The sequence below is a fragment of the Paenibacillus sp. J31P190 genome, from assembly GCF_059692075.1.
The window spans coordinates 1-57,671 of the sequence record NZ_JCAUAS010000027.1; the positions used below are offsets into that span (position 1 = coordinate 1).

The following is a 57,671-nucleotide window of genomic DNA, read 5'->3' on the forward strand; positions in this document are numbered from 1 at the left end:
AGAATTTCTCGAGAAGTTAAAGAAAAATGAAGTAAAGCCGTTTAAACTCGCAATTTAATAAGTAATCTATTGCTTTAGTCGACTAGTGTCCAGTATTAGGGGGTTATACCGGATTGTTGTACAAACTACAACTTTTACTCGTAAAGTAGCCTTTTGGCATGTGAAATGTTGTAGAAACTACAACATTGGTAATCACGGCAGCACATCGAAGTTACTGAACGATAATAACATCGAATTTTTGAGTTATGCTTACCAGTTTTGAAGCGGCACAATAAATGAAAAGACAGTTTTATCAACCAGCCCAGCTAACGGTGGCTAAAGCTTACTCTGAGCACTTTGAACTCATTATATTGAATTAGCAATCGTTATCAATGGACGTAATAAAGATGACTCCTGCAAATACAGGAGCCATCTTCTAACAGAGGGTCTTTCTTTTAAGTGTCAACGAGTGGGGTCACAGTTCAGGTGTTAATGGGTTAGGCTGTTTTCGTTACGATCATTAGAACGATTCACTCGTCAAAACCAAGCTTGTTCATCTTGTTATACAGTGTTGCTCGTGACAGGCCGAGCCGCTTGGCAGTCGCCAGTTTGTTGCCTTTCTCCAGTTCCAATGCTTTGCTAATGATCTGTTTCTCGTGAACTTCCAACTCCTTCTGCAAGGTTTGGATCACATTCGGAATTTCCTCTTGTAGGGGAGAATCATCCCTATGTTTACTGGCATGGATCGACATCGGCAGGTCATCTCTTTTCACCGATCCGTCTGCAGCAAAAACGACCAATCGTTCAATCGCATTCCGTAGCTCTCGTATATTGCCGGGCCAACTGTAATGAAGCAGATCCAATAACACATCTTGCGGGACATGTTGAATGTATCGGTTATAGCTAACTGAAAATTCGTTCAAGAAACAGTGCGTCAGTTCGATGATATCTTCTTTTCTCTCGCGAAGCGGGGGGATTTCAATCGTAACCACATTCAAGCGGTAGTAAAGGTCTTCTCGGAATAACCCCTGTTTGACTTGGGCGTTCAAATCGCGATTTGTGGCGGCAATGATCCGAATATCGGCTTTCAATTGCTTGGTTCCGCCTACGGGGAAATAGGTTCTTTCCTGCAGTACACGCAAAAGCTTGACCTGCATATCGAGCGGCATTTCACCAATTTCATCCAAAAATAAGGTGCCGCCCGTCGCCAGTTGTATTTTCCCCTTTTTGCCGTTGTTGTCAGCTCCAGAAAAGGCGCCTTTTTCATAACCGAACAATTCGCTTTCGAATAGAGAAGGAGAAATGGCACCGCAGTTAATCGCGATAAAAGGAGCGTCCGGTTTTTCTCGAACGTCATGGATGGCTTTGGCGAAAAGCTCCTTGCCGACACCGGTTTCACCGAGAATGAGCACCGTTGCTTTGGTCGTACCAACTTTTTTACACATGTCTATCGTTCGCTTAATGGCGCTGCTCGTTCCTTTGATAGGGCTAAATGGATCGGTCGATGGTTGAAGCTGGGCCATTTGCTGCTGCAGTTGATGGACCTTGGAAGTGGCGTTGAATAGCTCCTGATTCAACCGGACCTCATTGGTGATGTCCGTTTCTGCAACGACGGAACCAATGATTTGCCCATTAAGGCGAATAGGGTTCGAGTTAATCAGGACATATAAATCGGGCCGTGGTTGGTGCAGCTTGCGAAACACAGAATCACCGGTTTTATGGGTTTGTAAGATTTGCAGCCTATCAGCAGGGAAGAAATCGGCCATAGGTTTGCTAAGAATGTCGTCGGCTTTTATAGAAAAGATTCGCTCGGCTCCTTTGGTCCACACGACCGTCCGTTCTTGATCATCAATCATGGAGATGGAGGCATCCATCGTGTCGATCATGGACTCGAAATAAGCTTCCAAGACTTGGTGTGCTTGATGAAAGGCAGTAAGCATATTGGCAGCGGTTATATAACCGATCGGCTGGTCGGCAGCATTACTTACAAGGATGTAATCGGTTTCGTGAAAAAGCGGGATGACAGCGTCCATCGGCGTCTTTTGGGAGACGGATAGGGCGGTTTGCCAGGGCACATTCATCCAGCTAAGCCCGCTAGCCGTGTGTTCTTCGACGTAATAATAAAGCTGCAAGCCGTCTTTATAAAAAAGAACCGTTTTTTGATTCGGCAGCAGGGTGGATACATATTGGGCAAACCGAGCTTCCGCATCGTCCTCTTTTTCAATGAAACAATAATTGTTCTGAATCAAATCCTCTAGGATAGGGGCTTTGTGCTTCATGATCATGACCTCGCCTTATATGGGTAGCGTTTATGTTTAAAATTATACGCTTCATGTGAATATGTGTAAATTTTTTTAGACACATGTGGCTCAAAGACTTGGCATGAAAATTGCTTATTAAAAATGTATGAGTGATGAATCTACATGTTGGAAAGGGAATTTGTCTATGGGTGTGAATCATGCGGAAGTTGTCATTATTGGAGGTGGAATCGTTGGTTCAGCCATTGCTTATTTTTTGAGTAAACAAGGGTTGGACGTAACCGTGCTCGAGAAAGGGGAAGTGGCGAGCGGCACGTCATCTCGTTGCGACGGCAACATTTTGGCTATCGATAAAGATCCAGGCTTCGACAGTCAAATGTCGCTGGTCAGTCAACAGATCATCGATGAACTGAGCCGGGAATTGGCATGTCCGTTCGAATATAGGGCGCCAGGCAGCATTCTCGTCTGTGAAACGGATGAAGAAATGGAGGCAGCGCAGCAGTGGGTGAAGAGGCAGAAGGCGTTAGGACTTCCGTTTCGGATGCTGGACCGGCAGGATATTCGCCAAGAGTCTCCTTTCCTTGCTGACGATCTTCCGGGTGGACTCGAGTGCGGCACAGATTCGACCGTCAATCCTTATCTGCTTACGTACTCCTTATTTGATGATGCTCAAAAAAAATATGGTGCCCGTGTTTGTTTGAGAACGGAAGTTACTTCCATCAACAGAGATCCGGTAACAGGAAATTTCAAGATCAGCACGAATCAGGGTGAGTTTACCGCTAAAAAAATCGTGAATGCTGCAGGTGTATGGGCTCCGCATATCGGCCGCATGGTCGGCTTAGACATTCCGATTGTGCCCAGGAAAGGGCATCTGATCGTTGCCTCTCGTCAAGTCCCTGTCGGCTTGCGGAAGGTGATGGAGTTCGGTTATTTGATCTCCAAATTCGGCGGCCAGCGGAAAGTCGACCCGCTCACGGAGAAGTATGGTGTTGCCCTCGTATTCGAACCTACGGAAAGCCAAAACTTTTTGATTGGCAGCAGCCGGGAGTTTGTCGGTTTTGATACCCGCGTAAATATGGAAGTTGTACGTTGCATGGCAAGAAGAACGCTTCGTTTTTATCCCAAAATCGGAGATTTTCAAATCATTCGTACTTATACGGGGTTAAGGCCTTGGACGAAAGATCATTTGCCGATCGTGTCAGCAGTCAATGAGGTGCCGGGCTATTATATCGCAGCAGGCCATGAAGGAGACGGCATCAGCTTAGCTGCGGTGACGGGGAAACTGATGAGCCAAATCATTACGGAGCAGTTAGAGACGATCATTTCAACCGAACCTCTAAAGTTTGAGAGATTTCAGGAAAGGGTGGATTCTACGTGAAGAGCAAAAAAGTGTTTACGACCGTAGATACGCATACCGGCGGAAATCCTACGAGAACAGTGATCAGCGGACTTCCCAAACTTGTAGGGTCAACCATGTCGGAAAAAATGCTGCATATGAAAACAGAGTATGATTGGATTCGAAAAATATTGATGTACGAGCCAAGAGGGCACGGCGTCATGTCAGGCGCCATACTCGTGGAACCTTGCCATCCGGAGGCGGATATCGGTGTGATCTATATCGAAACCGGCGGTTATTTACCGATGTGCGGTCATGACACCATAGGCGTTTGTACGGCATTGGTCGAGACCGGAATGATCCCCGTCATAGAGCCCACGACGTATTTGAAGCTCGATACGCCAGCGGGACTGGTTGAAGCTGAGCTTGCGGTGCAGAACGGGAAGGTTCGAAAAGTAGCTTTTCAAAATGTTCCCGCCTTTTTGTATAAGCATGTAAGGGTAGAAGCAGAAGGATTGGGAGACGTCTACTGCGACATCGCATATGGCGGCAACTTTTATGCGATAACGGATGCCCGGGTGTTGGGGCTTGAACTAACGCCATTCAACGCAGATACCATTGTGAAAATGGCCGTAAACTTGCGCAAGGCGATTAATCAATCGGTTGAGGTGGTGCATCCGGAGGCCCCATATATAAGAGGATTGACCCATGTTGAATTTTATTCAAACCCGACACATCCGGATGCCCATGTGAAAAATACCGTGATCGTCCCTCCCGGTGGAATTGACCGCTCTCCTTGCGGTACTGGAACATCGGCTAAGCTTGCGGTGATGTTTGCCAAAGGGGAAATACGCATGAATGAGGAGTTTGTACACGAGAGTATTGTCGGTTCGCTGTTCCGCGCCGAGGTAGTTGGCACCACGCAGGTAGGTCGCTTCCCGGCTGTGGTGACCAGAATCGAAGGTTCGGCATGGATGACGGGGATGCACACATTTTTTATGCATGAGGATGATGAGCTTAATGAGGGGTTTTTATTGATTCCGCCTGCAGAGGATCACTGAGAAAGAAGGGGAAAACGATGGAACTAAAGCAGTATTATACAACAATTGACGCGCATACGGGAGGAGAACCTTTGCGTATTATTACAGGGGGGATTCCACCTTTAAAAGGCGATACCATCCTTGCGAGAAGGGCTTACTTTCGCGAACACTATGATTACATTCGGAAGGTGCTCATGTTTGAACCGCGAGGGCACCATGGGATGTACGGATGCGTAATCACATCGCCAGTAAGTCCAGATGCCGATTTCGGCGTACTGTTTATGCATAACGAAGGATTCAGCACGATGTGCGGACATGGCATCATTGCTGTGGTAACGGCTGCCATTGAAATGGGCTTTCTTCCGGCAGCCGAGGAACGCTCGCAGATTATTTTGGATACTCCGGCTGGCAAAGTGTTTGCTAAAGCCGAATGTGAAGGCACAGAGGTGAAATCGGTTTCGTTTCTGAACGTTCCTTCCTTCGTTTTCGCACAAGACGTACGAGTAGAGGTTCTAGGAAAGTCTTTTACGGTAGACATCGCTTTTGGCGGCGCCTTCTATGTAATTGTCAAAGCAGAGGAGCTTGGCATCTCTATTGACATTGCAGAGTTGTCTAAACTCCAAGAATGGGGGGCTGCGATTAAGGCCTATGTCGAGAGCCATATGACGGTTAGCCATCCCTTAGAGCCGCAGCTGCAGGGCATTTATGGCGTGGTCGTTTCCGATACTCCGCGTAAGGAAGGCTCGCATTTGCGCAATGTGACGATATTTGCAGATAGGCAAATTGACCGTTCGCCTTGCGGAACGGGAACTTGCGCGCGTATGGCAGTATTGCATGCCCGTGGCGAGTTAGAGATCGGTCAAATCTTTGTGCATGAAAGCATTGTAGACAGTCAGTTTACGGGACGCGTCATAGAAACTGTGAAAGTGGCTGAATATGAAGCTATCGTCCCTCTTATCCAAGGTAGAGCTTTCATTACCGGGACACATCAATTTATTGTTGACCCGTCTGACCCGCTCGGGGAAGGCTTCCTTCTGGGTTAATGGAAGTAGCGGGACTAAGGAGGAGGAAGCGTACATGTATTCATATAGCGTAACGCAATGGATCTACGGAAATGAAGATTTGGAAACGAGTCTAATTCGATTGAAAAAGTACGGTTATGACGGTGTGGAACTTGCCGGTGAACCCGATAAGATGGACCTGGGTGCCGTTCAATCGCTGTTAAGCAAGTTCGATCTGGCATGCACTTCCATATGTGGAATTTATACATTGGACCGTGACCTCTCTAGTCCTAATGCGGAAATACGGAGTCATGCCGTTCGTTATGTGAAGTCATGCGTCGACATGGCTGCGCAATTGGGGGCTTCTGTTGTCATCGTCGTTCCGTCGCCAGTCGGGAAAAGCGCCCCAGATTCGGCCTATCAGGAAGAGTGGAGGCTGGCAGTCTCCAGCCTTCAAGATGCAGGGGACTACGCGAAATCGAAAAACATCATTCTGGCGATCGAGGCGTTAAATCGATTTGAAACCTATTTGGTCAATACATTAAGCGCGGCTAAACAGCTGGCCCAAGAGGTGAACCAAAGCAGTGTACGAATCATGGCTGATTTGTTTCATATGAATTTGGAGGAAAGAAGCCACAGATCTGCACTTCAGAACATAGCTCCCTATTTGGCTCATGTTCATATCGCTGACAATACGAGAGAAGCGGCCGGTTTAGGCCAAACCAACTTTGAGGATGTATTTAGAACTTTGCATGAGCTCGGTTACCAAGGGTGCATTACCATGGAATTTATGCCGCCGGTATCTAATCCGTACATGGCGGCTCAACAAAGCGAATCCGGCGCACTTCATGATCGATATACCCAACAATCCATCAATCATATCAAGGGCATCATCAGAGCATTGATGAAATAAGGGTTTGGGTTCGAAAGATGTACTTTTTGCAGGACGAGGCTGGTCAGCCTAAACCTAATAGGACCGTCAGATGTTCCCTGACGGTTTTTTTATAAAAGCAAGAAGGTGTGCTCGATTTTACTCTTAACCACAACTTGGAATTGGATTTCTGGATAAATCTTATCCCAATCCTTTTCGAGGTCTTTCCACTGCTTGGGGTACTTCCGATGAACGATTTCTTTAATTCCGATGAGATCGACCTTGTTTTTTTTCGTATAAGCAATAAACGCCATCATCTGTTCCTTTAAAGAATCATTCAGTTGATCTTTCCACTTTTCAAGTTGTTCAGGGTCGATCTTCGTTTCTTTTTGTACCTCTGCTACGTCAAATTCAGCGTGAAGTTCTATCGTAACTGATGGAATACCATTTTGCAGGTGAGGTATGATCTTCGCTCTTGTGGACGATTGTACCCACGCTGCTTATGATCTGTCTAACAGCATGGATATCTAAAAGAAAACGTAATTCTATATCTGAAACGAAATGAAGAACTGTAACAAAGGGCAGCCCCCAAGTCGAATGCCGACTTGGGGGCTGCCCTTGTGTTTTAAACAGTTATTTCATCTCATTATTTTCAAAAATGGATAAACGTCTTTGAAGACTCTCTTTCCAATTCACTTCGATCATTTCAGCAGCTGCAGCAAAATCCGCTGTTTTTAGTGCGTGGATAATTTTCGTATGCTCCTCGACAGACTGCGCGGCTCCTAAAAAACCGTTGAAGTAGGTAACTTCATGGCGGCGAAGCTTTTTCTTCAAACCATCTAATACACGGATAAGCTCTTTGTTAGCTGATAAATCGATAAAGACTTGATGAAATTGATGATCAAACTTCTGTGCATCCAGCGCATTTTCATTTTTCAAAGCCTGAGTAAGGCCTTCGTTAAATGCTTCTAACTGCTCTACATGAATAGCTTGAAAATTTGTCTGTGCAAATGAAACAGCAAGCTTCTCCAGCGACCAGATAATCGGGTATAGCTGATAAGCTTCATCAAAATCAACTGGGGCCACTTGTGTCCAGCTATTTGCTTTTGTTTGCACCATGCCCTCTTCTTCTAATCGTAGAAGAGCCTCACGAATTGGCGTGCGACTTGCCCCTAACACCTCGGCTAATTCTTGATCTTTCAATTTATCCCCAGGTTTTAAAATCCCGGTTATGATCCATTCTTGTATTTGATGGTAAACCTGTTCCCGTATGGAAGAGCGGTTTACTTTAGATGCATGTGTAGGTAACAATTAAATACCTCCTCAACATTACTTGTATGTAATATATCATGTGGAATTTGTGTTCATCAAGCGAGTAAAGAAGGTACCTGTTGTTTTAACAAGGGATCTTGACACTGTATTATTTCAAATGTAACATGTAATATATTGCATATCAATATGCAATCGCATGATATTTGCCAAGAGAACTAACACATTTATTTGGAGGATGAGGCAAATGACGGATATAGCAGCAATGAAATATATTGCAAATGAGCATGCCCGAAAAAAAGAAATCGAAAAAACGCGTATTGCATTTTTGGATAAAGAAGTTGTAGAAAAAGTTAGACATTTTCACAGGAGTTTTCCTGAGTATCAGGTAACTCCACTGCATAGCTTAAACGAATTGTCACGAAAACTAGGCGTAAGTAAGATATGGATCAAAGACGAATCCTACAGATTTGGACTTAATGCTTTTAAAGTATTGGGCGGATCCTATGCTGTTGGACAATATTTGGCAGAAAAATTGAACATGGATATGTCAGAGCTTTCTTTTGAAAAACTAAGATCGAAAGAAATGAAAGAAATACTCGGGGATATTACTTTTGTGACAGCTACGGATGGGAATCATGGAAGAGGGATTGCCTGGGCGGCAAATCAGCTAGGACAAAAATCAGTCGTGTTTATGCCAAAAGGTTCATCAGAAATACGATTAAATCATATTAGAAAAGAAGGAGCAGAAGCTTCTATAACGGATTTAAATTATGATGATACGGTAAGATTGGCAAATCAATATGCAGATGAACATAATGGCGTATTGGTACAAGACAGTGCTTGGGAAGCCTATGAAAAAATCCCCACGTGGATTATGCAAGGATACTGTACGCTTATTGATGAAGCAATGGAACAGATGAAGGCTGCTGGACAAGAGAGTCCTACGCATGTATTTCTTCAAGCAGGGGTTGGTTCTTTTGCCGGAAGTATACAAGGATATTTGTTATCTCAATTTGGTGAGGATAGACCTATAACGATCATTGTTGAGCCCAATGAAGCCGCGTGCCTATTTAAATCTGTTTCAAAAAATGATGGGAAGCCTCATGCAGTAACAGGTAATTTGTCTACTATAATGGCAGGGCTTGCTTGCGGTGAGCCTAGTACAATTGCTTGGGAAATTTTAAGAGATTATGCGGATATGTATATAGCTTGTCCTGATCATGTGTCGGCGAAGGGGATGAGAATGCTGGGAAATCCAATAGCGGGTGATCCTAAAGTTATTTCAGGCGAATCCGGTGCCGTCGGTTTGGGCGTTTTAAGTTTGATTTTGGAAGAAAATGATTTTCCTGAAATCGCTGAAAAATTAAATATAAACAAGGATTCAAACATTCTCATTATTAGCACAGAGGGAGATACAGACCCTGAAGGTTACAGGAAAATAGTGTGGGATGGCATCTATCCATCTGTTTATTCCAAATAATAGGCTATAATGAAAGGGGAAATGTTAGATGCTTTTTAAAAGTTTAAACCTATCCATCGACGCCGATCGCTTGCTCGGCCGAATTCGTGAGCTCGGGCAGATTGGCCGTGACGATGATAGTGCACTGACGAGGCTGGCCGCCTCCGAAGCCGATAAGGCAGGTCGCCACGCGCTTGTGGCTTGGATGAAGAATGCCGGTTTGGAGATTGCGGTTGATCGCATCGGCAATGTTTTTGGCATCTGGCGAGGTTCAGACAATGGCGATCACGCGCCAATCCTGGTTGGCTCGCACATTGACACGGTCATCAATGCCGGTATTTATGACGGCTGCTATGGTGTGCTCGCCGGCGTCGAGGTGATCGAGACCTTGCGGTCGGCTGGATTTGTCCCTTCCCGTCCGATCGCGGTCGCAGCGTTCACCAATGAGGAGGGCGTGCGCTATGCGCCTGACATGATGGGCTCCCTAGTGTTTGCGGGAGGTCTCTCGGTCGAGGAGGCGCTCGCAACAGTGGGCACCGACGGGACCTTGTTAGGTGCAGAGCTTGAGCGTATTGGTTATGCGGGCGCGGAAGAGCCGGGCTCCTTGCAGCCGCACGCCTATGTCGAGCTCCACATCGAACAAGGACCGGTGCTCGAGCGTGAGGGCATCCCGATCGGCGCGGTGGAGAACCTTCAGGGAATCTCGTGGCAGCGCGTCACGATTGAAGGTGTCGCAAACCACGCCGGTACGACTCCCATGGCAATGCGACACGATGCAGGACATGCGGCTGCCCGTGTATTGACATTCTTGCGCGACCGAGTCTCCGGCTCGAACGCGCCCACTGTGGCGACGGTCGGCTGCATCAATTTCGAGCCCAATGCGATCAATGTTATCCCGTCGCGTGCCACGTTCACCGTTGACCTGCGTGATCCGGATGAGATGAGATTAAAGAATGAAGAAACTGCACTCGCAGATTATTTAATAGAACTCGCGTCTGCCGAAGGCGTATCGATCTCTGTCGAGCGGCTGGCTCGCTTTGAGCCTGTCATCTTCGACAACAACATCGTCGAGTTGGTAGAGCAGGCCGCCAAGCAGCGGGGACTGAGCTCCAAGCGAATGACGTCTGGCGCAGGCCACGACGCTCAGATGATCGCTCGCATTTGCCCGGCGGCTATGATCTTCGTTCCTAGTGCCCACGGGATCAGCCATAATCCTCGCGAATACACTTCGGGGCCGGAGTTGGTTAACGGCGCCAACATAATGCTTGACGTCGTAGGCAAGCTCGCTGGCCTCGATTAACCTTTTGTGAATTAGGAGAATTATCTTCAATGAGTGAACGAGCAATTGGCTTAAATAAAACGTATGCTATGCAGTTGGCAACCATCTTTGTGGGATTCATTATTTTTGGAATATCAGAAAATATTAAAGGTCCAGCAATTCCGCTTATTCAATACGATTTTAGTCTGGATGAGAAGCAGCTTGGCACCCTTTTGTCACTCAATGCGTTTGGTTATTTGATCGCCTGCGCTTTTACGGCGTACTTGACCCGCAAATTAGGTGTAAAAGCTGTGAGCCTTCTTGCCTTCGGGACTATGCTGATTTCGGGAATCCTTATCTTTTTCTCCCGCAGCTATCCGATTTTCTCCTCGTCTTATTTTTTGATGTACATTGGCAATGGTATGCTTGAGATCGCTCTTGCCATTCTTGGAGCTCGTATTTTTGTCAAAAATACCGGCACAATGATGAATTTGTCCCATTTCTTTTATGGGCTCAGTTCTATTGCAGCCCCCATGCTTGCATCAGGTTTGATGTCGGTGAGCCTGTTCGGGCATATAGTAGACTGGCGGGGGATGTATCTCATCATGCTTTCCTTGTCCGTACTGCCGATGATTCCAGCATTTCTCGGCTCTTTTCCGGATGACAATCTGCCTCATGAGGAGAAAACTCCGTTAAAAACGTTGATACGCGATCCTGCTATTTGGCTAATCGTACTCATTCTTACGTCTGGTGTCGTATCGGAAATGGCGGTGGGAGGATGGTTGGTCAATTTTCTGGAAAAAGCCTATAAGTGGGAATCCGTTTCTGCATCCGGCATGTTGTCCGCGTTCTTCTTATGCTTCTCGCTTGGAAGACTCCTGCTGGGACCAATCACAGATAAGATCGGGTTCAATCTATCCCTCATTATTTTCTCTGGATTTTCCTCCGTAAGTACCTTCCTCGCGATCTGGGGAGGAGAGTCATTTGCATTTCTGTTCGCTGTAGCTGGAATAGGAATTTCGCTGGTTTACCCAACGGTCATGGCCTTTATTGCTAGGAGATATCCACACAGCAGTGAAACTGCCATCACATTTGCCGTTACCCTCATGGGTATTGGGAGCGTTATCGGTAACTATGCGATTGGGGCTATCACCAACGGCATCAAAAACCTCTACGGATCAGAAGGGGAAATGGGGCTGGTGCGCGGACTACAAGCGGGATACGGATTTATCGGACTTTGCGCGCTCATCTGTGCGTTATCAGGCATTATCTTGTATAAATATTTGAAAGCACGCAAAGAGCTGATATAATTTCGGAACTTGAAATAAAAAGCGTCCTCCAAACTGTTTAGTCGGTTTGAAGGACGCTTTTTCCTTTTTAGAAGGCAGGAACTACTGCTACTCCGTACTTGTCTTGGATAAATTTTTTCACTTCAGGAGAGGTCAAAGCAGCTCCCAGTTTTTTGATTTCATCGCGGTTTTCGTCACCTTTGCGAACGGTAATTACGTTGGCGTAAGGAGAGTTTGCATCTTCTCTGAACAAGGCTGTTTTTGGATCGATTTTAGCCTCAATAATAATGTTCGTGTTAATAACCGCGCCATCAAGATCTTGTAAGGATCTAGCTAAAGTAGGGGCTTCCGCTTCCACAAATTTCAGATTCTTCGGATTGCTGACGATGTCTTTAGGTGTTGCTTGGTAGGTAGTCAAGCCGTCTTTCAACTTGATTAATCCTTGCTGCTGAAGGAGAACAAGCGCTCTATATTCATTGGATGGATTGTTCGGAATACCAATTTTCGCGCCATCTTTAATATCATCCTTCGATTTGAGCTTGGTAGAGTAGAAACCGATAGGCTCAACGTGAACTTTGATCGGATTCACAAAGTCGAAGCCTTTTTCAGTTTTAACCGAATCGAAGTAAGGCACATGTTGGAAGTAGTTGGCGTCGATTTGCTTATCTTTAAGCAGCTGATTCAACAGACCTTCATCCGTGACTTTAACGACAAGGTTAATTCCTTGTTCCTTTAGCTTCGGTTTAACAAAATTAAGGATTTCAGAGTGCGGAATTTCTGCGGATCCGATGGTTAAAGTAACTTCTTTTTTTGGTGCTTCTGTTGGAGCGCTGGTTGGTGCTGTCGTAGTTGCGGCTGTTGCAGCTGCTTTGGGGCTGCTTGATGCCTCCGTGCTGCTCTTGGCACCGCACCCAGCAAGGATAACACTAAAAACTGCGAATAATGAAACGATAGAATAGAATCCCTTTTTAGCCATGAATAACTCACTCCTATTTCTTTTATGTATATTTGGTCATGCAATGAAACCGATAGGAACAATAGTGCTCTAGCTTTAATCAAGGCTTTAATCCAGCTTGAAGCGTTTTTTATTTATGGACCTAGAGATGTAGTCTCCTGTCCACTGAAATATTTGAACTAGAAGAATAATGATAATGACAGTTGCGATAAGGACGTCTTCACGAAATCTCTGGTACCCGAAACGGATGGCCAAACTGCCCAGTCCTCCGGCACCGATGGCTCCAGCAATGGCCGTAAACTCGGTGATGGCGATAATGGCAATCGTGACTCCACGCACAAGCGCTGGCAGGGCTTCAGGAATAAGCACTCTGAAAATAATCGTAAATGGGGAAGCTCCAACGGCTTTGGCCGCTTCTATTTTCCCAATGCTGACTTCCTTCAACGATGTTTCGATAATCCTTCCCAAGAAAGGCGCGATACCGATTGAAAGTGACACGATGGCGGCCGTAGGACCCAAGGTGGTTCCGACAATCAAACGCGATAAAGGCAGCAGCAGGACGATTAATATGATAGATGGAATGGAGCGAATGCAGTTAATGACCATACTAATGACTTTATGAAGCCCCGTAGCTTCAAGAATTCCGCCCTTCTCTGTTACCACTAGAGTGACGCCGAGCACAATACCCATAATCAATGCGAAAATGGAAGACCAAAACAGCATATAGAGTGTTTCTAAAAGAGCAGGCCAGAGTAATTCGATTAATTCTTGTATCATAGGCTGACTCTCACCCTTTCTTCCACGTGATGCTTATTGCGGTAGAAATCTATGATTTTTACGAATTTCTTGGCAGTGTCGCTTTCGGGATTTAGGAAAAATTTGTCCACGGATCCTTGCTCAACGATCTTACCTTTCTCGATAACCGCAAAGTTTTTGCAAATATGCTGCAGCACATCGAGTTCATGTGTGATCAGCACAATGGTCAAATTAAGCTTACGGTTGATGTCTTTTAGCAGCTCTAGAATCGAGTAGGTTGTTTGAGGATCAAGCGCTGATGTCGCTTCATCGCTGAGCAGTACGTCTGGTTCATTAGCAAGAGCTCTGGCGATGCCAACCCGCTGCTTCTGACCTCCGCTCAACTGGGATGGATGAGCATTCTCTTTATCACTAAGTTCTACAAGTTCCAGTATTTCTCTAACACGCTGGCGAATGTACGATTTGGGATGACCTGCAACTTGCAAGGGGAAGGCCACATTTTCAAATACAGTCATGGAATCAAGGAGGTTAAACTGTTGAAAAATCATGCCGATTTTCAGTCTAGCTAGGCGCAAGTCTTTCTCTGAGAGGTCTGTAATGACCTTGCCTTCGATCTCAATGCTCCCGGAATCAGGCTCTTCCAACCGGTTTAGACATCGAATTAGTGTTGATTTGCCTGCACCGCTGAAGCCTATAATGCCAAAGATATCCCCTTTATCGATCTCAAGATTGACATTCTCTAAGGCGGTGAACACGGATTGTGGTGTTCGGTATGTTTTATTGAGATTTTTGATGACAATCATGGTGACCCTCCTTAATGCCTATTAATCCGAGTGATTTAGTTTAATTTAAATGATGTCTCAAATTCTGTCAAGAATATTTCTTTCACCGCTAGTTCAGGCTTTTCATCCTGGGATTGACGGTAATTGGGGAGGGTGGTAAATTAAAACAAATTAAATTTATTGTATTACTTGGAATTAAAGGAGGAAACCTCATGTCTCGTAAAAGACAAATAAAACTGTCCGCCTATTTGGTGGGAACCGGCATGCATGTAGCATCTTGGAGACATCCTGATGCTCAGGCGGATGCCAGCATAGATATTGATTATTACAAACATTTGGCTCAAATTGCGGAGAGAGGAAAGTTTGATATTGCCTTTATTGCGGATAGCTTGGCTATTAATGAGGAGTCGCATCCGAATATTTTGACCCGCTATGAACCTATCACCTTAATTACAGCGTTAGCAGGGGCGACCTCGAAGATCGGCGTTGTCGCGACAGCCTCCACCTCTTACGTGGAGCCCTTTAATCTGGCGCGTCAATTCATGTCCGTTGATCATATCAGCAAGGGCAGAGCCGGTTGGAACATTGTAACGACTAGAGATTTATCCGGGAATACAGCATTGAATTTCAATGGCAGTGAGCATTATGAGCACAGCTATCGATATAAGCGGGCTGAAGAATTTATTGACGTGATCAAAGGCTTATGGGATTCCTGGGAAGATGATGCCTTCATTCGCGACAAAGAAAGCGGCCATTTTTTTGACCGCAGCAAGCTTCACAAGCTGGACCATGTAGGCGAGTTTTTCTCGGTGCAGGGGCCGTTAAATATTCATCGTTCTAGACAAGGCCACCCAGTGCTGGTGCAAGCCGGATCCTCGGAGCCTGGACAACAGTTTGCCGCCAGAAGTGCAGAGGTTATTTTTTCACATAAAAATAGCCTCGAGGACTCTCAAGAATTTTACCGTTCATTCAAAAGTAAGGTCGTCTCCTTCGGCCGCTCCGCGGATGAAGTGCATATTCTACAGGGCATTTCGCCGATTATTGGGGAAACAGAAGAGATAGCACAGCAGAAGCTTGCTTACTTGGAATCATTAATAACCAATGAAACAGGCCTAAAGTTCCTGACCGATTATTTTGGAGGGTTGGATTTGAGTGAGCATACGCTCGAAACCAGAACGCTTGATATTGGATTTGGCGAACTGACGGGTGTACGATTCGAATATGAGAAATTTCGTCCTTTCGTTATCAAAGAAAATCCTACCCTTAGAGAACTATACTCTTTGTTAACCGGGTCATATACCGTCAACGACTTTGTAGGAACGCCTGAAAAAATAGCCAAGAATTTAGAAAAATGGTTTGTAGAAAGAGCAGTAGACGGCTTTATGCTGATGTCACCGCTTTTGCCGAGCAGTTTGGAGGATTTTGTAAATCTGGTCGTCCCACTTTTGCAGGAGAAAGGATTGTTCCGGACCGAATATGAAGGTGATACGCTTCGTGATCATCTGAATTTGCCAGTGCCCCCAAATCGGTATAGCTTAACGCAGTCGGCATCCAATAAGTAATGCTTTCCTTACGAGGAGGAACAACATGTTAAAGGATTTAGAAATATTTGAAGCGTCGCCATCTCAGGTAGAAGAAGTGTTAGCGATATGGCTAGAGGCCGCCTATTGGATGCAGTCTAAAGGCATAGACCAATGGCGGCCTGAACATTTTAACCGAGATGTTGTTTTGGACTATTTTACGAATCGGCATATCTTTCTAGCTAAATATAACAACGAGTATGTGGGAAGTTTTGCCCTCCAATGGTCAGACCCTAGTGTATGGGGAGATTTACATAACGAGGAATCCGGCTATTTGCATCGGTTTGCTGTTCGTAGAACGCAGGCAGGACGCGGATTTGGCGGTTATTTTCTGGCATGGATCGAAGACTATGTGAAATCCAAAGACAAAAAATTCTTGAGACTCGATTGCATGGCAACCAATGAGGTATTGAATACCTTTTATCGCAGCCATGATTTTACGTATAAAGGCACCTTTGACTTGAGTAATGGGAAGGTTAGCTGGCGAGGAAGCTTGTATGAGAAGAAATTATAAATACAGGTTTCGCAAATTTACTGTTGACTGTTGCAGATGTTTTTAATAGAATTAACCAAGGGTTGTAATTCATACTAAATGACTAGGGATTAAAAGCGTTTGATGTACCAGATATACTGGACATATCTATCGGCCGCCAACGCATCCTCATAGCAGGATGAAGTAGAATGATAATTATTTAACCTTTGGATAATAAATACAGCTAACTCGACAACGAGAAGCAAACTGATCCAGTTTGTTTCTTGTTGTCTTTTTTGCATTTTCACATTTGGAGGCTGTTCTATGGCAACTACCCACACGAATCGTATGGCGCTGAGAAACACAATTACAAGTAACAATCGAAACATCCCACAACAGATCGGCGGCACCTATGAAAAGATGCTAAGGAACTCACTTTACAAGTTCTTGCTTTTTGTATCTGGACTGCCAGTGAATTTGATTGTGACCCTTATTTATCTCGTTCGAAAGAGATCCGATCCATATTTGCAGATTAGAAAGGAGACAGTAAATCGTTATCGTCAAGAGGGATATGAAAACCGACTTATAGAGGATGCTAGAAAACAGCTTACTAACAAGTATTTATTTTTTAATAAACCGATTAGCACAATCAAGCTTCAAAAAGAGGCGAAACGATTCGCAGACAACATCTTTCATGAAGAGGTTACGAAAAAAGTAGAGGAAGTCATAAGAGTTAGTGGGGTCAATAAAGTTACTTTTGGCGGTACTTTTAAAATGCTGATCTCGAATCCGTTGTTTTTTATGGTTTCACTACTTCCGGGTTTATTGATGTACCTGATCATTTACATCTACAGTATGCCTTATTTGAAATACGTGTTCGATCGCTTAGTCATGATGGTCTTTGTTATTTTCGGAGTCACATTTCTAGTCTTCACGATTCTATATTTATCTCCTCTTGACCCTGCGGCTAACATACTAGGTCAGACGGCAACACCGGATCAGCTGAATCAATTCAATCAGGTCTATGGGCTGGATCAGCCTTATCTCATTCAATTGTGGAACTCTTTTAAAGGACTCATTACTTTTGATCTAGGCAAGTCGTTCTCGGGGAACGAGATGGTGTCAACAGAGATTACTCGCAAGCTTCCGATCACATTGAAATTAACGGTGATTTCATTAATCATCGCGATTCTTATGGCAATACCTGCTGGTCTTATTTCGGCAACAAGGCAGTATTCTTTCTTCGATTATGGCTTCATGTTACTTGTATTAATTGGTTTATCGATCCCGGATTTTTGGCAGGGGCTCGTAGCCATATTAAATTTTTCCATCAAGGTAAATTGGCTTCCAGCCACCTATAATCCGGACAAATGGCTGTCCTTAATCAATCCAGCCATTGTGTTAGGGACGGGACTCGCAGCATCGGTAGCTAGGATGACAAGATCTTCCACGCTCGAGGTAATTCATCAAGATTATATCGTTACGGCTAAAGCCAAAGGATTAAGTGAACGCAAAGTCATCTTAAAGCACGCACTCGGCAATGCGCTTATTCCCATCGTCACTGTGATCGGATTACAGTTTGGCGGTATGCTTGGCGGCGCTGCTGTAACGGAAAAAGTATTTAACATCAACGGGATTGGCAGCTATATCGTAGATAAGCAGTTTATTCCAGATATTCCGGGCATTCTAGCTGGGGTAATCTATGTAGCTGTGACCATTTCACTGGTCAATTTGCTGGTAGATCTATTATATGCATTCCTTGACCCCCGAATCAGATCCAAAATGAGAGACTACTAAAGCGGGTGCATGATGAGCAAACAACACTATATGAATCGTGAAACCAAACGTAAGCTGAAAGCTTTTCAGGAATACAAGCTTTCTAACTTTGCATGGTCTTCATCTCTTGTAATATCTATCTTATTTTTATTGGGTGGCTACGATCTGTTCGAGCGGACCATACATATTCCATTTCTTACTTTTGCAGGTATCTATTTAATTTTCGGACTGTTACAGCTGCTCGTTTCGGTGAAAATCAAAAAGGATGTCTTGGAAGGCCATGCGATCAAAACGTCGACTCGGATCTTCGGATTTTCACTGATTGTTGCTCTGCTGACAGGAAATATATTCGTCGCAATCGCTGCGCTCGATATGATCAAAAAAGAAAAATCGATTGAATATACACTAGCCATTTATATGGCTTTGACGAACTTTTGTATCATCTGTATCTCAGCATTGAATGTATTCAAACCCTACGTTTCTGATTTGTTTTTACTAGGCATGGGCATTCTTATCGGAATCAGCATCTTACATTTCCTTTCCATGTTTATGATCTCTGCCTTTGTAAAGAACGGAGCGGTGGATCGCAGGCTTGCACCCCTGGCCTACCTGCTAATCCTCACTTCGATTACTGGCAATATATTCTCCTTGCTTCTAGGGTTTACGTTGTTATCCAAAATTAAGAATGGCAACAAGGAAATACTCGTGACGTGGATTGATATTTTGCGAAGATTATTTAGAAATTCCATGGCTGTACTCGGTCTTTTATTCATCACAGTTCTGCTCTCCATATCGATCTGCAGCTATTTTACTTTCGAGTATTCGCTTGCGATAGAAAACAATTATTCAACACTTCTGCTGCCTCCAAGTCTGGAGTATCCCTTTGGAACGGATGATTTCGGAAGATGTGTGTTTACAAGAATTGTGTTCGGCGGACGAATTTCATTACTAGTAGGCTTCATTTCGACATTAATCCCGGTCCTTGCGGGTGGATGCTTAGGTGCTTTATCCGGTTATTACGGCAAGTACATCGATAACTTCATTATGAGAGCTTTAGATATTTTATATGCGGTTCCGGGGATGCTCTTAGCCATTGCAATCGTGGCAGCATTCGGGGCTAATACAACTAATTTAATACTAGCGCTCAGTATTGGATACATCCCAACCTATGCAAGGACAATGCGGGCGACGGTTTTAAGCGTTTCGAATTATGAGTTTATTGAAGCCGCTAGAGCATGTGGAGCGAAGGATCATATCATCATTTTCAAACATATTATCCCGAATTCCTTGGCACCGATTATTGTGAAAGCCACGTTGACTATAGGTGTAGCCGTCATTTCTACCAGCAGTTTAAGTTACCTAGGTCTGGGCGTTGAACCTCATATCCCGGAGTGGGGCAATATTTTGAAAATAGGAAGCGATTATCTGGAATCCAAATCGTATTTGGCCGTTTACCCGGGGCTTGCGATCATTATGATGGTGTTATCCTTTAACTTTTTTGGGGATGGGCTTCGAGATGCCTTGGATCCGAAGTTGAAATAGGAGATGGATGGAACATTGGACAACATACTAGAAATCAAAAATCTCCACGTTCATTATGTGACGGAGGATAGCGAAATTAAAGCTGTAAATGGTGTGAATCTAGCAATCAAGAAAGGAGAAAGTCTAGGGCTGGTCGGCGAAACGGGCGCAGGGAAAACGACAACAGCGCTGTCGATTATACAATTGATCCCCGACCCTCCGGGAATAATCGTAGAGGGTGAGATTCTTTTTAACGGGAAAAATTTAATTCATAACACAGAAAAAGAGAACAAACAGCTCAGAGGCAACGGAATTTCCATGATCTTTCAGGATTCGATGACGGCGCTAAACCCGATTATGCGGGTTGGCGAGCAACTAGCCGAAGTAGTCATCACGCATACCAAGGCGAGTAAAGCGGAAGCCAAAAGGCAGGTCATCGATTTGTTGGAAACCGTTGGGGTGAAGGCAGACCGCTACAATGATTACCCGCATCAATTTTCCGGTGGCATGAAGCAGAGGGTGCTGATCACGATGGCGCTGCTGTGTAATCCGGAATTGTTGATTGCAGATGAACCTACAACAGCCTTGGATGTAACCATTCAGGCTCAGGTACTCGAGCTTATAAAGCAGCTAAGAAAAAAATATAACATGTCCATGATATTAATCAGTCATGATCTGGGTGTTGTTGCGGAGACATGCGACAGAGTTGCCATCATGTACGCCGGGGAAATCGTCGAAATTGGCACGGTTGAAGAAGTGTACACCAATCCAAAGCATCCTTATACGAGAGGGCTCTTCGAATCGATACCCAAGCTCGAGGAAGATCAGTCCAGGTTATTTCAAATTGAAGGAACTATGGCTAGTCCCGCCTCATTGCCGAAAGGCTGCTACTTTCACCCTAGATGCAAATACAAAGCGGACATTTGTGAAACCATTTCACCGGGAATGCAGGGAGAAGAACATCTTAGCAAATGCCATTTCTCACTACGAGATGAGGTGTTGGCATGAGTTCACAAAATGTGTTAGAGATCAAACACGTAAAAAAACATTTTGCCGTTCCAAAAGGCTTACTGCATGCCGTAGATGATGTTTCTTTTAGCGTGAAGAAGGGTGAGACCTTAGGGATTGTAGGGGAATCCGGGTGTGGGAAGAGTACCTTAGGAAGAGTCATTCTAAGATTACATGAACCGACAGCTGGCAATATCTTGTTTAAGGATATGGACATTACCACCTTCAGTAAAGAGGAAATGCGGCAAATGAGACAGCATATGCAGATTATTTTCCAAGACCCGTATGCTTCACTAAATCCAAGATTGACGGTTTCGCAAATCATTGAGGAGCCATTAACCTTCTTTAAACTATATAAAACAGACAAAGAACGCAAAGCCAGAGTAGCAGAGTTGATGGATTTAATTGGGCTGCCACAGAGAGCTTACAATGCGTACCCGCATGAATTTGACGGAGGACGAAGGCAACGGGTCGTTATCGCTAGAGCCTTAGCCATTAATCCTGACTTTATCGTATGTGATGAACCGGTCAGTGCACTCGACGTATCTGTTCAAGCGCAAATTCTCAATCTGATGGTGGATTTGCAAAAGCAGCTGGGGCTGACCTATATGTTCATTTCCCACGATCTATCCGTCGTCAAACATATCTCTAACCATGTCGGCGTGATGTACCTAGGCCAGCTGATTGAGAAAGCGTCCAAGTCGGCATTTTTCAAAAGGCCGCTGCATCCCTATAGCATGGCTCTCTTATCGGCGATCCCGTCTGTCAACGTAAAGGAGAAGAAGGACAAGATCATTCTGAAGGGGGAAATTTCATCTCCTATTAATCCGAAGCCGGGCTGCCGTTTTGCTCCAAGGTGTCCTTTCGTTCAAGACGCATGTCTGGAGAAAGATCCTGAATTTAAGGAAATTGAAGCTGACCATTTTGTTGCCTGTCATAGGGTTGAAGAATTTGCTCAAGGACTACTTCATTATCATTAATTCCTCAACTATTTGAGTGGTTATATATAGCTATACAACAATTACTGGGAGGATTTTAGATGAAAAAGAGAGCCATACCCGCACTATTACTAAGTAGTATGCTTGTACTAGGAGGTTGCTCAATTGCAACGAAGAAAGATGTTGTCGCAGAGACAAGTAAGGAACCCGCAGCCGTTCAGAAACCGGTCGATATCGAACTGCTTACAATGAGCAGCAATGAAACAGATGCCAACGTTATTCGGGATCAGCTATCCAAATCAGGTTTCAATGTGAAATTGAACCTGCAGCCCGACTTCGGAAGCTTTACCGCTCAGCAAAAGGCGGGTAATTTTGATATTGCCATTTCCAGCTGGACGACAGTAACCGGAAATCCGGATTATGCGGTAAGATCCTTGTTCAAAACAGGTGGAGATTATAATAAAGGACCAATCAGCGATCCTGAAGTTGACAAGTTAATTGATACGGCTGCGTCTCAAACGCCTGAACAGTATAAAGCAACGTATGAAAAATTGGAGCAGCGTTTGGTATTCGATAAAGCGTATATCGCTCCTCTGTACGTATCCTTGAAGAACCAAGGCTTGAATAAGAATGTATTGAACGATAGCTCCGTACGACTGTCCAAATCAAGATCGATGGTATGGGAAGCTATTGATTTCGCGGATACATCCAAAAGGGATAAGGATCCGTTAATTTTACAACAGAGTATAGCAAGCTTAACATCCCTTGATCCGATTAAAGGGAATGATGGATCGATTAATATGCTGAACACGAACATGTATGTAAGGCTGGTTAATTTGACTGATGATGATAAAATCACGGCAGATGGTGCGTTATCCCATAACTTCGCCATTGCTAATGGCAATTCAGAGTATTATTTCCTCTTGAGGGATGACATTAATTTTGCCAAAATTCAAGCGAAAGCAGCTGTCGATTCCAAAGATCGAGTCGGCGCTGAAGACGTGGTATTCTCCCTTAACCGTGCTAAGAACAAGGACTCTGTTCCAGACCACAGAACGTACAGCTTGCATGAGCATATCAAAAGTGTCGAGATTGTAACCGATCTAAATACGTTATCATCTGTTAAACAATCAGGATCAAACAGTACGATTAAAGAAGCTCTTGAAAAAGGATTGAAGTCTCCGATCAGCGAATTGTCGGGCAATAAGACGGATGTTAACAATCAATCTGGGAAATATCAAGTTGTTAAATTAACGACGACCGAGCCATTCCCGCAAGTATTGAACTATTTGGCACATCAATCGGCAGGTATTGTTTCGAAGAAACAGGTCGAAAGTATTAATACGTATGATGTGGCTAAGTATGATGTGAATAAGGATATTTCCTACGGTGATCAAGCGACAGTAACAGAAGGCGCAAAGTATAACAATGCACTCGCGGCCAGCGGCCCATACATTCTTTCTTATAAGAATGATTACGAGGCAGTATTTTATAAAAATCCAGGCTACAGAAAAGGTACCGAATACGAGCCTAAGATTTCTAAAATAGTCGTACGTTTCATCAAAGATGCGGATAGCGCGTTATCGGCATTAAGAAGCGGCGAGATTCATGTGTACTACGGAGTTTCCGAAACGAAATTCGATTTAGTGAAAAATGACAGCAAGCTCAAGCTGCAAACACTTGAAAGCAATGGGGTAGTTTATCTTTTGTTTAACTTGAACAACAGAGAAGTATCCAAAAGTGAAGATTTGAGAAAAGCAGTTTTGTATGCCATTAATCAAGATGAGCTTATTAAAACGTACAATAACAATAAATTTAAGGCAGTTTCAACGTTAACGCCACTAGTTAAAACAGGCTTGGAGTTGAAGGCGGATCCTAGCAAAGTGAAGGAATTCTTGAAGAAGTACAGTGAAAGTAAATAAGTGAAGGGTGATGACATGCCATCTGTTAAAATCTCTCAACACGACGCACTGATGATCGAAAGCATTCGAGCACAGGGAACTTCCGATCAAGCTCTGCTTGATCAAGTGAGAAGTGGAAATCTCGCTGATCTGCAAGCTTTGGGGAATGGCGATTTTGATTATCGCGAACTGCTTCCATTCGCTAACGCGGATTGGACATCATTTGAAGCAGCGATTCTAGATGGATATGAAATCAAATACAATACCATAAACGGAATCAGGTATTTATTGCGAGTTAAATTTGGCAAGGAAGTTGAGCGATTAACGCGAGATGAAGGCGATTATCTGGCAGATGTTGAGCTTCGTACGGAGGACTTGAACAAACTGAGGGAGATTGTCTCGAAATATTGGTCAATAACCGAAGGGAAGCCTCATGAGGTTAAGGGGCTTCACCATGTCCGTATTGAGCTTTTACAGAAATAGTTGCGTTTAGAGAAGAACGAGAAGAACGAGAAGAACCAGCAAACACTTGCGTTTGCTGGTTTTTTGCGCTGTAATTGTCCTCAAACATTACATATTTATAAACGTTGACTCATTCTATGCTGCTGCCTGAATTCATTCGGCGAAAAGCCTGTAAACCTTTTGAACATTCGGGATAAATAAGGCGTTTGCATGCCTAGTTGTTCGGCTATTTCAGCGATGGTCATATCCGAATGGAGGAGCAGTTTGTTAGCCTTTTGCATTCTCTTTTTATTGATGTAGACGATAGGTGAGACACCGAGCATCGATTTGAAATAGTGTAAAAAATACTTCGGGTGAAAGTGAACGAGTTGGGATAGCATTTCTACTGTCATTTGCTCAGTCAGGTGCTTTTCGATATATTGCAGTACGATATACAGTTTATGGACGGATGGAATCGATGCCGTTTGCAGCGGATCTACCGTGGATCGTTCAATGAACCGTGACATCATGTGAAATAATAACGATTTGACAATAAAAGGCGCAGCTAGTCCATCGCTTTCATGCTGGGTAATCAGCTCTTGAAACTGGTTTTTTATCGTTTCGTCATTTCTCATGGCGATGCAATGAGGTGTAATTAACAAATCAAACAAATTATTTTCCCCAACGGTTGCGGTAAAGTGGCACCAATAGGTTAAAAATGGATTGGTCTCATTGGTTGAACATGATATACGCGTGCCGGCTGGTACAAGAAACAGCTCCCCTGGAATAGGGTAGTATTCGATATTATTTATTTTCAGCCAACCTTCTCCTTCCAGAAAAAAATAGAGCACGTTCTCCCCTTGAATGATGTTGGTACCGCCCCAGTCGGGCCTCACTTTCGTAAGAGCACCCGTCGTCATGTGGATCTGTGTATTCGATAAATAGGTACGAGCCAAATCCATTCTGTTACTCACCTTTTTCATGAAGATAGCTTACTATTGTGCAAAAACCTCCTATTATTATATATTCATTTCCCCATTTCCGCATCTTACAATGAATATCAATCACATTGTTAGAAAGGGGATTAATATAATGAATCACACTATACTAGCAAAGCCATCGGAGCAGCAGCTTCGGTGGCAGGATATGGAATTTGGGATGTTTTGTCATTTCGGTATCAATACGTTTTGCGATCAGGAGTGGGGGGAAGGTACGGATTCGCCGGAGCTGTTTAACCCAACGCAGCTTGATGCTCTGCAGTGGGTTCGCACAGCCAAACTAGCGGGAGCAGCTTACTTTGTACTAACGGCCAAGCACCATGATGGCTTCTGTTTATGGCCGACGGAAACGACCGATTATTCCGTAAAATCGAGCCCTTGGAAAAATGGACAAGGCGATGTCGTTCGTGAGGTTGCGGATGCGTGTAAGCAGGAGGGCATCCGTTTTGGTCTGTATTTGTCGCCGTGGGATCGGCATGAACCGAGTTATCCGAATAAGGAGGCTTATGACGATTTTTACGCTGCCCAGCTGACGGAATTGCTTACGCAATACGGACCGCTTGTCGAGCTTTGGTTCGATGGAGCCGGCTCTCATGGCAGGGAATACGACTGGAGACGCATCATGGGATTAGTGAAGCAGTATCAGCCGGATGCGATGGTTTTCAACATGGGGGCGCCCACGATCCGATGGGTAGGCAATGAGGATGGTGTTGCGCCGTATCCGTGCTGGAACACGGCTGAATCGGCCAAGCTGAGCATGTATACGCAAGATATGGCGGCATGGCTGCGGGAAACCCCGGCATGGGTGCCCGCCGAGTGCGATGTGCCGATCCGCAAGGATCGCTGGTTCTGGCATCCGAATGATGAACACACACTTCGCTCGCTGGACAACTTACTCGATATTTATTATCGTTCTGTCGGGCATGGCTGCACGCTTTTGCTTAATTTGGCCCCTGATAATCAGGGACTCTTGCCAGAGGCGGACGTTAATCGACTGCTTGAGTTCACTGACGAAATCAAGCAAAGATTCTCTACTCCCATCGCTGTGACGGATGGAGAGGGAGATTCTGTACGGTTGCCGCTTGAGGCGGAAACCGAAGTCAATCATGTGATTTTAATGGAAGATATTGCCCACGGCGAACGCATTCGCTCTTACGTGATTGAAGCAGAACAGCAAGGGCAGTGGGTGGAGCTGGTCAAAGGAAGTGCGATCGGTCACAAAAAAATCGACCGGTTTGAAACGGTCCGTACCAAGCAATTGCGGCTGCGAGTTACGGCTAGCGTAGACAAAGCCCTGATACGGAGTTTTGCAGGTTATCATTGCTGATAGAACAAGTGAAAATCGATGCGGGATTGTGTTGCTCAGCTCTAGTACCCGTACTCAGTCCTGCCCGGCACGACCATTATGCTCGCGGAACGTAGATAATGTTCTACCCGGCACTACATATATGCTCACGGAACGTAGAGACCTTATTTTACTCGAAATCGCTTATTTCTCATTTTCGCGGAACGAAGAGCCTCTATTTCCGGTTTTAGAAGTGTGAAAGCTGCAAAAACACCAAAATAGCGCCTCTACGTTCCGCGTACCAGCCCCGTATCGGCATAATCGCCGAAATAGCGGCGCCTCGTTCCCGCCAAACTAAATTATCAGCTTATATGTCCGAATTCGCTCCTTCGTCATCTAGTAGACAACCAGTATCTGCTTGTCTACTAGATGACGAAGGAGCGTTCTCGCATGTCTCGTGGTGACTTTAAGGTGATCGGCCAACTCAGCTGGGGTAAGGGGACGAAGCAGCCTTCGAGCAAACCGCAAAACTTCGCTTTCCAGCCACGACAAATCCTTCGGCACGCCCGTTGATACGAATTTTCCGATTAAGAAAAGCACTAGCTGCTGGCATTGTTTCGGTGTATCGATTGGAGTTATCTGTTCTACCTATCACTACCATTATGCTCGCGGAACGTAAAAGTCTTATTTTGCTCGAAACTACGTATTTCCTGTTTTCGCGGAACGAGGAGCCGCTATTTCCCCGTTTCCGAGGTGGAAAAGCCGTAAAACACCAAAATAGCGCTCCTACGTTCCACGTCTCAGCCCCATATCGGCATAATCGCCGAAATAGCGTCTACTCGTTCCCCGTTAGCCTAGATTAGCAGCTGATATGACCGAATTCGCTCCTGACCACTTATGACAACCAGTATCTGCTTGTCTACTAGATGACGAAGGAGCGTTCTCGCATGTCTCGTGGTGACATTTAGGTGATCCGCCAACTCTGCTGGGGTAAGGGGGCGAAGCAGCCTGCGCGCAAACCGCAAAGCTTCAGCCTCCAGCCACGACAAATCCTTCGGCGCGCCCGTTGATACGAATTTTCCGATTAAGGAAAGCACTAGCTGCTGGCACTGTTTCGGGGTATCGGTTATCGATGAATAGGCGATCGGTATAACTACCCATCCGTCTAATGCTAGGTGACTGTGCCTCAGGCATAGGTCCTTGAATCTCCAGGCTTCGATATCGCGAGCATGCGAGCCGAAGCCTTGCACTTCAATGACACCTTTAGCATCACCGGGCATGTAGGCAAGATCTAAATATCGATATCCATTGGAGAAGTCGCGCACCTCCCATTCGGGGTAAAGATGATGAAAGTTCCCGACAACGGGGTACCAAATCGTGCGCAGAAATTCCGTCTCCGCGTAGCCTAGTCCCTTTTCCAGACGTTCTCGTCTTCTCCCGTTCGCCTCTTCTTCCACTTGCTGCTGCATAAACTGCTCAAATGCTTGTTCAAATTTCAAACCATATCATCCTCCATTGTACCGGCCTAAATAAAAACGCCGCCCCAATCCACGAATGCAAAGTAACGAATCTACTTGGCGCTTCATGAGATTAAGAGCGGCGTGTGCTTCACGACCATTTTACAACCAGTATATAGCAAATAATTGTCCACCGCTAGGGGAGCAAGCGGAAGGTCATTCAAAAATAAATGAATTCGCCATCTTGGGGGATAAACACCGAATCTAACGCGTTATGTTTCTCTAGATACGAATAAAGATCTTTTCTTGTTAACGTGCAGTGACTAATTGCATCCATATGTACGGCTACAATTTTAGACGAGGGAGATACCTGTAAAACTTTAATGATATCTTGAGGGGTCATAGTGATAATAGAACCCAACAGCAGTTGAGCCCTTGGTGTATTTAAGATACAAACCCTAGGTTGGTACTGCTTAAAAATTTGGTTGATTTGATCGGTGAAAATGCAATCTCCTACTATATACAAGGAGTCCTCCTCTGAAGTACTCAAAATATATCCGGATACTGGACCAAGCAGTTTAGCTACGATTCCCTTTGCGTGCTGGCCACTAATTCTCCTGAAATCAATTCCGCACCATTGATGGGTATCATCTATTGGATAAACGTTATAGAAACCACAGGATTTAATATATTTTTGATCAGCAGGTTGGCAAAAGACGGGGACCTTCTTGTTTAGAACGGTCTTTGCTGTTTTATCGAAGTGGTCAAAGTGTAAATGAGTTAGTAGTATAGCATCGATATTTTCAAAAGTATCCAACGTTACGGGGAGAGGTACGGATGGGTTTCTACGTAAAGTCCTTGTAAAAGGAACTGGAGGGAGCTGCCCCACATCACTTAACATAGGATCAACAAGGATTGTTTTACCATTCATTGTAACAAGTGAGGTTGCATTACGGATATGTTGAATAGAAAAAGACATGGCTACATCTCCTAATTATTTAAGTATCGCATTATAAATAATACCGACCGGTCTGTTTTAAATTAACACAGCACTAGGTATTCTGCAAGAAGTTTTTTCCACCCTGTTGAGAGAATCTTATGTAATTTTGATTGTTTTTCAAAAAGTAGTATGCTATTTTAAGACCAAACGGTACTTTTTTGATAGGAGGTTGTACCATGCGTAAGGGCCAAATAACGAAAGAACATATCATTCGTGAGTCCGCTAGTTTGTTTAATACAAAGGGATATACGGGGGCTTCCCTATCTGAAATTATAGATCGTTGCGGTATACGCAAAGGCGGAATTTATAATCATTTTGAAAACAAAGATGAAATTGCTCTTGCGGTCTTTGATTATTCATTCTCACAAATTCTAGGGTTTCTCTCCAAGGCACTAGAGAATGCATCCAACTCCAAAGAGAAACTATTAGCCATATGCAAGGTTTATATCGATATCATTGAAACCAACTCTTTGGAAGGAGGATGTCCGATATTAAATACGGCGATTGAAAGTGACGACGGACACCCTCATCTCAAAGCACGGGCTCAACAAGCAATGAAAATTTTAATCGAAGAGTTAACCTTGATCATTGTCAAAGGCATTGAGAATAAAGAATTTAGAAAAGAGATAGATACTGAAGAGGTGTGCAGCTATATTATTGCTGTGGTTGAAGGAGGCGTTATGCTGAGCAAATTATTTGATGATAGCAAATACATTCGACATTGCGCGAGTAATGTTAGGCAATATATCGATGATCGGATGCTGATCAAGTAAAGCGTTTAAACAGCTTTCTAACAGTGCGGTTAAATTAATCATATTATTACTATTGTACCAAACCAAAACAGGGCCTGCCGAAGCAGGTCCTTATTTTTTGTTCATCTATAATGAGCGCAGTTAGAGGTACGAAAGTCATTTACACAGATTCTGTATCATATATCTTTTAGAATGAGTATGCAAAGAACGCGGACAATGAGAGGAGTCAATGAAATGGAAATTCCAAGACGGAATCAAGGTGCGTACGGAAATGTGCCTCAGCCCATCCGAAATGACGGAGCGGGAGGGATGGATACCGGTCCCCGGGATGTTATGAGGGATATTGAAAACCCTGACATGCTGGTTCCGCCTGTAACGGATTCTGGCTTGCTCCCTAACATGAAATTTTCATTCTCTGATACTTCTATGACGTTAAATCACGGAGGGTGGTCACGGGAAATCACCGTCAGGGAACTCCCCATTGCGACCACGCTTGCAGGTGTAAATATGAGCTTGACGCCCGGTGGTGTCCGGGAATTGCATTGGCATCAACAAGCAGAATGGGCCTATATGATAGTCGGTCGAGCGCGAATTACGTCAATCGACTCAGAGGGGCGAAATTTTATTGCTGACGTTGGCCCGGGCGACCTGTGGTACTTTCCTCCGGGACTGCCACATTCCATTCAGGGGTTGGAACACTGCGAATTCCTACTTGTCTTCGATGATGGTAACTTTTCTGACCTTAACACTTTATCGATCTCCGATTGGTTTGCACACACGCCAAAAGATGTATTATCGGCCAATTTCGGAGTACCCATGAGTGCCTTTAACAACATTCCTTCCGGACAGGTTTATATCTATCAAGACAAAATTCCCGGTCCGCTGGAAAGTGAGAGAGTGCAGTCCCCATACGGAACCATCCCCCTGAGCTTCAAGCATCAGTTATTAGCGCAAGCACCAATCAAAACACCTGGCGGCAGCGTACGAATCGTGGACTCTTCTAATTTTCCTATATCTAAAAATATCGCAGCGGCGCTTGTTGAAATTGAACCTGGTGCAATGAGAGAACTCCATTGGCATCCGAATAACGACGAGTGGCAGTATTACCTAACCGGACAAGGACGTATGACGGTATTTGCTGGTAATGGTACAGCTCGAACATTTGATTATAGAGCTGGTGATGTCGGCTATGTACCCTTTGCTACGGGACACTATATTCAGAATACTGGTAATCAAACGTTATGGTTTTTGGAAATGTTTAAGAGCGACCGATTTGTTGATGTGTCGTTAAATCAATGGATGGCACTTACCCCTCGCGACTTGGTTAGAGACAATTTGCATGTTGGTCCCGAATTATTGGATGCGCTGCGCAAGGAAGAATGGCCGGTCGTTAAATATTCGGGGTTTTCTTTCAAGTCTCAGTCATAACGCCTCCGTTTACATGCAGCACCTGTCCGGTAACAAAAGAGGAATCATCCGATGCCAAGTAAATGTATGTCGGAGCTAGCTCGAACGGCTGACCCGCACGACGCATTGGTGTCTCTAAGCCGAATGTTTTTACGTATTCGGCGGAATAGCTGGAAACAATTAGCGGAGTCCAGATTGGACCCGGAGCTACCGCATTCACCCGGATACCTTGTTTCACTAGCTGAAGCGAAAGCGAGCGGGTAAATGATACAACTGCGCCTTTGGTCGATGAGTAATCTACAAGCAGAGGCGCCCCCGCGTATGCGGTCACAGATGCCGTGCTGATGATCGAGCTACCTGGCTGCAAATACGGAAGCGCGGCTTTGGTCATAAAGAACATCGGGAAAATATTCGTACGGAACGTATCCTCAAGCTGCTGGGTACTGATATTCAGGATGCTCTCTTGGGGAAACTGAACGCCCTGATTCAACACCAGAACATCGATTCTCCCAAAGAGTTCCAACGTTTTTTGCACGATTTCATTGGAGAACGCCTCGTCTCTTAAGTCCCCTGCAATTGGAAGGCAGCGTCGGCCATAGCTCGATACCATTTCCGCCGTTGCGTTGGCGTCTTCATGCTCGTAAAGGTAAGGAATGACCACATCCGCGCCTTCTTTGGCAAAGCCGATAGCAACAGCTCTCCCGATTCCGCTGTCGCCCCCCGTAATAATAGCAACCTTGCCATGTAATTTCCCACTCCCAACATACTGTGGATTGTCTGATATAGGTGTTGGAACCATTAAGTATTCCAAGCCCGGTTGTCTGTCCTGATGCTGCGGCGGAAAGGTAACGGGTTTATTTTCGCACTTTGTTTCATAGCCGTAATAAGGATATTTCGGGTACATAGCCATCCTCCATTCGTTTTTACAACAGCATGATATTCACCCAGGTCGTGTATGGTTCTGATCACTGTATTTCTAGTAGGAGTTTCTGAAAATGATGTCGAAATATAGGTAAGGTAACTAATACCAACAAAAAAGGGGTAAAACGGATGAATCGCAAAAAAACGCTTTGGACACTGATCGTGTCACAAATCGTGTATGTTTTGTTTGTAATTGTATGGCTGTTTGTTGCCGGAATGTCGGTCATGATGTTCGACCATCCTGATGCGGTAAATGATGTGACGACTTGGCTGATTTTTTCTTATATTGTCATTTACCCGTTAGGACTTCTTGGCGCGCTAATTGCGGGATGGATTCTTTTTTCCCGCCGGAGGTATAAGGCTTCGCTGATCTGGAACTGTATCCCGCTGCTCTGGATCGTGCCATTGTTGGGTTTTTTAGCTTTTGCGAATTTATGAGTAAATAAAAAATGGAAAAAAAGACACCGTACAGGTGTCTTTTTGCATGCCAGCTCCCTTCCGGTAGAAGGTGAGCAAGGCGATGGTGAAGCATTTAGTTGCGTCAAACATGGCCCGGTGTAAGCTTGAGCCGCTTGGCCAATCCGGTTAAAAAGTATAAAAGTACGTGCATGCTAATCCGCGTCGTCCGGTCTCGTGTATCTCGGTTCGGATCCACGCAAACCATGTCCATAGCGATGACGCGGTCCCACGCTCCGAGCACCTCCGCGCAATAGAACAAGTCGAGCGGGGAAAGGCCGCCGGGTCCGATCGCTGGCACCCCAGGCACATCCGACTGATCGAGTACATCGATGTCGAACGTGGCGTATACCACATCGACGTTCTGCTTAAGCTTGGCGATCGCTTCTTCTAGAATCGTCTGAATGCTGCGTTCTCTGACCTGCTTTGCCGTATATAGGGTAACACCCTGTTGTTCGGCGTAGGTGCGGTACTGCTTGGAGTTGGCGAAGCTGCGGAGGCCGATTGTCACGACGTCCTCGCCCCGCAAGACTCCGGTTTCCATAAGGCTGCGAACGGGAGTCCCGTTCGATCTCCCGCCGGAAGCTGTGTCCCGCACATCGAGATGGGCGTCGAATTGGATCAACCCGATCCGTTCTCCGCGAGCGCGTTGTAGACCGGTCAGCGCTGGATACGTGATCGAATGGTCGCCGCCGACCAAACACGGAACGGCGTTGGGGAGCCTTTTCGCCACTTCTTCGAAAGCCCGTTCAATATGCTGATGGCATAGCGGAATATCGGTCGTATGCATGATAATGTCACCGAGGTCGCGGACGAGTAGCGGCAGCAGATCCAAATCGTCTTCGAAGTTATAAGTCGTGAACGCGCTGAATAACTGGCGGAATACGGTCGGATGCATATGAGCGCCGGAGAAGCTGATCGAGCTCTTCGAAAGCGGCGCACCGATAATTGCCGCGTGAAACAATTCGGCGCCGTCCCATTCAGTGATCCAATCGCTGAGCCGGGTCACGTTGGGATCTCCTTGACCGGGCGTGTAAACCAGGCTCGGCCGCTGTAAATAAGGGATTTGGTTCATCATGAATGCCTCCTATCTGGAATCAAAGCCGCAACGGCTTCGGATCAATTGTTTTGCAGCACCTGGCTCAAAAATGATTGCGTACGCGGATGCGACGGGTTCGTAAAAATGACTGAAGGCGCTCCTTCTTCGAGAATAACGCCGCCATCCATGACGACAACCCGATCGGCCACGTCGCGGGCGAATCCCATCTCGTGCGTCACGATGATCATCGTCATCCCTTCCTGCGCCAGATTGCGCATGACCTGAAGCACTTCTCCCACCGTTTCCGGATCGAGAGCAGACGTAGGTTCGTCGAACAGCATTACGTTCGGCTTCATCGCCAGGGCGCGGGCAATCGCAACGCGTTGCTTCTGACCGCCGGACAGACTCGATGGACGGGCATTCGCCTTTTCCTCCAGGCCAACCTTGCGGAGCAGTTCGAGTGCAAGCTTCACCGCTTCCTCTTTGTGCATGCCGCGTAATGAAATTGGAGCCAGCGTGATGTTTTGCAGCACTGTCATGTGCGGATAAAGGTTGAACGATTGAAAAACCATTCCTACTTCCTGCCTCATCGCATTCAGTTCGCTTTGCGGCATCTCCCTGGAATGTCCGCCGGCCGTTATGCGGCCAATCGCCTTTCCTTCGATGAACACATTCCCTTCTTCGAACGTCTCCAAATAGTTGATGCAGCGCAGCAGAGTGCTTTTTCCCGAACCGGACGGTCCGAGGATGACCACGACTTCCCCGCGATTCACCTGAAGATCCACACCCCGCAGCACGCGGTTGCTGCCGAACATTTTGTGTAAGCCGTTAATTCGTATCATCGCATGTCATCTCCTGTGCTCAGACGTTTCTCCAGCTTCATCCCGATGAGTCCGATAATGTTGTTGACCACGTAATAAAGAATGGCGACAGCAATCAGAAATTCCAGCGTCTTGTACGTATCGGCGATCAGGATGTTCGCCTGCCGGAACAGTTCCACCACCGTGATCGTGGACAGCAGCGACGAGTTTTTGGTCAGTGAAATCAGCTCGTTGGTCATCGGTGCCAGCATCCGGATAATGGCTTGCGGAATGATGATCTTCCGCATTGTTTGCGCGTAGGAGAACCCAATGGATCGTCCGGCCTCCATCTGTCCCCGGTCGATCGATTGGATCGTGCTGCGGATGATTTGCGACGAGTAGGCGCCGCCGTACATCGCCAAGGCGATGATGCCGGACACCCACGGGACCGTATCGATACCGAACAGGATCGGTAAGCCGTAGTATAAGAGGAAAAGCTGGACGAGCAGAGGCGTTCCCCGGAACCAGGAGAGATAGGCTAGGGACAAGAACCTTATCGGTCTGTTTTTGGCCATCTGCCCAAACGAAATGAGCGTTCCGACCACGATGCTAAGCGTAAACCCCGCTAGCGTGTAAGCAACCGTATACCACAACGACTTCAGAAGGAGACGAATGTTTTGCCATTCCGCTAGGACGCTAAAATCAAGATGCTGCATGGTCAACCCTCATTTCTTGTTATTCGAACCATTTTTTGAAGATTTCGTTGTATTTGCCGTTCGCTTTTATTTTCACGAGCGCTTCGTTAACGGCTTTCTGGAATTCCGGATTATCTTTACGGATACCGTACCCATAAAATTCTTGCGTCAGTCCTTTAGGCAGCACCTTCACTGTGCCTTTTTCTTTCGCGTACGTCATGGCAGCAGGTCCACCAGTTACGACAGCTTCGACTTTGCCAGTTTCGAGCTCTAGGAACATCTCGGTGTTCTTCTCGACCTTCACCAGCTGAATGTCCTTGTGGCTCTCTTCTAAAAATTTGACGGATTTGGTGCCGATTTGCACAGCTACTTTCTTGCCTTTCAAATCTTCGATGCCTTTGATCTTGTCATTGTCCTTTTTGAGCATGATCGTTAGACCGCCCGGGAAGTATGTGTCGGAGAAATCGATTGTCTGTTTGCGCTCGTCGGTAATGTACATGGCGGAAACGATCAAGTCGAATTTCTTAGCCTGCAAGCCTGGAATCAGCCCCTTGAACTCCGTATCGACGAATTCCACTTTATCCGCACCAAGTTCTTTGGCTACTGCTTGAATGAGCTCGATGTCGAAACCATCATATTTGTCGCCTGATTTGTATTCGAACGGCTTGAAAGTCGCATCCGTTCCGACTGTAAGGGTTTTGTTCTTTGCGATCTTTTGCAGCACTTCGTCCGTGCTTGCGTTCGCGGGTGCATTTGCCGCTTTGGCCTGTTCGCTTGGTGCCGGATTCGCTTTCCCGCCACCGCAAGCGGTTGCAAGAATCGTTAGTACGCAAAGAATAGCGAGAAGCATTACTTTTTTCGTTTGGTAAGTCATTGTTTTTTCCCCCATTATAATTTGATAGTTACTGCATATCTCTTAAAATTAGCAAATATCATGCCAATCATTTGATAGAGAGAAAAATACGAGTATTTGCAAGGGTTTTTAAATATAAGTGGCGAAAACGAGAGGACTTGTTAGGAGAGACAAAAGCGGCAGTTTTTGCCGCTGCGGTGGATTTCGCCGCCATTTGAACCACCAGAATGCTTGTTTAATGAACTAAACTGAAAATCACTTTATGTAAATAAAAAGTCAACCAGAATAAACTGGCTGACTCTATTGTCGAGACAAAAGTCTTACGCTTGTACCGTACGTGAATTAGAGAATAAGGGGAATCCAAAAGAAGGAAAAAGAGCTAATGTTCCTGCAGCTGTTCCCGTTCCCGAACTACTGAGAATGCCAATAAGCTGAATGTTATTGATATTGAAGGAGTAGGTGCTTCCTGGGAGGACTTCGAAACTAAAGTTATCCCCGAAGTAAGTTAGCACTTGTACGGTCAAGGTAATGTCGGTACTGTCATTCTCCACCAGCACCAATGCGGTTAAACCTGGTATTTGTGATGAGTAATAACCTTTACTTACGCCCGGTCCTTGGCTAATAGGATATGATATAAAAGAATTTCCATCTGGATTAAATGCCATTTTTTTCACCTCCCTTAAACGGCGTTAATATAAGATATGTCTAGTGAATGATACTAGTAACGTTATTTCTCATGGTAGATTTCACTATTTTCATTAATCGTGAAATTTCGCGAATTGAGATATAATACTGACTATCCATGATAGAGGGGAGATGAAAGGATAATGCGCAAAGATGGTCTTGGTACTGGCATTCCACTTCTCTGTATAGCGTTTGCCATGTTTGCGGCGACCTTTTGCTTCCCGTTTTTCGCGGGCGCCGCTGATGATACGCCATCCGAGCTGCGGCAAGTGATTCGCGTTGCCGGCGATAATTGGTTTCCACCGTTCGAATTCGAGGTCAACGGTACATTTCAAGGTTTTAACGTCGATATGATGAACGCGCTTTCTATCGAAACTGGGATTACGTTCGAGTTTTATCCGATGCCGTGGAGCGAAGCATTAAAGGCGCTGGAAGCGGGTCGGGTGGATGCCATCCAAGGGATGAAATACAGCAAGGAGCGTGCGTCGCTATACGCTTACTCCGAACCGTATTTTACAAGTACGCAGGCGATCTTCGTGTTGAAGGACAATTATTCCGTGTTCTCGCTTAATGACTTGCAGCACCGGAAAATAGCCGTACAGGAAGGCGATATTAGCGGGGAAGCATTGCAACGGCTTCCTAATGCTGTCGTACTTGCTGGGGAAAATCAGAAAGAGGCAATCCAGATGCTGCTGGATCACAAAGTGGACGCTTTTATCGGCAATCAAATTACTGGTCAATATTTGCTGCAATCGGATGGTCAACAGGATAAGGTGAAGCTCGTCGGAGATCCGATTTCGCCTACCAACTATGGCATGGTCGTTCTGAAGCGAAACGAACAGCTGCTTGAGCCGATCAACGTAGGGCTGCGGAAAATCAAAACAAATGGTACGTATCCGAAAATCGAACGCAAATGGTTCGGTGAATACATTTATCCGTCGCCACGTAATATCCGCGGCATGCTAACTTATGTTATCATCGGCCTGGTCGCCATAACCTGTGTGCTGCTCATATTTTTATGGTGGAATTTTACGCTGAAGAAAGAATTGAAGAAGCGTGTCGATACTTATAAAAAAACACTGGACGAGCTTGCGCGTAAAGATAGGATGCAATCGTTAGGCCAATTAGTCGCAGGGATTGCCCACGAAATCCGCAACCCGATTACGTCCATTTTATCCTATGCCCAGCTCCTGCCAACCAAATACGAAAACAAGGAATACCGCGAGTTTTTTGCGCAGCACGTAACTGGGGAAGTGATGCGGTTGAACCGGATCGTCGGCGAATTGCTGGACTTCGCGCGTGACAAGCCGCCTGAGAAAACGACTTTTCCTATTAGCGAAACCGTTCAAGCCGTCGTACTGCTGTTCCATCAACTGTTGGAGAAAGAACGGATCGTCGTCCAGCTTGAAGTGCCGGAGTCTTGCGCTGTTTGGGCGGATGCCCAGCAAATCAAGCAGGTGCTGATTAATTTGTTCAAAAATGCGATCGATGCGATGGAGAATGGCGGAAAGCTGCAGATAACGGCTTACAGCGATGGTTCCCATGTCATGATGACGATTGAAGATACCGGCGAAGGCATCGATCCTCGGGATATGGCCAACATTTACGAACCTTTTTTTACGCGAAAAGCCGGAGGGGTTGGGCTTGGACTGTCGATATGCTACCGACTGATGGCCGAGAACAACGGGGGGATCGAAGTGGAGAGCAAGAAGGGAACCGGAACCAAGGTGACGCTGAAACTACCGGGCGAGCAGGGGGAGAGCGAACATGCATAAACCGAATTTACTTATTATTGATGACGAAATCTCGATCTGCAAATCGTTGTCGTTTATTTTGGAAGACGATTATCAAGTGTATACATCCGTTGATCCTGACGAGGCGGTCGCTTTGTTCGCGCATCTTTCTTTTGCGATCGTGCTCTTGGATCTGCGAATCGGTATGAGGGACGGCATCGAGGTGCTGCGGACGGTCAAGCAGCTGTCGCCTAAGACGGTCGTCATCATGATGACCGCGTACGGCAGCATTGCTTCCGCTGTTGAGGCGATGAAGCTCGGCGCGTTCTATTACGTGCAGAAGCCGATCGATATGGAGGAGCTCAAGGTTCTGTGCAGCAGAGCGCAGGAGCAGTATCACCTTCAATCGAGGGTGGAATGGCTTGATGGAGAAATCCGCAAAGCCTACGACGTGCACGGTTTGATCGGCGAAAGCGATCGGATGAAGCATGTGTTTGCGCTTATCGATAAAGTGAAGAACATCGATTCTGGCATTCTGATCCTGGGGGAAAGCGGGACGGGAAAAGAACTGGTCGCCCGTGCTGTCCATTTTGCTGGGGAGCGGCGGGAGCAGGTGTTTTCCACGATAAATTGCGCCGCCATTCCTGCCACCTTGATGGAGTCCGAGCTGTTCGGCTATGAAAAAGGCGCGTTTACAGGCGCGAATGTACGCAAAGCTGGCATTTTCGAGACAGCAGACGGGGGCACCTTGTTTCTCGACGAAATCGGTGAGCTCGATATCGGGTTGCAAAGCAAGCTGCTGCGGGTGCTGCAGGAGAAGACGGTGACGCCAATCGGAGGGCATAAGGAGAAGCGGATCGATGTTCGGATTATTGCTGCAACGAATCGGGATTTGAAGAAAGAAGTGCAGCAGGGCAAGTTCAGAGAAGATTTGTATTATCGATTGAACGTTATTCCAATCCAGGTTCCGCCGCTCCGCGAGCGCAAGGAAGATATTCCGTTGCTAATCCGGCATTTCATGGACAAGATCGGCGGAAAAATGTCCAAGCAAATAAAGGGTATCTCGCAGGAAGCGCTCAATCTGCTGAACGACTATCCTTTTCCCGGCAACGTGCGGGAGCTTCAAAACATTATCGAGCGTTCTATTGCACTCGCGGACGGCGAACATTTGACGATCCGAGATATGCCAATGGATCTTCAGCCTCAGCGCGGGCAAATGGCAGACGGTCGGCTCGTTCCCGTTTATGTGGGCGATACCGCCCTAGAGGCGGAGAGAAAGCTCATATTGGCAACGCTTCGTGAGCTTGGCGGAAACCGCCGTAAAACAGCCGATATGTTGGATATTGGCGAACGTACGCTGCGGGACAAGATGTCTAAATATAAAGAGGAAGGATTATTTCCATAGCTTGCGGGATTGCCGCTTGAGGAGTACATGGGGGAAATAGTTGGAGTAGGGGGAATAAGGTTAGAATGAATGAGTAAAGGAATGAATCCACATTCTCGGTTGAATGATGTTATAGAAAATGCAACAATTTCTGCCTAGATCCCGCCTCTCTTCCCTCGATGTTGCATAATGTACAACAATTTAGCCCCATCCATGCCATTTCGCGAAAAATGGGTTTGAATTGTTGTACAAACAACAACTTTTACTTGCAAAATAGCTTTTAAGCGTGTGAATTGTTGTACAGACTACAACATTGGTATTCACGGAAGCCCATCGAAGCTGCTGAGCGACACTAAACTAAAATCGAATTTTGGAGCTATGTATCCAATTAGCGATCACTACCAAACATAAAAAAGATGACTCCCGGCGAACGCCGAATGCAGGAGCCATCTTTTCCGCGAATGGGGTCCCAGGTTCATAGACCTGAGAACGGCTTTTTTCACAAACTTAATAAAAAGGGGATCGCCATATCTGCAATGCGTCGATGCCCTAACTCATTCGGATGTAAGCCATCTGAGGTAAAGCTGGGCAGTGTCAGCTTATTAAGTCCGCTTTGTTCATAGAGATTTAGAACAGGGAGAGCGTACAAACGACTAATATGTTTAATGGCTTCGACATAATCGGATAAACGGTGCCCGGCAGCGTTGATGTAGAAGATGTCATAGCCATCTTTATCCCGCTGCAGCGGTGTCCACAAGCTTAGGCGGCAGCGTGGATTTTTCGTCAAAATATCTTCGATAAGGGTTGTATAAGCTCCGTAAAATGTATAAATATCGGTCATACCGATGTCGCCAATAGGTTTATCCAAGCGAAAATCATTCACTCCCGCGAAGACGGTGACGCAATCCAAGGAAGCATCAATCGTTTTACCTATATGCGTCGTGGCTCCGTAGTCGCGGTCGCCTCCCGCAGTCATCGAACAGCCGCTTTTCCCATAATTGATGACGCTCCTCAAGCCTAGAGCAGACTGAATGAGAGGCTGATATCCTCCTGCTTCTGTAATGCTGTCACCGAGTGTTCCCCAGGTTTTCCCTACCCATTTACTTTGCATGTCGTAAACACTCCCTACACTAACATTCTTCATCAAATGTAACCGCGCCTACGGCAACGGTTTGATTCTCATCGGCTTTACCCGGCCGTTCACCAAGCCATGCACCCTGCGCAATTAGCTTGTTCTGCAGTTCTAAGATCGGAACCTCGCGGAAACCTAGGCCGGCGAAGCTTGCTATGGCTGCAGCGACACCTGCTGCTTCTCCCATGGCAAAGCAGTTTGGCATAACGCGAAGCGAGCCTTGCACTGGGCGATCGGACGAGACGGATCTTCCGGCTACGATTAAATTCGACTTGCCTTGCGGGAGCATGCAGCGATAAGGTACGCCATGAGATTTGCCTTTTGGCAGATGTTTAATTGTCATCGTGCTGTTGGCGTTCGCTAAATGGATATCGATAAAGTAAGAATTGCGTGCAATATCGTCTTCGAATGTCCGCATCGACATGAAGTCCTCGACGACTAACGTATAGTCCCCCTGAATTCGGCGAGTTTCGCGTATGCCGATCTGGTCGCCGGAATGAACGAGGAAGATATGCTCAAAGCCAGGCACATATTTGCGCAAAAATCGTATCTGCGTCTCGATTAGCTTCCGGCCCTCGATCGCGGCACGGGTCAAATCCTCAGCTTTCGTGCCGTCAATGTCGAAGATATGACCAAAATTAAAGCCGACGATTGAATCGGAAATCCAAGCCATGCCTGATATCCGCTTGCGTCCCTCCGGGAGGTCGCCGTTTCGCTGCGCTTCAATGACGATGTTCTCCAGTTGACGATGCGCTCCTGTCTCCTGAAGGAACTGCTCATAGCGTGCCTTGTCAGCACCGGTAACCACATAGCACATGGTACCAGGCTGCAGTTCCCCTTGCTCTCCTCCAACCTGAAAAGGAACGCCTGCAAGCGCAGCAAGATCCGCATCTCCGGAAGCATCGATGTATAGTTTGGCTTGGACGACGGATCTTCCGGATTTATTGCTGATGACTAGCCCAGATATCCGATCGCCATCCAGCAGTACCTGATCCGCTACCGTATGAAACAGCACCTTCGCTCCGCTTGACTGTACTTCTGCGTCATATACGCGCTTAAGCGTTTCCACATCGATGGGAACCCAGTCCAACTGTTCCTTATAACGTCGCATAAAGTCATCACCGGCAGCGTGTTTCATCTTCTCGAGCAGATCAAGCCCGATGCCGCGAATGACCGGCTTCTCTCCATCGGTATAAGGGCAGAAGGCAGGAACTAGAGCCGCTGTCCCCATCCCGCCCAAGTAGCCTCTTTGCTCAATTAATAACGTGTTAGCGCCATTGCGGGCTGCGGCAATAGCTGCTGCAATGCCGGATGCGCCGCCTCCAACGACAACCACGTCCGGGGTATAGCTAACAGGTAGGTTTTGCGATGGGATCGTAACGGTTTGCATGTTCAATTTCGTCATGTGGATGCTCCTCCTAAAGTTTTGCTCCAGCAAAACTGGATTTGTAATCATTTGGATTTGTAATCATTTGCTTTTGTATTCTTTTGCATTTGAACTCATTTGCTAAAGCTCAGTGTTGAGTATCATTGCTTTCATTATAGGTTGCTGTCATGGAGGAACTAGTTTAATTTTAGTTTAATCAAAAAAGAGGACGTGATATGATAACTAAACGAATAACATATCCGGAATACTATATATCGAGGTGCAGCCCAATATGCCTACCCGCAAGCAGGTTACTTTAAAAACGATTGCCAAGGAGCTTGGGTTAACTGTACAGACCGTGTCCAAAGCGCTAAAAGGAAAACCCGGCATGTCGGAAGCTACCAGACAGCTTATTGTCCACACGGCCGAGAAGCTGGGCTATTATACAATGGATCAGATTCGCAGCCTGAGGCTCGATCGCATCGCTCCTTATCCGAATGAACGGAAGCGCTTCCTTTTGGTGCAAACCGCAGAATCAGTAGCCTACAATCGGCTATTGCTTCAAGGACTTCAAGATCGTTTCTTTTCCTTCGGCCACCGAATCGAGCTGCTCATGCTGCCGCAAAAGATCAAGAAGGAACATATGAACGATTGGATCGAAGAAAGCGGAATAGCCTATGCGGATGGCATTTTCATCGCTCCAAGCATTGTGCCTAAGGCATGGGAGCCCGCTCTGTTTGGGCTGCAGCTGCCACGAATATTACTAAGCTTTCCTCCTCCAGGAGTGAAAATAGACAGCGTGATCTGGGATGTTTACGAAGCTACGTTTCAAGCGGTAACCTATCTGCGAAGCCTCGGGCATGAGCGAATGATGTACGTGGGAGATATCCATTTACAGCGTGGCTTTATTTTGCGCTGGCAAGCCTTTTGTCACGCGATGAATATGCTCGGTGTCGAGATCGACCCTTCTATGCATTCCATCGGTGAACGGACCAACCAAGCGCAGTGGCGTGAAGAGCTGCTGCAACAACTGGAACACTTTACGCCAAGCGCCATCATTTGTGGAATTGATCATGAAGTTCCGGTTGTACATGAGTTATGTAACGAGCTTCAGTGGCGAGTGCCTGAGGACGTGTCCTTGGTCGGATTTCTGAATGAACAATCAGAATCTCTGCCATCGTTCACAAGGCCGCTCCTTTCGATCCGAGAGACCGGTTATCGTGCTGCCGATCGGATGCTGTGGCGTATTGCCAATCCTACGCTGCCGTTTGAACACATTCGTATTCAAGGTGATTTTTTTGTCGGGAGTACAACATCAGCGCCTGCAAATGGCCGTATTTTTTCTAAATTCAAGTAAATATAGAACCAGAAATCATAAGATTCTCATATGTCCTTGGCTTTCTTGCAAGATATAATAAGATGATCTGCAGCTAAAGGGAGGCCGACACGAGATGTATAAATTAGTCATTGTGGACGACGAGCCGACAGTTCGTTTTGGGCTAAGGACCTATTTTGACTGGAATGCTTATGGGATTGAAGTTGTGGGTGATGCGGATGACGGTGACGTTGCGTTGGAGCTTATTGAGCGAGTAAAGCCGGATTTAGTATTAACGGATGTACGTATGCCCAATATGGATGGCATTCAGATGTCGAATAGACTCAGCGAGCGATTTCCTCATATCAAAATTGTTTTTGTGAGCGGCCATGATGATGCCGAATATTTGAAATCCGCGCTTCAAGTCAAAGCGGTCGATTATATGTTTAAGCCCGTCAATTTAGGGGAATTGAGCGTGGTAGTTGAACGCTTGGTTCGTGCCTTGCAGACGGAGAAGCAGGAACGAAAACTGATTGAGGACATGCAGGTCAAGCTCATTCAGAGCATGCCTTTGCTGCGGGAGAAATTTCTCATGTCATTAATTAGGGAAGGGATCACTTTTCCTGCACGAATACAGGATCGCATAGAGTTCCTTGGGCTTAATCTTCCGCTTGAGGCAACATACTGGGTGATCGCGATTCGCATAGATGATGCGTCTGAAGTTGCACAGAATCGTTCCGAGAGGGATCAGCAGTTGCTATCCTACTCTGTAATTAATATCGTACAAGAGCTTATTGAGAAAGAGATTGGTGGATATGTTTTTGAAAATCAAACAGGCGAATTCGTAGGCATTCTTCGGCTGGTGGAGCAGGAAGATCAGGAAAATCTGCTGTTTACATTAGCCGAGGAAGTTCGCGAAAGTCTCTACAACTATTTGAAAATTAGTGTCACCATCGGCGTGGGCGAACGAATATCAAGGCTTGCCAGCTTACCGCAGTCTTATTCGCAAGCAAGAGAAGCCGCAGATCAAAGATGGTATCTCGGTAAGAACCAGGTTATCTCCATGGATAATTTGGAACAAGGTAAGGATAGCATGTACCGCTTCGATCCAGCGCAGAATGAGAGATTGATCTCTTCTCTGAAAGCAGCGGAAGCTGGCAAGGTGCAAGAGGAGCTAAACGTTATTTATAGCGCTCTTTCCCGCAGTCGTGCAGAAGGCATGCAGTATGGGCGCAACTTAAGCTTGCAGCTGCTGCTGCTTGCAAGTCGAATTTTGCTGGAGCTAAATGTTCACAGACAGGGGCTGGAGGAGAAAGAGAACGAGCTTCTGGCTGAGGTTTTTCAGCAAGAAACGTTAGATGATTTAAGACAGCTTGTGGAGTCTCATCTCATTGAGGTGTGTGAGCGAATCGGTGAGAAACGCAGCGGCAAAGCCAAAAATGTCATTGAACGTATTCGCTCTCTAATCGATAAACGATACGCGGAAAACCTGCAGGTGGGGGACATTGCGAAGGAAGTATTCTTATCTACAACCTATCTTTGCCTGCTATTCAAGCAGGAGACGGGCGAAACCATCAACGAATATATGACAAAAGTTCGGGTAGACAAAGCGAAGGAGCTCTTGAAAGATCCAGCCAACAAATTTTATGAGGTCTGCTATGCCGTTGGTTACTCGGATCCTAGCTATTTCAGCAAAATATTTAAGAAACACACGGGACATACGCCGAGCTCATTTCGTGATCATTTCATGTAAAGACCGTAGAGGGGAATGAAGCATCTCATGAGTAGAGGTTGGAACTACGTATCGATGATCTTCAAGGGCGTTGTTGCAGCAAGGGTATGGCTGGTCGCTTACATTGTGTTGATCCTGATTCCTGCTTCTGTATTACTGTATGCTTACTCGCAGAGGTACTCCCGCATTTTGGAAGAAGAAGTAACGCGAACGATGCTTCAAACGCTGAAACAGGCAGAAATCAATTTGAATCACCAATTCGATTCCGCACGTGATATTTCGAATACGATTCTTATGAATCCTAAGCTGCATCAGTATTTAAGCAACGCAACATCGGATAGCGATCAACTCGATGCTATGAAGGAACTGCGCATTTTAGTTGATAATGCCCAAACGAATCCGATTGTGTTCCGCGTTCGATTGTATGTCGACGACTCCAAGCTTTTTTCCCATGAGAGAGTGAATTTCTTTCCGTTGGAAAGCATCAAAAACCGTCCTTGGTACACAGATGTAGTGAGCGCCAGGGGCAATCTCGTGTGGACGGGAGCTTACTTGGAAAACTTTCTAGATGATACACAGAGCGCCCGCTATATTTTCTCGGGTATAAGAGTACTATGGGATCCTGATGATTACGATCATATGTCAGGCGTTTTATCTATTGAAGTCGCTGCTAAGACTATAGAAAATATCCTATCCAATATCGAGTTGAACAAAGAGCAAAATGTATTCATGGTCGCACCGGATGGCACCGTCGTCTTGCACAAAGACAAATCTTTGCTAGGAACGAAGCTGAAATCCAGCGCCGTGCTTAGCGCTATAGAACAAAAGAATGAAGGCGTTTCTCCGATCATTGAAGACAACACTCAGCAATATGTCGTCTATACGAAGATTGGCTCCACAGGCTGGAAGCTGGTTGCGGAAGTACCTAAGAATGTGATTAGCTCGCGTGCCGCTTCATTGAATCAATTTGCCAGTGTCGCTACCTTGTCGGGAATTACGATTCTATTCCTTATTCTAGTTTTTTTACTCCTTGCTTTTATCATGCGGGGGATGAATCGCAGAGTGCAGACGGTGATAAGAGTTATTAAACGAGAAGGCATGGAGGGGCTCGATGAACGGAGCGGAGCATCTGAAGGAGACTTCTATTTACTCGAAAAAAGCGTAGACCATCTGATTCATAGGGTCCGAGATTTAATGGAAGAGACTTATAAATCGAAGGTGCAGGAGCGGGAAGCGCAGCTTCGGGCTTTGCAAGCGCAGATTAATCCTCATTTCTTGTACAATACTTTGGATACGATCAACTGGATTGCTATTGGACATAACGCTCACGATATTAGCCAGATGATCGATGGTTTGGCCAAATATTTCAGGCTTAGCTTAAACAAGGGAAGAGATTTGGTCAGTGTGACCGATGAGCTTAATTTAGCCAAGGTTTACTTGGAGATTCAACAAACCCGATTTCCGAAGAGCTTTGAGGTTCACTTTGACATCGAAGAAGGCCTGGATGATATTGAAATGCCGAAACTGACACTGCAGCCAATTGTGGAAAATGCCCTTTTGCATGGGATAAGAAAATCAAAGGGCAAGACCGGGTCTATTTTGATCAAGGCTAGACAAGAAGAGGGGGTTCTAATCTTATCTGTCACTGACGATGGCATCGGCATGGAGCCAGAGCTTATGCAAAGTCTGCTGACAGAGCCGCGTCCCACCATGAAATCAGACGGTTCCGGAAGCTCGTATGGTTTGTACAATGTGAATGAAAGGATCAAGCTGTTCGCAGGAGTTGCCTATGGACTGGAGCTTCACTCCACGCTTGGAGAGGGGACAACCGTTACGGTTCGAATGATATATAAACAGCCACCAGATAAGCCGCCTCTATAAGAAAGAGGTCGGCTTTTTGTTTGCTTAAATACCATAAGATTGCACCAGAAACAGAAATATTACCATCTACAAGTCGTTTCAGGGCACCTATATAATTAACCTATAAGAACACGGAGGTGAGCCATTCATGAGTGTTACGCTAACAGAGCTTGAACAAAAAAAAGCTCACGCCAAGCCCAAAACAAAAGGTAGTGGCCGTTGGAAGCTAATTCTAACCAATTATGATTTATACCTATTATTAGTGCCGGGATTAGTCGTTCTGTTTTTATTCAAATATGCGCCTATGTACGGGATTATTATCGCTTTTCAAGACTTCAACATTTTTGATGGTTTTGCTGGAAGTAAATGGGTGGGTCTGGATCAATTTGAGAAGCTCATACATTCCGAAGAGTTTTATCTGGTTTTCATGAATACCTTGTTGATCAGCGTTTACAAGCTTGTGCTTCTTTTTCCGATACCGATCATCATCGCGCTTTTCTTGAATGAGGTTCGGAAGGCCTTTTTCAAGAAGACGATTCAAACCATTATATTTCTCCCGCATTTTCTATCATGGGTGATCATTTCTGGATTGTTTATTAATATCCTGTCCCCATCAGGCGGTCTAGTGAACAATATGATTCAGTGGTTTGGAGGGACGCCGATATCCTTCTTTCTGGACAACCAGTACTTCCGAAGCGTAGTGGTATTTACAGCAGGTTGGAAGGAATCAGGCTGGAATGCCATTATATTTATCGCAGCCATTGCAGGCATCGAGCAGGAACAATATGAAGCAGCTTCCATTGACGGTGCAGGACGCATTAGACAAATGCTCCACATTACATTGCCAGGTATTTTGCCAACGATCATTCTCATCTTAATTTTACGCATGGGATACTTGCTTGAAGCAGGAACGGAGCAGATTCTGACCATGTACAACTCTGTCGTGTATCAATCGGGTGATGTGATTGGTACTTTCGTTTATCGGCAGGGGCTCGGTCAACAGGATTATAGCTTTAGTACAGCAGTCGGGTTGTTCAACTCTGTCGTTGGGTTCATCCTAATTATTGCTGGTAATGAACTCAGCAAAAAGCTGATCAAGCGAAGCATATGGTAGGGGGCTGGAAACATGCATAAAAAAACGCTTAGTGATTGGTCCTTAGACATCTGTATTTATCTTGTTTTACTACTTTCCGGCTTAGCTACTTTGCTGCCACTAGCCAATATTTTATCCAAAGCAATAAGTGAGGAATCGGCAGTGATATCCGGTAAAGTAGGGGTTTTTCCAGTCGGCTTCCAGCTAGATACGATGAAATATGTGGTATCCTCCAGTCAGTTTCTCCACTCAATAGGGGTTTCTCTACTGATAACGGTTGTAGGTACAGTGCTTGCGATTCTGGTAACAGCAGTAACGGCTTATCCATTGTCCAAAAGGCATCTTCCAGGCATTTCGATGATTATGCTGCTGTTTATTTTCACGATGATGTTTAATGGCGGTATTATTCCCAATTACTTGCTAATGAAACAGCTCCACTTAATTAATAGCTTATGGTCGCTGATGCTGCCTGCTCTCATTAGTGTGTTCAATATGCTGGTTATCAAAAGTTATTATGAATCCTTGCCTGAGGCTCTTGAAGAATCCGCCAAAATGGATGGCGCTCGTAACTTTACGATTCTTTTTCGCATCATTCTTCCTTTAAGCGTACCAGTTATCGCAACGATTGCTCTTTTCTATGCGGTCTACTTCTGGAATGACTATTTCCACCCTATGCTCTACATTAATGACGCAAGCCTTAAGCCATTGCAGTTGTACTTGCGTGATATTGTCCTGGATGCAGATAGCTCAAGTGCCGTAACCAAAAGTGTTGACGATATGATGAACGCATCTCCGGAAGGTATTCGAGCTGCAACCGTCATCGCTTCGATCATACCGATGCTGCTTGTGTATCCCTATTTGCAAAAGCATTTTGTCAAAGGTGTGCTCATCGGTTCTGTAAAAGGGTAAATTTGCATTAAAACCCTTGATACTAGCATCAAGGGTTTAATGATATATTAAATATAATTATTAGGGAGGTTCACACATGTTAAAAAAACACAAAAAAATGATGCTGCTAACGCTCGCAGCAAGCTTATCTGTAACTTCTCTTGTCGCTTGCTCTTCGAAAAATACAGACTCAGGAAGCAAAGCAACTCCAAGCAGCACCTCCTCAGCAGCTCCAGCATCAGCTGGACCAAAACCGGAGTTAAAATCGCTTCAAGTCTGGCAGCAGGAAGATTACAACACATATCCCGTAGCTAAATTCCTTGAAGAAAAGACCGGCTACAAAGTCAAATACGATATGATGCCACAGGACAAGCCTCAAGACAAGCTGAACATCTTGATTGCTTCCGGCGAACCTTATGATGCTATTACTACTAATGGAACCGCAGACTTCAAAGCGCTATATGCAGATTATGCGAAAAAAGGAGCTTTAACGGACTTAGGGCCGTTAATCGACAAATATGGACCGAATATTAAAGCGGCAATTGATCCTAACGCCCTGGAAGCTGCAAAAGTAGATGGTAAACTATATGCAATCCCAACCAAAACGCTTCCCTCTGCAGGCGAAAGCTTGTACATCAGGCAAGATTGGCTTGATAAAGTAGGTATGAAAGCGCCTACTACATTGGATGAGCTCGTTGCCGTTCTGAAGGCCTTCAAAGAGAAAGACCCTGGCGGAAACGGAGACAAGAATATTCCGTTAACGATAAGAGGCGAAGCGATGTTCATTAATAACATCGTCGGTGCTTTTGGCATATCGACCTTTTGGAATGATGTGAATGGCAAGTTAACACCGCGAGTTCTAGACCCTGCTTACAAAGATTATGTGACCTTTGCCTCTGATCTCTTTAAACAAGGCTTGCTCGACAAAGAGTTTGCCGCTAATAAAGATGCTACCGCTAAAGAGAAATTCACAAGCGGAAGAGCAGGCATGATTATGCTTCACTGGGCTGACGTACCTGTCATTGCTGATGCGTTGGCTAAAAATATCCCTACTGCGAAAGCTAACTTTATTCCAGCGCTAAAAGGTAAAGATGGAAAAGCCGGTTTAACCGCTCCATCAGGCTTTGACCGTATCACTTTTATACCTAAAGCTTCCAAGCATCCTGAAGATGCGATCAAGTGGATGAACGCTAAGCTTGAAAAAGAAACATTCAAGACCATGGCGATTGGCGAAGAAAATAAGCATTATACCTTCAAGGATGGCGCATATACGCCGATTCAACCGATCTTCACTGATGAGCGCAATAGAGCGAACAACTTCTTGATGGGTACGGACGACACAAACTATCCGACTTACTGGCAGGCACGTGTTCGTAAGGATATGCGTTTGTTCGATGCTTGGAACTTCATGAACACGATTGAACCGGCGAATACTAGAATCAAAGATCCACTAGGCTTCGCACCTTACTTGCCTGAGTTCTCTAAAAACTTCCAACAATTGAACACAATGGTGGGAGACTATACGACGAAGCTCATTTTCGGAGCTGAACCATTAAGCGGTTTGGATGCATTCATAGCTAAATTTAAATCATCTGGCGGAGATGTAAGCTTCAAAGAAGTCAACGATTGGTATGCAACTGCAAAGAAATAAGTATAAAATTCATTTAACTTAATCAGTTTGATTAGGGGCTGTCCCAAATGTAAACAAAAAAATGAGGTGGCAAGGTTATTCTTGCCATCTCATTTTTTTTGTTTTAGTTTCTGTCGATTGCAAGGCAAAAGTCCCCCGACCTCTGGTTAGAGGAACGTCGATCCGTTATTTTGGAAAATCTGCACTAGAAATCGAATGAGAGGAACGAGAGGGCGTTATTTGATCAAAATAAACGATGCGGACGCAAAAAACATTGAAATAACGCCTCGTCGTTCCTCTTCCTCATGAATCTGGGTGTTATTCGTCCAAATAGCTTCTACGTTCCCTCAGCAAATTCTGGTTACCATCGTATAGGTAAAGGAAAGGGTAGAGTGGCATAACATCCGAATTTGGAAAAAAGGAGATGTAGACCCAGTTAAGAAGTAGTGCTAAGTTTAAAATAACGCCAACTCAACTATTGTCATTTACGTGAGGAGATAACTTCCATGAATACAGCGATCCGCCGCATGCAATCCTTGTTTTTCTACCCAAAAAGAAACCTCCGCGCGAAGCTGTTTCTGTTTTTTCTAATTGTCGCCATTATTCCGCTCAACATTCTCGGTTACTTGTCGTACGCCAAATCGTCGCAAATCGTGCAAGCGCAAATCGGTCAGTACGGGCAGTCCGCCGTCAATCAGCTGCAAGCACAGCTCGACACGTACGCCAGCCAAATGCAAATGACCTCGCGCTATATTTATTCCTATTTGCTCGATCCGCTCAACAACACCCTCCATGAAGAGGAGCCGAGCAGCTACGCGAGCTTTCTCGATCAAAAAAACTTCGAGCGGTTCCTCGATGCGCATAAAACGATGGAATCGACGGGCATCTATCTCATCACGCAGTCAGGCTATTACTACGGCTCTCCGCAAATTAATGTCGATCGGCTTCGTCAGTCAGACTGGTGGAAAGCGATTCCTAGCGGGCTGCACGGCGAATATTGGACGGGCTTCCACACGCCGGATTATTACATCGCCCGTAATTTGAATTTACCGGATCAGGTCATGGGATTCGTCTTTCCGCTAAGCAGTCAGTATGGGACGTTCACGAACGGATTTATTTTCATCGAGGTTGATGCAACGAAAGTGCTCGAGTCGTTTCGGATGCTGGAAGGGGAGCTGCATTCGTTCGTATCCATCCGTGATGCGTCCGGAAGAGCAATCTACGATACTCCGCAAGCGGCAATGTCCAAAGCCGATGATCTTGTCTGGACGAAAACGCTCGAATCGAATAAATGGACGGTGGAAGTCCGAACGCCCTATGAGCAGGTGTATCGCTCCGTTAATGTTATTCAGCCGCTGACGGCGGCTGTTATAGCGGGAACACTTTTACTGGCGCTTATCGTATCGTTTCTATTTTCCTCGCAAATTACGAAGCGGATCAAGCGGCTCAAAAACAAAATGGAGCTCGTCGGCATCGGTAAGCTGCATTCGCGAATCGATCTCGGATCCGAAGATGAGCTCGGAAGGCTAGGTAATAGTTTCAACAGCATGGTCGAGCAAATTCAAACGCTTATTCAAGAGGTAACGAAGAAAGAACAGCTGAAGAAGGAAGCCGAGCTGCGAGCGTTTCATTACCAAATCAATCCCCACTTGCTTTTAAACACGTTGAATTCGATCCAATGGCAGGCAAAGCTCAAAGGGGACGATGAAATCAGACAAACGATTTATCATCTGACGAAGGTGCTGGAAGGCAGTCTCATTACGACTCAGGAGCTAGTTCCTCTGCATAAGGAGCTGCGTACGGTCGAGCATTATTTGAAAATACAAGAGGTGCGCTACGGAGGCGCGTTCGAATTTCAATCAAGGGTCGAAGAGGAACTGAACCATTATTTGATACCGCGCATGACACTGCAGCCCTTGCTCGAAAACTGTTTTTTTCATGGATTTGAGGATGGAGAGGGTATCATCAAGTTAACGGTCGCCAAACATAAAGGCGAGCTGATGCTCGTTCTTGCCGATAATGGTGAAGGGATACCGGAAAAACGATTGGCAACACTGCTTAACGAACAGATGCCGAGGTCGGGTCGGGGAGGACTAGGCTGTTTCAACGTGGATCAGAAGTTTAAGCTGCATTTTGGTGAGCAATATGGCATGAAGATCGAGTCGCAGGAAGGGAATGGAACGACGATTACGATTCGTTGGCCAATGAAGGAAGAAATCCGGGAAACCCCATAAACCGCTTTCAAACAAATTGCCAGATGGTTCGGACAAAATGGCACATGGCCTTGAAAAGTTCGAATAAGTTGGCACTACATTCCGAACAAACCGCCATTTTGAAACGCTTACAATCCTCGTATAATGAGAACACAGGCAAGGGACATAAACAGGGGGAATGTAAAGTGAAGAGAAATAAACAACTCACGTTAGCAGCGCTCTGCATGGTGGTTGGGCTGACGACCGTGCTTTCCGGCTGTAGCAGCTCGAAGCAGCAAGATGAAGTCGGCGGATCCGGCGAAAAGACGAAAGTTGTCGTCTGGATTTGGGAAGATGCCAAGAACGTGATCGATTTGAACATGCCTGCCTTCAAGCAAAAGTACCCGAATATCGATGTCGATCTGCATGTACTGGCTCAGGCAGATGTTTATCAGAACTTCTTGATCGCAGCGAGCTCCGGCGACGCCGTTCCGGACGTTGTGAATTTGGAAACGCTGCGTTTGTCACAAATGGTGCAAACGGGCGGACTGCTCGATATCAGCAGCAAAGTAGCGCCTTATAAGGATAAAATGAACGCCTACAAGTGGGCGGATGCGACGAAAGACGATAAAGTTTACGCGATGCCATGGGATAGCGGACCGGTTGTCATGTTCTATCGCAACGATATGTTCAAGAAGGCGGGACTGCCGTCCGATCCGAAGGAAGTCGCGTCGCAATTGCAGACGTGGGACGACTACATGCGGTTTGCCAAACAGCTGAAGGAAAAAACGGGCTATGCGATGATGGCCGATTCCAAGACGAAGACCGACGCGACGTTCTTTGGCCAAATGCTGTGGCAGCACGGACTCTGGTATTTCGGACAAGATGGTTCGGTACAGCTCGACAATCCGGAAGTCATCAAGATGGGGCAATACTTCGTCGATATGGTTAAACAAGGGTACGTGTATGAAGCGAAACCGTGGAGCGATGCTTGGTACAACTCGTTTAAGGAAAACAAATTCGCCACGGTCGTAGGCGCTTCCTGGTACGACGCTCTGCTTCCGACGCAGATCGATCCGGAGGGCAAAGGCAATTGGTCGGTCGCTCCGATGCCGAAATGGTCGAAGGACGACAAATACGCAAGCGCCATCGATGGCGGCTCGAACTTAGCCATCAACAAAAACTCCAAGCACCCGGAAGAAGCCTGGAAGTTTATCGAATTTATGCTCGGGAGTTCGGACTCTCAGCTGAAAATGATGAAGGAAGGCGGACTGTTCCCTTCGCTTGAAACAACGTATAGCGATCCTATTTTCCAGGAAAAAGTACCGTATTTCAACAATCAGCCGGTCCGACAGCTTTATGTAGACGCGGTGAAAAAGGTTGCGCCGATCGTATACACAAAAGATTATCCGCTAGCCAATGAAATGGTTATCAACGCCTTTGCTGAAATATTCCTCGACAACAAATCGGTGGAAAGCGTCTTCCAGAAAACGGCCACGCAGCTTAGGCAAAAAACAGGCCGCAAGTAATTCGGCGGCAGCATATAAGCATATCGCAAAAAAACGTAGAAGCAGAAGCCTTCGCTCCGTGAAAGACATCATGACATACGACAAATAAACGGAGACGAAGGCTCTTTGCTATACGCAGAAAACGCTTTCAAATAAATGCTTGCGAAGTCATTGTTGCTGCGCAATGCAAAACGCTTAGGAGGAGGCTCGATGCAGAGTCCGTATTGGAAATGGCAATTAAAAACCGCGCCATACGCGTTCGTCGCTCCGTTCGTGGTCAGCTTTTTGCTATTTACACTATCGCCTTTTGTGTATTCGATTTACTTGAGCTTTACGAAATGGCACGGCCAAGCAGAGAAGGAATTCGTGGGCTGGACCAATTATACCAAAGTGCTGCAAAGCGGCGATTTTTGGTATTCCATATTTAACAGTTTGATCATTTTCATGCTTTACGTCCCGATCATGCTGCTGCTTGCGCTCGTTTTTGCCGTATGTCTCAGCAGCGGCTTGATGAAAGCAAAAGGCTTTTTTCGCACTGTCTTTTTCATTCCGAATATTACTTCAGTCGTCGCCATATCGTTTGTCTTCCTGCTTATTTTTAACACGAGCAATGGTGTGCTTAACCAGCTACTGCTATCGGCTGGACTGATCCATTCACCGATTCCATTTCTGGAGACGCCGGGGTGGGCGCGGATTTCGGTCGCTTTGCTCGTTATTTACCGCTGGACGGGGTACAACATGATTCTACTGCTTGGCGGCTTGCAAAATATCCCGAAATCACTTTATGAATCGGCGAAGGTGGATGGAGCGAATGCGCTGCAATCGTTCATCTACTTGACAGTGCCAATGATGAGAAAGCTGCTCGCCTTCTGTACCGTTCTTTCAACACTGGGGACGTTCTCACTGTTTACGGAGCCGTTCATCTTAACGAACGGAGGACCGGCCAAAGCGACAACGACACCCGTCGTGTTGATTTACAAGGAAAGCTTCCAAAATTTGAATTTTGGATACGCATCTACATTAGCGATGTTTTTCTTTATTCTAATGTTAATTATTTCAGTGGTTCAGCTCAGGTTGTTCCGCGATAACGATTAAGAGGGGAGGGTGCATGATATGAACAAAAGGCAAACGGCCCTCTCTGGTCTCTTGTTTGTGTTGTTTCTAGCGATAGCGGCTCTGTTTTTATTTCCGTTTGTATGGATGCTCAGCTCGTCGCTCAAGGCGAGGAGCGATATTTTCGTGACACCCCCGGTGTGGATTCCTAGTGTCCTGCACTGGGAAAACTACACGCAACTTTTTACGGAGAAACATTTTGGAAATGTCATCCTGAACAGCTTGTTTACAGCAACGACAGGAACGGCGGGCGCGCTCTTGTTTTGTTCGCTAGCGGGATTCGCCTTTGCCAAATACAAGTTTCGTGGTAAAGGTCTTTTGTTCGGCCTGGTTCTAGCTTCGCTGATGGTGCCGATGGAGTCGGCAATGATTCCCCTGTTTATGATTTACCGTAAGCTGGGACTAATCGACAGCCTTTGGGGCGTTCTATTGCCCAGACTGACGAGTGCATTCGGTATTTTTTACATGCGGCAGTACTGTGCTTCTATCGAAAACGAGCTGTTGGAAGCAGGCAGGATCGACGGTTGCTCCGAGGTGCGGATGTACTTCCGCCTCATCGTTCCGATCCTTCTGCCTGCGTTCGCGTCGCTTGGCATCATTTTTTTCGTGGAAGAGTGGAACAATTTTCTGTGGCCGACGGTTTTACTGCGCTCGCCTGAGCATTTGACGATCGCCGTTGCGATCCGCTCTTTGGAGGCGGGTGTACGCACCCCGTACAACCTGATCATGGCTGGCTCGGTCATCAGCATTTTGCCAATGCTTGCGATTATTTTCATTTTCCAGAAGCAGCTTATCTCAGGGCTTATGGACGGCTCCGTGAAAGGTTAAAATAGTGTTAGCAATCCGTTTGGACTGTATAGGAGGCGACACTATTGGCAGATAAATCGATTAAGGTGCTTATTGTAGACGACGAACTTATTGTTCGCAAGGGGCTTCGCGCAACAATCCCTTGGGAACGTTTCGATATGGAAGTGGTGGCGGATGCTGCTAACGGCCTGAAAGGTTGGGAAGCGTTCGTGACGTACAAGCCAGATGTGGTCATTACGGATATCGTGATGCCGAAGCTGAATGGGTTGGAGTTGGCGCTGAAGGTAAAGGAAGTCGCTCCGGAGACGAGTGTGCTGCTGCTCAGTTGCCACGAGGACTTTGCTTATGCGAAGCAGGGACTCAAGCTCGGCGCATCTGGTTATGTGCTGAAGACAGACATGGACGAAGAGGAAATGGAGTCATACCTGAGACAGTTTCAGGAACTTTTTCACAAAAGGCAGCGACAGCAGGGTGAACAGTCCGAAGATGCCGCACTGGATGCGAAGGATCAGATCGCCTATATTGGTGCGTGGCTTGGCGGTTTTTATTCTGCCGAGGAGATGGAGAAGCAGCTGCGAAAGTGGCTTGATAGCGACTGGGCCTGGATGAAAACAGGCTGCGAGGTTTATGGGGTTGTCGGCGAATTAGAACGGATGCAGGACGATGAATGGGAACCAGCGCCGGGACAAAGGCACATCCGCATTCCGTGCGGCTCTGAAAAGCAGTTGTTTGTTTGCAAGGAAGATACGCCCGGGGCTCTAGAACTGAAATGGAAGGAAGCGAAAAGTCGGATCGGATCACTTAGCTGGACGCGAAATGGTCCGGTTACCGATTCGCACAGTTGGATGAAGGCTGTAAGCGAGACGTATGCGGATATGCAGTCAAATTCGCTGTACGATCAAGCGGCAGGGAGCTGGCCGGAGCCGATCGCCAAGGCGGTGCAGCTTCTTACGTCAGGGGAATCCGTAACCTGGTCGGTTGCCGAGCTGGCATACCGGGTCGGGCTTAGTCGGAGTCATTTTAGCACGCTTTTCAAAAAGTCGGTAGGTGAAAATTTCATCGACTTTCAAGCCAAATACAAGCTGCAGAAGGCAGATGAGCTGTTACTTAACACCGGGCTTACGGTGAACGATATTTCCGATCAGCTCGGGATGATCGACGCGAATTATTTTAGCAAATGGTTCAAAAGGTGTACAGGTATGACGCCGAGCCAATACCGAGCGAACAAAAAGGCGAATTTGACCGGACAAAAAGGCACCTGAAGGGCGAGAACAAGCTCTTGTGAACGACAATTTGGCACAAAAATGGCGTTAGAATTCCGTTCTTTTGCAAGCCGATTCCCTTTATACTAACAGCAATTCTAAGCGCAATCATTAATAGAATACTATCATGACGGGAGGCGAGGACGTTGAAAACCGGAATTCGGGCGTTAACGAACGATTGGGAGAACTTGCAGGTGCTGCAGCGAAACAGGATGAAGCCGCGCAGCTACTTTCAATCTTATACGACAAGAGAAAGCGCTCTCACCTATGAGAGAGGGAATTCTCCCTGGTATCGTTTGTTGAACGGGACGTGGAAATTTGCGTACGCGGAAAGCCCGGCGAGCGCGCCGGAGTACTTTTATACAGAGGATTATGAGGATGACGGCTGGGACCGGATGGACGTGCCGGGCATGTGG

At 46.0% G+C, this 57,671-nt stretch carries 50 protein-coding genes and 1 pseudogene (1 of these 51 running past the window's edge); 34 read left to right on the top strand and 17 right to left on the bottom strand.

Annotated elements, in window-relative coordinates; all coding sequences use genetic code 11:
• Window positions 1-509: 509 nt before the first annotated feature.
• A complete protein-coding gene (locus tag AC58U0_RS31055) occupies window positions 510-2,258 on the bottom strand; it encodes a sigma-54 interaction domain-containing protein (RefSeq protein ID WP_497382670.1) in 1,749 nt (582 codons plus the stop codon).
• A 166-nt stretch (window positions 2,259-2,424) separates the two neighbouring features.
• On the opposite strand from AC58U0_RS31055, the gene AC58U0_RS31060 reads away from it, so the two are divergent.
• The 4 genes from AC58U0_RS31060 to AC58U0_RS31075 are packed head-to-tail and all read left to right on the top strand — an operon-like array spanning window position 2,425 to window position 6,527.
• Complete coding sequence (locus tag AC58U0_RS31060) at window positions 2,425-3,615, top strand: NAD(P)/FAD-dependent oxidoreductase (RefSeq protein WP_497382671.1); 1,191 nt, start codon at window positions 2,425-2,427, stop codon at window positions 3,613-3,615.
• Window positions 3,612-4,634 (top strand): proline racemase family protein, encoded by a 1,023-nt coding sequence (locus tag AC58U0_RS31065; RefSeq protein ID WP_497382672.1) that lies wholly within the window; start codon window positions 3,612-3,614, stop codon window positions 4,632-4,634. Before AC58U0_RS31060 ends, AC58U0_RS31065 begins: the two co-directional genes overlap by 4 nt.
• 17 nt (window positions 4,635-4,651) lie before the next feature.
• Window positions 4,652-5,656: a proline racemase family protein gene (locus AC58U0_RS31070; protein ID WP_497382673.1), complete on the top strand. Its 1,005-nt coding sequence runs from the start codon at window positions 4,652-4,654 to the stop codon at window positions 5,654-5,656.
• 34 nt (window positions 5,657-5,690) lie between these two features.
• On the top strand, window positions 5,691-6,527 hold the full coding sequence (locus AC58U0_RS31075) for a TIM barrel protein (protein WP_497382674.1): 837 nt from the start codon (window positions 5,691-5,693) through the stop codon (window positions 6,525-6,527).
• An 89-nt stretch (window positions 6,528-6,616) separates the two neighbouring features.
• Here AC58U0_RS31075 and AC58U0_RS31080 read toward each other — a convergent pair.
• Window positions 6,617-6,961 (bottom strand): annotated as a pseudogene (locus tag AC58U0_RS31080) (Ger(x)C family spore germination C-terminal domain-containing protein); the annotation flags it as partial.
• A 157-nt stretch (window positions 6,962-7,118) separates the two neighbouring features.
• Window positions 7,119-7,796, bottom strand: coding sequence for a GntR family transcriptional regulator (locus AC58U0_RS31085; RefSeq protein WP_497382675.1), 678 nt, complete (start codon window positions 7,794-7,796; stop codon window positions 7,119-7,121).
• A gap of 205 nt (window positions 7,797-8,001) precedes the next feature.
• Between AC58U0_RS31085 and dpaL the strand changes: the two genes are divergently transcribed.
• From dpaL to AC58U0_RS31100, 3 genes are read left to right on the top strand one after another with little or no spacing between them, the layout of a single operon-like run.
• Window positions 8,002-9,237: a diaminopropionate ammonia-lyase gene (gene dpaL / locus AC58U0_RS31090; RefSeq protein WP_497382676.1), complete on the top strand. Its 1,236-nt coding sequence runs from the start codon at window positions 8,002-8,004 to the stop codon at window positions 9,235-9,237.
• Between the two features lie 28 nt (window positions 9,238-9,265).
• A complete protein-coding gene (locus tag AC58U0_RS31095) occupies window positions 9,266-10,516 on the top strand; it encodes a Zn-dependent hydrolase (protein WP_497382677.1) in 1,251 nt (416 codons plus the stop codon).
• A gap of 29 nt (window positions 10,517-10,545) precedes the next feature.
• Window positions 10,546-11,784 carry an MFS transporter gene (locus AC58U0_RS31100; RefSeq protein WP_497382678.1) on the top strand — a complete coding sequence of 413 codons (1,239 nt, stop codon included), beginning with the start codon at window positions 10,546-10,548 and terminating at the stop codon, window positions 11,782-11,784.
• A gap of 67 nt (window positions 11,785-11,851) precedes the next feature.
• On the opposite strand, the gene AC58U0_RS31105 is transcribed toward AC58U0_RS31100, so the two are convergent.
• The 3 genes from AC58U0_RS31105 to AC58U0_RS31115 form a co-directional block, all read right to left on the bottom strand.
• The gene (locus tag AC58U0_RS31105; RefSeq protein ID WP_497382679.1) at window positions 11,852-12,739 is read right to left on the bottom strand and encodes a MetQ/NlpA family ABC transporter substrate-binding protein; all 888 of its coding nucleotides are present in this window, start codon (window positions 12,737-12,739) and stop codon (window positions 11,852-11,854) included.
• An 87-nt stretch (window positions 12,740-12,826) separates the two neighbouring features.
• A complete protein-coding gene (locus AC58U0_RS31110) occupies window positions 12,827-13,495 on the bottom strand; it encodes a methionine ABC transporter permease (protein ID WP_497382680.1) in 669 nt (222 codons plus the stop codon).
• Window positions 13,492-14,277, bottom strand: a complete 786-nt coding sequence (locus tag AC58U0_RS31115; protein WP_497382681.1) for a methionine ABC transporter ATP-binding protein — start codon at window positions 14,275-14,277, stop codon at window positions 13,492-13,494. Before AC58U0_RS31115 ends, AC58U0_RS31110 begins: the two co-directional genes overlap by 4 nt.
• A gap of 191 nt (window positions 14,278-14,468) precedes the next feature.
• Here AC58U0_RS31115 and AC58U0_RS31120 point away from each other — a divergent pair, with 191 nt between their 5' ends.
• From AC58U0_RS31120 to AC58U0_RS31155, 8 genes are all read left to right on the top strand, one after another.
• Complete coding sequence (locus tag AC58U0_RS31120; RefSeq protein WP_497382682.1) at window positions 14,469-15,818, top strand: LLM class flavin-dependent oxidoreductase; 1,350 nt, start codon at window positions 14,469-14,471, stop codon at window positions 15,816-15,818.
• A gap of 25 nt (window positions 15,819-15,843) precedes the next feature.
• Complete coding sequence (locus AC58U0_RS31125; RefSeq protein ID WP_497382683.1) at window positions 15,844-16,350, top strand: GNAT family N-acetyltransferase; 507 nt, start codon at window positions 15,844-15,846, stop codon at window positions 16,348-16,350.
• A gap of 282 nt (window positions 16,351-16,632) precedes the next feature.
• On the top strand, window positions 16,633-18,105 hold the full coding sequence (locus AC58U0_RS31130; RefSeq protein ID WP_497382684.1) for an ABC transporter permease: 1,473 nt from the start codon (window positions 16,633-16,635) through the stop codon (window positions 18,103-18,105).
• 12 nt (window positions 18,106-18,117) lie between these two features.
• Window positions 18,118-19,626 carry an ABC transporter permease gene (locus tag AC58U0_RS31135; protein WP_497382685.1) on the top strand — a complete coding sequence of 503 codons (1,509 nt, stop codon included), beginning with the start codon at window positions 18,118-18,120 and terminating at the stop codon, window positions 19,624-19,626.
• A gap of 15 nt (window positions 19,627-19,641) precedes the next feature.
• The gene (locus tag AC58U0_RS31140) at window positions 19,642-20,613 is read left to right on the top strand and encodes an ABC transporter ATP-binding protein (RefSeq protein ID WP_497382686.1); all 972 of its coding nucleotides are present in this window, start codon (window positions 19,642-19,644) and stop codon (window positions 20,611-20,613) included.
• Complete coding sequence (locus AC58U0_RS31145) at window positions 20,610-21,593, top strand: ABC transporter ATP-binding protein (protein WP_497382687.1); 984 nt, start codon at window positions 20,610-20,612, stop codon at window positions 21,591-21,593. The genes AC58U0_RS31140 and AC58U0_RS31145 overlap by 4 nt, the downstream gene beginning before the upstream one ends.
• Window positions 21,594-21,652: 59 nt before the next feature.
• Window positions 21,653-23,473, top strand: coding sequence for an ABC transporter substrate-binding protein (locus tag AC58U0_RS31150; RefSeq protein WP_497382688.1), 1,821 nt, complete (start codon window positions 21,653-21,655; stop codon window positions 23,471-23,473).
• A gap of 15 nt (window positions 23,474-23,488) precedes the next feature.
• Complete coding sequence (locus tag AC58U0_RS31155) at window positions 23,489-23,935, top strand: hypothetical protein (protein WP_497382689.1); 447 nt, start codon at window positions 23,489-23,491, stop codon at window positions 23,933-23,935.
• 95 nt (window positions 23,936-24,030) lie between these two features.
• Here AC58U0_RS31155 and AC58U0_RS31160 read toward each other — a convergent pair whose 3' ends face one another.
• Window positions 24,031-24,855: an AraC family transcriptional regulator gene (locus AC58U0_RS31160; RefSeq protein ID WP_497382690.1), complete on the bottom strand. Its 825-nt coding sequence runs from the start codon at window positions 24,853-24,855 to the stop codon at window positions 24,031-24,033.
• A gap of 130 nt (window positions 24,856-24,985) precedes the next feature.
• Between AC58U0_RS31160 and AC58U0_RS31165 the strand changes: the two genes are divergently transcribed.
• Window positions 24,986-26,218 carry an alpha-L-fucosidase gene (locus tag AC58U0_RS31165; protein WP_497382691.1) on the top strand — a complete coding sequence of 411 codons (1,233 nt, stop codon included), beginning with the start codon at window positions 24,986-24,988 and terminating at the stop codon, window positions 26,216-26,218.
• Window positions 26,219-26,626: 408 nt separating this feature from the next.
• Entirely contained in the window at window positions 26,627-26,749 is a 123-nt protein-coding gene (locus tag AC58U0_RS31170) for a hypothetical protein (protein WP_497382692.1), read from the top strand.
• 281 nt (window positions 26,750-27,030) lie between these two features.
• Here the strand turns inward: AC58U0_RS31170 and AC58U0_RS31175 are convergent, their stop codons facing one another.
• Entirely contained in the window at window positions 27,031-27,645 is a 615-nt protein-coding gene (locus AC58U0_RS31175; RefSeq protein ID WP_497382735.1) for a transcriptional regulator, read from the bottom strand.
• Between the two features lie 208 nt (window positions 27,646-27,853).
• Window positions 27,854-28,612, bottom strand: a complete 759-nt coding sequence (locus AC58U0_RS31180) for an MBL fold metallo-hydrolase (RefSeq protein ID WP_497382693.1) — start codon at window positions 28,610-28,612, stop codon at window positions 27,854-27,856.
• Between the two features lie 197 nt (window positions 28,613-28,809).
• On the opposite strand from AC58U0_RS31180, the gene AC58U0_RS31185 reads away from it, so the two are divergent.
• Together AC58U0_RS31185 and AC58U0_RS31190 are read left to right on the top strand one after the other, a co-directional pair.
• Entirely contained in the window at window positions 28,810-29,406 is a 597-nt protein-coding gene (locus tag AC58U0_RS31185) for a TetR/AcrR family transcriptional regulator (RefSeq protein ID WP_497382694.1), read from the top strand.
• Between the two features lie 213 nt (window positions 29,407-29,619).
• Complete coding sequence (locus AC58U0_RS31190) at window positions 29,620-30,813, top strand: oxalate decarboxylase family bicupin (protein ID WP_497382695.1); 1,194 nt, start codon at window positions 29,620-29,622, stop codon at window positions 30,811-30,813.
• Here AC58U0_RS31190 and AC58U0_RS31195 read toward each other — a convergent pair.
• A complete protein-coding gene (locus tag AC58U0_RS31195; protein ID WP_497382696.1) occupies window positions 30,797-31,696 on the bottom strand; it encodes an SDR family oxidoreductase in 900 nt (299 codons plus the stop codon). The two genes, AC58U0_RS31190 and AC58U0_RS31195, sit on opposite strands and share 17 nt — an antisense overlap.
• A gap of 146 nt (window positions 31,697-31,842) precedes the next feature.
• On the opposite strand from AC58U0_RS31195, the gene AC58U0_RS31200 reads away from it, so the two are divergent.
• Complete coding sequence (locus tag AC58U0_RS31200; RefSeq protein ID WP_060649145.1) at window positions 31,843-32,151, top strand: hypothetical protein; 309 nt, start codon at window positions 31,843-31,845, stop codon at window positions 32,149-32,151.
• 103 nt (window positions 32,152-32,254) lie between these two features.
• Here the strand turns inward: AC58U0_RS31200 and AC58U0_RS31205 are convergent, their stop codons facing one another.
• From AC58U0_RS31205 to AC58U0_RS31225, 5 genes are all read right to left on the bottom strand, one after another.
• Window positions 32,255-33,247: an agmatinase family protein gene (locus AC58U0_RS31205; RefSeq protein ID WP_497382697.1), complete on the bottom strand. Its 993-nt coding sequence runs from the start codon at window positions 33,245-33,247 to the stop codon at window positions 32,255-32,257.
• A gap of 41 nt (window positions 33,248-33,288) precedes the next feature.
• Window positions 33,289-34,050, bottom strand: a complete 762-nt coding sequence (locus tag AC58U0_RS31210; RefSeq protein WP_497382698.1) for an amino acid ABC transporter ATP-binding protein — start codon at window positions 34,048-34,050, stop codon at window positions 33,289-33,291.
• Window positions 34,047-34,724, bottom strand: coding sequence for an amino acid ABC transporter permease (locus AC58U0_RS31215; protein ID WP_497382699.1), 678 nt, complete (start codon window positions 34,722-34,724; stop codon window positions 34,047-34,049). The genes AC58U0_RS31210 and AC58U0_RS31215 overlap by 4 nt, the downstream gene beginning before the upstream one ends.
• Before the next feature lie 19 nt (window positions 34,725-34,743).
• A complete protein-coding gene (locus tag AC58U0_RS31220; protein WP_497382700.1) occupies window positions 34,744-35,577 on the bottom strand; it encodes a transporter substrate-binding domain-containing protein in 834 nt (277 codons plus the stop codon).
• Window positions 35,578-35,876: 299 nt separating this feature from the next.
• Entirely contained in the window at window positions 35,877-36,221 is a 345-nt protein-coding gene (locus tag AC58U0_RS31225; RefSeq protein WP_497382701.1) for an S-Ena type endospore appendage, read from the bottom strand.
• A 162-nt stretch (window positions 36,222-36,383) separates the two neighbouring features.
• Between AC58U0_RS31225 and AC58U0_RS31230 the strand changes: the two genes are divergently transcribed.
• Window positions 36,384-38,015, top strand: coding sequence for a transporter substrate-binding domain-containing protein (locus AC58U0_RS31230; RefSeq protein WP_497382702.1), 1,632 nt, complete (start codon window positions 36,384-36,386; stop codon window positions 38,013-38,015).
• Window positions 38,008-39,378, top strand: coding sequence for a sigma-54-dependent transcriptional regulator (locus AC58U0_RS31235; RefSeq protein WP_497382703.1), 1,371 nt, complete (start codon window positions 38,008-38,010; stop codon window positions 39,376-39,378). Before AC58U0_RS31230 ends, AC58U0_RS31235 begins: the two co-directional genes overlap by 8 nt.
• 478 nt (window positions 39,379-39,856) lie before the next feature.
• Here the strand turns inward: AC58U0_RS31235 and AC58U0_RS31240 are convergent, their stop codons facing one another.
• Window positions 39,857-40,468: an SGNH/GDSL hydrolase family protein gene (locus AC58U0_RS31240; protein ID WP_497382704.1), complete on the bottom strand. Its 612-nt coding sequence runs from the start codon at window positions 40,466-40,468 to the stop codon at window positions 39,857-39,859.
• Between the two features lie 19 nt (window positions 40,469-40,487).
• Window positions 40,488-41,894: an FAD-dependent oxidoreductase gene (locus tag AC58U0_RS31245; protein WP_497382705.1), complete on the bottom strand. Its 1,407-nt coding sequence runs from the start codon at window positions 41,892-41,894 to the stop codon at window positions 40,488-40,490.
• 253 nt (window positions 41,895-42,147) lie between these two features.
• Here AC58U0_RS31245 and AC58U0_RS31250 point away from each other — a divergent pair, with 253 nt between their 5' ends.
• The 12 genes from AC58U0_RS31250 to ebgA all read left to right on the top strand — a co-directional run.
• Window positions 42,148-43,212: a LacI family DNA-binding transcriptional regulator gene (locus AC58U0_RS31250; protein ID WP_497382706.1), complete on the top strand. Its 1,065-nt coding sequence runs from the start codon at window positions 42,148-42,150 to the stop codon at window positions 43,210-43,212.
• A 94-nt stretch (window positions 43,213-43,306) separates the two neighbouring features.
• Window positions 43,307-44,923 (top strand): response regulator, encoded by a 1,617-nt coding sequence (locus tag AC58U0_RS31255; protein WP_497382708.1) that lies wholly within the window; start codon window positions 43,307-43,309, stop codon window positions 44,921-44,923.
• A gap of 27 nt (window positions 44,924-44,950) precedes the next feature.
• Window positions 44,951-46,783 carry a cache domain-containing sensor histidine kinase gene (locus AC58U0_RS31260; protein WP_497382709.1) on the top strand — a complete coding sequence of 611 codons (1,833 nt, stop codon included), beginning with the start codon at window positions 44,951-44,953 and terminating at the stop codon, window positions 46,781-46,783.
• 127 nt (window positions 46,784-46,910) lie between these two features.
• Window positions 46,911-47,876 (top strand): ABC transporter permease, encoded by a 966-nt coding sequence (locus AC58U0_RS31265; RefSeq protein ID WP_497382710.1) that lies wholly within the window; start codon window positions 46,911-46,913, stop codon window positions 47,874-47,876.
• Between the two features lie 12 nt (window positions 47,877-47,888).
• A complete protein-coding gene (locus tag AC58U0_RS31270; RefSeq protein WP_497382711.1) occupies window positions 47,889-48,764 on the top strand; it encodes a carbohydrate ABC transporter permease in 876 nt (291 codons plus the stop codon).
• A 76-nt stretch (window positions 48,765-48,840) separates the two neighbouring features.
• On the top strand, window positions 48,841-50,394 hold the full coding sequence (locus tag AC58U0_RS31275; protein ID WP_497382712.1) for an extracellular solute-binding protein: 1,554 nt from the start codon (window positions 48,841-48,843) through the stop codon (window positions 50,392-50,394).
• A gap of 485 nt (window positions 50,395-50,879) precedes the next feature.
• Window positions 50,880-52,607 carry a sensor histidine kinase gene (locus tag AC58U0_RS31280; RefSeq protein ID WP_497382713.1) on the top strand — a complete coding sequence of 576 codons (1,728 nt, stop codon included), beginning with the start codon at window positions 50,880-50,882 and terminating at the stop codon, window positions 52,605-52,607.
• A 164-nt stretch (window positions 52,608-52,771) separates the two neighbouring features.
• On the top strand, window positions 52,772-54,094 hold the full coding sequence (locus tag AC58U0_RS31285) for an ABC transporter substrate-binding protein (protein WP_497382714.1): 1,323 nt from the start codon (window positions 52,772-52,774) through the stop codon (window positions 54,092-54,094).
• A gap of 189 nt (window positions 54,095-54,283) precedes the next feature.
• On the top strand, window positions 54,284-55,168 hold the full coding sequence (locus AC58U0_RS31290; protein WP_497382715.1) for a carbohydrate ABC transporter permease: 885 nt from the start codon (window positions 54,284-54,286) through the stop codon (window positions 55,166-55,168).
• 18 nt (window positions 55,169-55,186) lie between these two features.
• Window positions 55,187-56,014: a carbohydrate ABC transporter permease gene (locus tag AC58U0_RS31295; RefSeq protein WP_171645706.1), complete on the top strand. Its 828-nt coding sequence runs from the start codon at window positions 55,187-55,189 to the stop codon at window positions 56,012-56,014.
• Window positions 56,015-56,058: 44 nt separating this feature from the next.
• The gene (locus AC58U0_RS31300) at window positions 56,059-57,255 is read left to right on the top strand and encodes a response regulator transcription factor (protein ID WP_497382716.1); all 1,197 of its coding nucleotides are present in this window, start codon (window positions 56,059-56,061) and stop codon (window positions 57,253-57,255) included.
• A 146-nt stretch (window positions 57,256-57,401) separates the two neighbouring features.
• A protein-coding gene (ebgA, locus tag AC58U0_RS31305) for a beta-galactosidase subunit alpha (protein ID WP_497382717.1) crosses the window boundary here: on the top strand, window positions 57,402-57,671 show its beginning. Its footprint extends 2,892 nt past the window's final position; the window shows 270 of its 3,162 coding nt (coding positions 1-270); it begins with the start codon at window positions 57,402-57,404; its stop codon lies off the right edge, out of view.

Bases quoted from the DNA above. Each gene is read 5' to 3' on its own strand.
- AC58U0_RS31055 (WP_497382670.1), bottom strand. From the start codon at position 2,258: ATGAAGCACAAAGCCCCTATCCTAGAGGATTTGATTCAGAACAATTAT.
- AC58U0_RS31060 (WP_497382671.1), top strand. From the start codon at position 2,425: ATGGGTGTGAATCATGCGGAAGTTGTCATTATTGGAGGTGGAATCGTT.
- AC58U0_RS31070 (WP_497382673.1), top strand. From the start codon at position 4,652: ATGGAACTAAAGCAGTATTATACAACAATTGACGCGCATACGGGAGGA.
- AC58U0_RS31075 (WP_497382674.1), top strand. From the start codon at position 5,691: ATGTATTCATATAGCGTAACGCAATGGATCTACGGAAATGAAGATTTG.
- dpaL (WP_497382676.1), top strand. From the start codon at position 8,002: ATGACGGATATAGCAGCAATGAAATATATTGCAAATGAGCATGCCCGA.
- AC58U0_RS31095 (WP_497382677.1), top strand. From the start codon at position 9,266: ATGCTTTTTAAAAGTTTAAACCTATCCATCGACGCCGATCGCTTGCTC.
- AC58U0_RS31100 (WP_497382678.1), top strand. From the start codon at position 10,546: ATGAGTGAACGAGCAATTGGCTTAAATAAAACGTATGCTATGCAGTTG.
- AC58U0_RS31105 (WP_497382679.1), bottom strand. From the start codon at position 12,739: ATGGCTAAAAAGGGATTCTATTCTATCGTTTCATTATTCGCAGTTTTT.
- AC58U0_RS31110 (WP_497382680.1), bottom strand. From the start codon at position 13,495: ATGATACAAGAATTAATCGAATTACTCTGGCCTGCTCTTTTAGAAACA.
- AC58U0_RS31115 (WP_497382681.1), bottom strand. From the start codon at position 14,277: ATGATTGTCATCAAAAATCTCAATAAAACATACCGAACACCACAATCC.
- AC58U0_RS31120 (WP_497382682.1), top strand. From the start codon at position 14,469: ATGTCTCGTAAAAGACAAATAAAACTGTCCGCCTATTTGGTGGGAACC.
- AC58U0_RS31125 (WP_497382683.1), top strand. From the start codon at position 15,844: ATGTTAAAGGATTTAGAAATATTTGAAGCGTCGCCATCTCAGGTAGAA.
- AC58U0_RS31130 (WP_497382684.1), top strand. From the start codon at position 16,633: ATGGCAACTACCCACACGAATCGTATGGCGCTGAGAAACACAATTACA.
- AC58U0_RS31135 (WP_497382685.1), top strand. From the start codon at position 18,118: ATGAGCAAACAACACTATATGAATCGTGAAACCAAACGTAAGCTGAAA.
- AC58U0_RS31145 (WP_497382687.1), top strand. From the start codon at position 20,610: ATGAGTTCACAAAATGTGTTAGAGATCAAACACGTAAAAAAACATTTT.
- AC58U0_RS31150 (WP_497382688.1), top strand. From the start codon at position 21,653: ATGAAAAAGAGAGCCATACCCGCACTATTACTAAGTAGTATGCTTGTA.
- AC58U0_RS31155 (WP_497382689.1), top strand. From the start codon at position 23,489: ATGCCATCTGTTAAAATCTCTCAACACGACGCACTGATGATCGAAAGC.
- AC58U0_RS31160 (WP_497382690.1), bottom strand. From the start codon at position 24,855: ATGGATTTGGCTCGTACCTATTTATCGAATACACAGATCCACATGACG.
- AC58U0_RS31165 (WP_497382691.1), top strand. From the start codon at position 24,986: ATGAATCACACTATACTAGCAAAGCCATCGGAGCAGCAGCTTCGGTGG.
- AC58U0_RS31170 (WP_497382692.1), top strand. From the start codon at position 26,627: ATGTCTCGTGGTGACTTTAAGGTGATCGGCCAACTCAGCTGGGGTAAG.
- AC58U0_RS31175 (WP_497382735.1), bottom strand. From the start codon at position 27,645: ATGCAGCAGCAAGTGGAAGAAGAGGCGAACGGGAGAAGACGAGAACGT.
- AC58U0_RS31180 (WP_497382693.1), bottom strand. From the start codon at position 28,612: ATGTCTTTTTCTATTCAACATATCCGTAATGCAACCTCACTTGTTACA.
- AC58U0_RS31185 (WP_497382694.1), top strand. From the start codon at position 28,810: ATGCGTAAGGGCCAAATAACGAAAGAACATATCATTCGTGAGTCCGCT.
- AC58U0_RS31190 (WP_497382695.1), top strand. From the start codon at position 29,620: ATGGAAATTCCAAGACGGAATCAAGGTGCGTACGGAAATGTGCCTCAG.
- AC58U0_RS31195 (WP_497382696.1), bottom strand. From the start codon at position 31,696: ATGTACCCGAAATATCCTTATTACGGCTATGAAACAAAGTGCGAAAAT.
- AC58U0_RS31200 (WP_060649145.1), top strand. From the start codon at position 31,843: ATGAATCGCAAAAAAACGCTTTGGACACTGATCGTGTCACAAATCGTG.
- AC58U0_RS31205 (WP_497382697.1), bottom strand. From the start codon at position 33,247: ATGATGAACCAAATCCCTTATTTACAGCGGCCGAGCCTGGTTTACACG.
- AC58U0_RS31210 (WP_497382698.1), bottom strand. From the start codon at position 34,050: ATGATACGAATTAACGGCTTACACAAAATGTTCGGCAGCAACCGCGTG.
- AC58U0_RS31215 (WP_497382699.1), bottom strand. From the start codon at position 34,724: ATGCAGCATCTTGATTTTAGCGTCCTAGCGGAATGGCAAAACATTCGT.
- AC58U0_RS31220 (WP_497382700.1), bottom strand. From the start codon at position 35,577: ATGACTTACCAAACGAAAAAAGTAATGCTTCTCGCTATTCTTTGCGTA.
- AC58U0_RS31225 (WP_497382701.1), bottom strand. From the start codon at position 36,221: ATGGCATTTAATCCAGATGGAAATTCTTTTATATCATATCCTATTAGC.
- AC58U0_RS31230 (WP_497382702.1), top strand. From the start codon at position 36,384: ATGCGCAAAGATGGTCTTGGTACTGGCATTCCACTTCTCTGTATAGCG.
- AC58U0_RS31235 (WP_497382703.1), top strand. From the start codon at position 38,008: ATGCATAAACCGAATTTACTTATTATTGATGACGAAATCTCGATCTGC.
- AC58U0_RS31240 (WP_497382704.1), bottom strand. From the start codon at position 40,468: ATGCAAAGTAAATGGGTAGGGAAAACCTGGGGAACACTCGGTGACAGC.
- AC58U0_RS31245 (WP_497382705.1), bottom strand. From the start codon at position 41,894: ATGACGAAATTGAACATGCAAACCGTTACGATCCCATCGCAAAACCTA.
- AC58U0_RS31250 (WP_497382706.1), top strand. From the start codon at position 42,148: ATGCCTACCCGCAAGCAGGTTACTTTAAAAACGATTGCCAAGGAGCTT.
- AC58U0_RS31255 (WP_497382708.1), top strand. From the start codon at position 43,307: ATGTATAAATTAGTCATTGTGGACGACGAGCCGACAGTTCGTTTTGGG.
- AC58U0_RS31260 (WP_497382709.1), top strand. From the start codon at position 44,951: ATGAGTAGAGGTTGGAACTACGTATCGATGATCTTCAAGGGCGTTGTT.
- AC58U0_RS31265 (WP_497382710.1), top strand. From the start codon at position 46,911: ATGAGTGTTACGCTAACAGAGCTTGAACAAAAAAAAGCTCACGCCAAG.
- AC58U0_RS31270 (WP_497382711.1), top strand. From the start codon at position 47,889: ATGCATAAAAAAACGCTTAGTGATTGGTCCTTAGACATCTGTATTTAT.
- AC58U0_RS31275 (WP_497382712.1), top strand. From the start codon at position 48,841: ATGTTAAAAAAACACAAAAAAATGATGCTGCTAACGCTCGCAGCAAGC.
- AC58U0_RS31280 (WP_497382713.1), top strand. From the start codon at position 50,880: ATGAATACAGCGATCCGCCGCATGCAATCCTTGTTTTTCTACCCAAAA.
- AC58U0_RS31290 (WP_497382715.1), top strand. From the start codon at position 54,284: ATGCAGAGTCCGTATTGGAAATGGCAATTAAAAACCGCGCCATACGCG.
- AC58U0_RS31295 (WP_171645706.1), top strand. From the start codon at position 55,187: ATGAACAAAAGGCAAACGGCCCTCTCTGGTCTCTTGTTTGTGTTGTTT.